We start from the raw sequence: 56,945 nt of genomic DNA, 5'->3' as shown, positions 1-56,945 counted from the left end.
GCTCGTACCGTATCGGCGTCCTCAACGAGCCCGCGTCACGCGGCGGTTCACGCCATGTGCACACAGCGCTCCGCCCCGGCCAGCAGGTCACGGTCTCCGAGCCGCGCAACCACTTCACCCTGGAGGACGCCGACGGCTATGTGTTCGTGGCCGGCGGCATCGGCATCACCCCCCTCCTCGCCATGGCCCGCGAGGCGGCCCGCCGCGGCGCACGGTGGCGCCTGGTGTACGGCGGCCGGAACCGCGACTCGATGGCGTTCACCGGGGAACTCGCCGCGCTGGACGGGGACATCACCCTCGTTCCGCAGGACGAACGCGGCCACATCGACCTGGATGCCCCGCTCGCCGAGCTGTCCGAGGCCACGCTGGTCTACGCCTGCGGCCCCGAACCGCTGCTCGCCGCCGTCGCGGAACGCTGCCCCGAGGACCGGCTGCGCCTGGAGCGGTTCGCCGCACCGGTCGTGGAACGCGCAGGTGACGACGGGGCGTTCGAGGTCGAGTGCCGCTCCTCCGGGGTGACCCTGACCGTCGGCGCGGACACCACGATCCTCGACGCCGTGGAGAGCGCGGGGCTGAGCGCGCCGAGCTCGTGCCGGGACGGGATCTGCGGCTCCTGCGAGACCCGTGTGCTCGACGGCACCCCCGACCACCGCGACTTCCTCCTCAGCGAGACGGAGCGGGCCGCCAACGCCTCGATGATGATCTGCGTCTCGCGGTGCGCCTCCGGCCGGCTCGTCCTCGACCTCTGACCCCATCCCTCTCCTCCCCCCCGCAAGCTGCCTGGAGACACCATGACCGACACCTGGCCCTACCTGGAGATCCACCAGAGCCGGACGAGCGAGCCGAGCCCGTACGCGTACCAGCTCGCCGCCACCCTCGAAGCGGTCTTCGCCCACGAGGGCCACCAACTGGCGGACGTCGTACGCGGGTTGAACGCCCGCAAGGTCCACGCCCCCGACGGGCAGCCGTGGACCGAGCAGTCCTTCCGCGCCGAGATCCACCGACTGGGAGCCTGACCATGACGCTGTCGACGACCGCGACCGCGGACCACATCCTCGCCCACGGCCTGCGCAACCAGTGGCACGCCGTCGTCCCCTCGCACTTCGTCGCCCCCGGCGCGATGCGCAAGGTCACCGCCCTCGGCGAGCAGTGGCTCCTCTTCCGCCGCTCCGACGGCACCCTCGCCATGCTCGCGGACCGCTGCCCGCACCGTGGCGCGCCGCTCTCGCTCGGCAAGCACCTGGGTGACCGGGTCGCCTGCTGGTACCACGGCGTCGAGGTGGAGACGGACGGCACGGTGTCGTCCGTGCCGGGGCTGCCGGGGTGCGGCCTGGAGGGCAAGCGGCTGGTCACGTCGCTACCGGTGCGGGAGGTGGCGGGCGCGGTGCTCGCGTACTTCGGCGACGAGGAGCACCCCGAGCCGGTGGAGCTGGCCCTCCCCGAACCGCTCGTCGACCCGGGGACGGACGCCTTCCTCTGCTACGCCGAGTGGAACGTGCCCTGGCGGTACGCGGTGGAGAACCTGCTCGACCCGATGCACGGCGCGTTCCTGCACCACGAGTCGCACACGATGTTCGACGGCGACACCACGGCCAAGTTCCGCATCCGCGAGACCGACCGGGGCTGGTTCTTCGAGAAGACGGACCAGCGCGGCGTCAACTTCGACTGGGTGGAGCTGTGCCGTACCGGTGTGGACTGGGTCGACCTGTCCATCCCTTACCCGCCCTCGGCCGGACCCGGCGGGCCGTTCGGCATCGTCGGGATGGTCTGCCCGGTGGACGCCGAGCGCACCGGAGTCTTCTTCTGGCGCTATCGCGCGGTCGAGGGCTGGCAGCGCGACTCCTGGCGGTTCCTCTACCGCACCCTGATCGAGAAGCGGCACTGGGAGGTCCTCGAACAGGACCGGGTGATGCTGGAGGCCATGCCGGCGGACGCCGACCAGCGGGAGAACCTCTACCAGCACGACCTGGGTGTGGTGCGGCTGCGCCGGCTGTACCGTGCCGAGGCCGAGTCCCAGTCCGGGATCTCGTAGCCGCCGTCACCGCTCGTGCGTCACGGGTGGCACGCGTGGCACGCGATCCGCCGGCGTGGAGGCGAAGAGGTTGAGGCCGAGCGTGCGGGACAGGTGGCGCGCCGCGCGCTGCCCGCGCACGCTGTTGCCCGCCGTGTCGAGCGGAGGGGAGAAGGAGGCCAGGGCGCCCTTCCCCGGCGCCACCGCGACGATCCCGCCGGACACACCGCTCTTGCCGGGCAGCCCGATGTCGTACAGCCAGTCGCCCGACCGCTCGTACAGCCCGGAGGCCGCCATCGCGGCCAGCACCCGGCGGCAGGTGCCGGGCGCCACGACCTGGACGCCGGTGAGCGGGTTCATCCCGCCGTCGGCCAGGGTGGCGCCCATGACCGCGAGATCCCGGGTGGACACCGTCAGGGAGCACTGCCTGGTGTAGACGTCCGTGGTCTCCAGCGGATCGAAGGCCATCCGACCGTAGCTCTCCAGGAGACGGGCGATCCCGCGGTTGCGCTGGTTGGTGGCGGCCTCGGACTCGTAGACCGTGATGTCGAGTTCGAGACACCGTCCGGCGAACGCCGACAGACCGTCCTGGACGAACGTCCACTTGGCCGCCGCGCTGTCCCCGGGGACCAGCCCGGTGGTCACCAGCGCCCCCGCGTTGACCATCGGGTTCATCGGGGCGCCGCCGTTGAGCTCCATCGCCATGACCGAGTCGAACGGCAGCCCCGTGTTGTTCACGCCGACGGCCTTCCAGGCCCCGAGATGGCCGAGGTGCTCGCAGACCAGGGCGAAGACGAAGGCCTTGGAGATCGACTGGATGGAGAAGGACCGGTCCGCGCAGCCGACCGAGTGCACCCGCCCGCCGGCGACGGCCACGCTCAGCGCGAACCAGCCGGGATCCGCCGCCGCGAGCGCCGGAATGTAGTCGGCCACCTGTCCCTCGTCCGAGGGCAGGTAGCGGTCGTACGTCTCGCGCAGCAGCGTGTCCACCGCGTCGGGCTCGGGCAGGAAGCCGGTCGAGATCGCCCCCCGCCCCAGATCGTCGCCGAACTCGGTGTCGCCCCGCTCCAACTCGGGCGGCACGACCTGTCCACTGGGCATGGACGCCACTCTCCCCGTGCGCCCCGCCACCCGCATGCGCGGGCGGACCAAGCAGGTGAAGCGGGGGCGGGAGCGCTCCGTGCCGACGGCGCACCTGATGCCGCGTGGCCGGTGGCGAGCATAGGGTGCGAAGCGACTGGTTTGATGGCAAAGGAGACAAAACATGTCTGAGCTCATCGTGATCGGCTACGACGAGGCGTCCGAGGCGAAGAAGGCCTTCAAGGCGGTGCAGGAGCTCCAGAACAGCCATGTCGTCGAGCTCAGCGGGCTCGCCGTCGTCTCGGTCGACGAGGACGGCGAAACCCACGTCGACACACCCGCCAAGAGCGAGAAGGTGGCCGTCTCGGCCACCGCCGGGGCCCTGTGGGGCATGGTCTTCGGGATGCTCATCCTCACCCCGGCCATGGGTGTCGTGGGCGCGGCGGTGGGAGGCCTGATCGGCAGACTGAGCCAGATGGGCATCGACAAGGACTTCCGGAGCAAGGTCCAGTCCCTCCTCAAGCCCGGCTCCGCGGCCGTGGTGATCATGGCCTCGAAGATCACCGAGGACAAGTTCGCCGCCGCCATGCAGCCCTTCGGCGGCACCCTGCTGAAGACGTCGCTCGCGGAGCAGGACGAGAAGGCGCTGGCGGAGCAGCTCGCCGGAGCGGCGGAGTAGCGCCGCCCGCCGACCTGCGCGTCAATACCGCTGCGCCTTGACCAGCTTCGGCGTCAGTGCGGGTTCGGCGGGCTCGCGGCTGGTCACGACCGGCTGGGCACGCTCACCGGGGGCGAGGTCCTCGGCTCCGACGAACTGGGTCTCCACGACCTTGCCCGAGGAGTCGAGGAAGTCGACCTGGGCGGCGTACGAAGCCGTGGCGTCCGTCCTGTTGGTGATGCTGACGAGGACGGCGAGCCGGCCCTTCGTCTCGGCGCGCGGCAGGCCGGTCATCGTGACCTCGCCGAGGGCGTTCCCCCGGCCCTGGACGTTCTTCAGGGCGTCCTCCGCGGCCTGTCGCGACCGTTCGACCTCCGCGCCGATCGACGCCTTGCGGGACGCCTCGCGGGCGGACGCCGAGGCCGCCGCCGAGGACGCGGAGGCCCGTGCGGACTCGACGGCCGCCGAGGCCGACGAGGCGAGCGCCGAGGGCGGGGAGCCGGTGAAGGAGGCGGTGTCCGGCGGGGACGGGCGCTCGGAGAAGGACGGGGCGCTGCCCGCGTCGTCGCCGTCCGTGCCGCAGGACACGAGCAGCGCGGCACCGGTCGTCGCCACGACGAGCGTCGCGACGGCGTGGGCGGCCCGCCTGCCGACGCGGCTCGTGCTGCCGGTCGCGGGGGTGGGGTGGTTCATGGGCGTTGCCTCTTCCCGGTGCGGGCTTCGGTACGGCTTCGGTACGGCTTCGTTACGGGTTTCGGTACGCGCCTGGGCACGGGCGCCGGGCTCAGTGCTCAGGGCTCGGTGCTCAGTAACGGAGGACGGCCGAGATACGCCCCGTCCCCGCCAGCGTGTCGTCGGGGACGAAGCGCACGTCCGCCCCCGTGCCCAGGGCCTGTTCGACGACCTCGTCCACGATGTCGTCCCGCGCGTCGAGGTCGCCCGGCTCGGCGGGTTCGAGGTGGTCCCCGTAGTCGCGTACGACCGTCTGGTAGTTCTCCTCCACGGCCAGCAGGCGGACCCGGCCCTCCTTCGCGGCCACCCAGACCTCGTCGAGGCCACCCGCGAACTCGCGGCGGCCCTGCGCCGCGTCCAGCTCGGCGGAGACGGTCGCCGTGTCGGCCGCCGTCCGTGCCGTACGCAGGGGCTGGACCGTCCGCCAGACCTCCGCCGCCGGTCCGTCGGCCAGGCCGCCGCTCGTGACGTTCGTGACGTCCTTGCCCAGGGCGCCCTGGTCCGCCAGGAGGGAGAGCGCGGGCGCGTCGCCGATCAGGTACAGCGGCCTGGGGGAGGAGCTGAGCACGATGCGCATCGCCTCGTGTGCGTCCCGCAGGAAATGCCGGGTGTCCTCGTCCTGGAAGGTGCTCGGCACCTCGCCGACGCGCTCCTCGCGCTCGACGTCAGGCTTCTCCAGGCTCCGCGTCAGCGGAAAGCCCTGCTCGGTGCTCTCGGTGACGCGCTCGGACTCGCCGTCCCAGAGGGAGACCCGGTCGGCCGCCACGGCCAGCGCCCAGAAGGGCTGCTCGGCGGCCTGCGCGGCGACGAGATTGCGGGTGAGGAAGGTGTCGGCGATGACGACCCGCTCGGGCACCGTCCGGGCCACCGACCAGACGTGGTGCTCCCCGGGCGCGGCGTAGATCACGAGGCCGTCCTCGGCGTGGACGAGGTCGACCTCGGCGAGGGCCTGCTCCAGCTGGCTCAGCACGTCGAGCCGCCGCTCACGGGTCACCGCCGGATCGTTCTCCAGCGCCTGCCCTGCCTCGGCCACCAGATTGCGGAGCCGGACGGGGTCCTGGGCGTTGTCCGGCTCCCGGCGGTGCGTGGGCATGAGCAGGGAGACGGCCGGATACGGGCGGGGCTGACGCAGTTTCGCGAGCAGTTCGGTGCTGAGCGCAGGATGCATGAGAGCCGACCTTTCTCGGGCGATCGCAGAGGGCACGCGTGGGGGAGCGACCGGTCATTAGGCACGATATGTCTCCCTTTGTGGGTCGGCGCGCCGCGCGGCCGCCGCCAGCCGTTCGGCCCAGCCGGACTGCGGGGCCGTGCGCGCGGCACGAAGCTGGGTCTCGAACCCCCGAAGGAGCGTGATCGGCGTGGCCCGGAACCGCCGTCTGATCCTGAGCTCGCCGTCCGAGGTCTGGGGCCTGCTGTCCGAGGGCCACCGCTACGGGGAGTGGGTGACGGGCACGCAGGAGGTCCTCTCTGCCGACCCGCACTGGCCGGCCGTGGGCGCCCGCCTGAAGGTCCGCGTCGGCGCCGGCTCCCTGACCCTCGACGACACCGTCGTCGTCCGCATCTGCGAACCCGAACGCCGCCTGGAACTGGAGGCGAAGGCCGACCCCTTCGGCGCGGCCCGTATCGCCATGAACCTGACCCCCTGGGGTGAGAACACCCTCCTCACCCTCGACTGGCACCCCCTCCGAGGCCCCGGCACCCGGATGCACGGACTCCCCGTGGACTACGTCATGGCCGTCCGCAACGGCATGATGCTGACGAAGCTGGCCCGGATCGCGGTGCGCGAACACGCCGACGCCGGCCCGCTCGGCGAAAGGGCGGAAGCATGAGCGCCACCCCCGAAGAGCAGGAACAGGTGCAGGCGCGGGTGGGCCCCGAGCCCACCGGTGAGCCGGAGTTCCGGCCCTATCACCACCCGGCCGCCGGATGGGGCGCCGCCAACAGCGTGACCCGGTTCATGGCCCGCGAGGGCGCGCTCGTGGACGGGCCACGGGCGATCATGAAGATGAACCACGAGAACACCGGCTTCGACTGCCCCGGCTGCGCCTGGCCCGACGACACCAAGGGCCTGCATCTGGACATCTGCGAGAACGGCATCAAGCACGTCACCTGGGAGATGACCCGCAAGCGGGTCGACCGCGCGTTCTTCGCCGCCCACTCGGTGACCGAGCTGTCCGGGTGGAGCGACTACGACCTGGAGAACCAGGGGCGGCTGACCGAACCGATGGTCTACGACCCCGACACCGACCTCTACACCCCGATCAGCTGGAAGGACGCGTTCGAGCTCGTCGGACGCACCCTGCGCGAGCTGGACTCCCCGCACCAGGCCGCGTACTACACCTCCGGCCGGCTCGGCAACGAGGCCACGTTCCTCTACCAGCTCATGGCCCGGGAACTGGGCACGAACAACCTGCCCGACTGCTCCAACATGTGCCACGAGGCCAGCGGCCGGGCCCTCCAGGCGTCCCTCGGCACCGGAAAGGGGACCGTCGACCTCAAGGACTGGGAGACCACCGACGCCCTCTTCATCCTCGGCGTCAACGCGGCCTCCAACGCGCCCCGGATGCTGACCGCCCTCGCGGAGGCGTACCACCGGGGCGCCCAGGTCGTGCACATCAACCCGCTCGTCGAGGCGGCCGCCACCCGCACGATCATCCCGCACGACTTCAAGGACATGGCGACCTTCCACGCCACCCGGACGAGCACCCTGAACCTCCAGCCGCGCATCGGCGGCGACATGGCGCTCGTACGGGGCATGGCCAAGGCGATCCTGGAGCAGTCGAACGCCGACCCCAAGGCGCTGGACCGGGAGTTCATCGACCGTCACACCGCCGGCTTCGAGGAGTACCGCGCCCTCTGCGAGGCCACGCCCTGGGACGAGATCGAGCGCCAGTCCGGCATCGGCCGCGCCGACATCCTCAAGGCTGCCCGGGTCTACCGCGAGGCGGACCGCTCCATCGTCAGCTGGTGCCTCGGCGTCACCCAGCACGAGCACGGCGTCGACACCGTACGGGAGATCGTCAACCTCCTGCTGCTGCGCGGCAATCTGGGCCGGGAGGGCGCCGGACCCTCCCCGGTGCGCGGCCACAGCAACGTCCAGGGCAACCGCACCTGCGGCATCGAGCACCGCCCGACCACGGAGTTCCTGGACCGGCTCGCGGAGGCCTGCAAGATCGACCCGCCGCGCGAGCACGGCCTGGACACCGTACGGACCATCGAGGCGATGCGGCGCGGCGAGGTGAAGGTCTTCATCGGCATGGGCGGCAACTTCGCCCTGGCGGCGCCCGACACCCCCGTCACGTACGGGGCGCTGCGCAACTGCGAACTCACCGTCCACGTGAGCACCAAGCTCAACCGCAGCCACATCGTCCACGGCAGGCAGGCGCTGATCCTGCCCTGCCTCGGCCGCACCGAGAAGGACCAGCAGCGCAAAGGCCTGCAGAGCACCTCCGTCGAGGACTCGATGAGCATGGTGCACCTCTCCGTCGGCATGAAGCGCCCGGCCTCGCCGCACCTGCTCGCCGAGCCCGCGATCGTCGCCGGCATGGCCCGCGCGGCCCTCCCCGACAGCGAGACGCCGTGGGAGTGGTACGTCGAGGACTACGACCGCATCCGCGACACGATGGCCCAGGCCCTCGACGGCTTCGAGGACTTCAACCGCCGGGTACGGCTGCCGCTGGGTTTCCGTATCAAGCAGCCCGCGCGGGAGCTCGTCTTCCTCACCCCCTCCGGTCGAGCCGAGTTCTCCACCGCCGAACTGCCCGACGTCGTCCCGGCCCCCGGCACGCTCGCGCTGGGCACGATGCGCTCGCACGACCAGTGGAACACCACCATCTACTCCGCCGACGACCGCTATCGCGGCGTCAAGAACCTGCGCACGCTCGTCTTCATGAACGAGGACGACATGCGCGAGCGCGGGATCGCGCAGTTCGACCCCGTCGACATCACCAGCACCGCCAGGGACGGCAGTCAACGCCACCTGCACGGCTTTCTGGCGATCCCGTACGACATCCCGCGCGGCTGCGCGGCCGGGTACATGCCCGAGATGAACGTCCTGTGCGCGCTCGGCGACTACAGCACCCAGAGCGACCAGCCGATCATGAAGCACGTCCGGGTCACCATCGAAGCCGCCGCCGCCCGCACGCCCTGACCGCGTCCACCACGTCCACTGGAGCCACATGGTCACCACGCAGCCCGTCGTCGTACCGCCGTCGAAGGCCGCCGTGTTCCTGGTGGCCACCGTGAACCCCGGCGGGGAGGCCGCCGTACGGGACGCGCTGGCCGAGCTGGCCGGACTGACGCGGTCCGTGGCGTTCCGGGCGCCCGACGACCGTCTGACCTGTGTCGCGGGCATCGGCTCCGCGGCGTGGGACCGGCTCGTCGGCGGGCCGCGCCCGCGCGAACTCCATCCCTTGCCACCGCTGACGGGCCCCAGGCACCGGGCGCCGGCCACTCCGGGCGATCTCCTCTTCCATCTGCGCGCCCGGCGCACGGACCTCTGCTTCGAACTCGCCCGGCTCCTCCTGGAGGCCCTGGGCCAGGCCGTCACGGTCGTCGACGAGGTGCACGGCTTCGCGTACTTCGACGAACGCGACCTCCTCGGCTTCGTCGACGGCAGCGAGAACCCCGAGGGCGGCGCGGCCACCGACGCCGTCTACGTCACCGAGGCCGACGACGAACCGCCGTTCCACGGCGGCAGCTACGTCATCGTGCAGAAGTACGTCCATGACATGACGGCCTGGCAGTCGCTCACCGTCGAGGAACAGGAGCACGTCATCGGCCGTACGAAGGCCGCCAACGTCGAACTGCCCGACGACATCAAGCCGCCCGACTCGCACGTCGCGCTCAACACGATCGTCGACGAGGACGGCACCGAGCGGCAGATCCTCCGCGAGAACATGCCGTTCGGGCAGGTCGGCCGAGGCGAGTTCGGCACGTACTTCATCGGCTACGCGCGGACCCCGGAGGTGACCGAGCGAATGCTCCGCAACATGTTCCTCGGCGACCCGCCCGGCCGTACCGACCGCATCCTGGACTTCTCCACGGCCGTCACCGGCGGCCTCTTCTTCGTTCCCAGCGCCGACCTCCTCGGCGACCTTCCCGCCCCGCCCCCGCCCGCCGCTGCCGCCCTGCGCGGCGACTCCGTGCGCGGCGACACCCTGCGCGGCGACACCCTGCGCATCGGCAGCCTCAAAGGAGCCTGAGCGTCATGACCAACCCCGCCGCCACCGACAACCTGCACCGCGAACTCGCCCCCATCACCCCCGCCGCCTGGGCCGAGATCGAGGAGGAGGCCGTCCGCACCTTCCGGCGGCACGTCGCCGGACGCCGTGTCGTGGACGTCCCCGACCCGGGCGGCCCGGCGCTCGCCGCCACCGGCACCGGGCACCTCTCCGCCATCGATCCGCCCGCCCCCGGTGTCGCCGCGCACCTGCGCGAGGCCCGACCGCTGGTCGAACTCCGGGTCCCGTTCACCGTGAGCCGGGCCGCCGTGGACGACGTCGAGCGCGGCTCGCACGACTCCGACTGGCAGCCGGTGAAGGACGCGGCGCGCGCCATGGCGTTCGCCGAGGACCGGGCCGTCTTCGACGGTTACGCGGCGGCCGGCATCGAGGGGCTGCGGGCCCGCTCCACCAACCCGGAGCTGAGCCTGCCGGCCGAGCCGCGCGACTACCCCGACGCGATCAGCCGCGCCCTGACCTCGCTGCGCCTGGCCGGTGTCGACGGCCCGTACGCGCTGCTGCTCGGCGCCGACGCCTACACGGCGGTCAGCGAGACCTCCGACCACGGCTACCCGATCGCGGCCCACCTCGGCCGGATCCTCGGCGGCGACCCGATCTGGGCCCCGGCGCTCACCGGCGCGTTCGTCCTGTCCACCCGCGGCGGCGACTTCGAGCTCCTCCTCGGCCAGGACCTGGCGATCGGCTACACCGCGCACGACGCCAAGGGCATCGAGCTGTACTTCCAGGAGACGCTGACCTTCCTGACGTACACGGACGAGGCGGTCGTCGTCCTCAGGAAATGAACGCCCCGGTCACCCAGTGAGGGTCACGAACCATGACACAGCGGTTGCCCCAGTCCGCCGTCGCCCGGCTCGGCTGTGCCGTCGTCGTCGGCGCGGCCGTCGCGGTGCTCGTCGCCGCGCTCACCGACGTACCGCTGGGCATCCTCGCCGGTATCGCCGCGGCCGAGACGCTGTTCGTCGTGGCGGGCTGGCTCGTGCTCTATCCGATGGACGCGGCCACCACACGGCGCGACGCCCGCCGCGAGGACTTCCGGCCCGCCGTCGACGAGATCGTCATCGTCGCCGTGGCCCTGTGCGGACTGGCCAGCATCGTCGTCCTCCTGCTGCGCGGCGGAGACGACACCGGCCACGCGGCCGCCGCGACCGCGCTCAGCGGGGTCTTCATGGCCTGGGCGGCACTCCACCTCATGTACGCGACGCGCTACGCGTACCTCTACTGCGGGACGTCCCCCGGAGGGATCGACTTCAACTCCGACGAGCCGCCCGCGTACCGGGACTTCCTCTACTTCAGCTACAACCTCGGGATGACCTACCAGGTCTCCGACACCGACGTCTCCAGCCGCCGGATCCGCGCGGTGGTGCTGCGGCACTCCTTGCTGTCGTACGTCTTCGGCACCAGCATCCTGGCCACCGCCATCAACCTCGTCGTCGGCCTCGTCACCGGCTGACCGCGCCTCCGGGGCCGCTCCCCGACACCTGCCGGCCCGAGCCAGGTGCCGGGGGAGGGCGGTCAGTCGGTGCGGGGCGTGCCGAACTCCTCGATCAGCACGGGATACTGCTCCCCGCCGTGCCCGGCGGCGATCGCCCGGTCGGCCATCGACCTGATCAGCCTGGGGAGTTCGGCGTTGACACCCAGTGCCTCGCTCTCCTCGATCAGGTGCGCCATCGCCCGCGCGTCGGTCTCCAGGGCCGAGACCTCGGCCGGGAAGGAGCCCTTGTCGATCTGCTCGGCGTACCCCGGCAGCCAGGTGGCCACCTCGGCGGCGATCATCTGGGCGAACGGCGCGTACGTCGCGGCGTCCACACCGGCCGCCCTGAGCATCGCGGTGCCCTGGAGCCAGGCGTTCAGGACGCTCCACATCATGGCGAGCCCGGCGACGTCGTACAGGGACGCGAGGCCGTGGTCCGCACCGAGGTACGTGGCGGTGCCGAGCGCGTCGAGCGTCGGCCTGTGCGCCTCGAACTCCGCCTCCGGACCGCTGTGCAGGATCACCGCCCCCGCGGTCCCGATCGACGACGGGATGGCCATGATGGCGCCGTCCAGGTAGCGGGCGCCTCGCTCCTCGGCCCAGCGGGCGGTTTCCCGGGCCTGGGTCGAGTCGCCCGAGGTCAGGTTGATCAACGTCGTGCCGGCCAGGTCGGCCTCGCTCGCGCCGAGCAGCTCGCGCACGGCCCGGTAGTCGGTGAGGCAGACGATCGTCAGGGAACCCGCCCGGAGCGCGTCGCCGATCGTCGGCGCGAGCCGCGCGCCCTCGGCCACCAGCGCGTCGGCCTTGGCGGCCGTGCGGTTCCAGACGGTGGTCGGATGCCCGGCCTTCAGGAAGGCGCCGGCGAGCGCCTGGCCCATCAGCCCGAGTCCGACGACGGTCACGGATGAAACGGCGGTATCGGTGTGGTTGCTCATGACAGCATCGTGAACGTTGACACCGGTATGAAGGTCAAGTGAGGCATCATGCGCATCGGGGAACTGAGCCGTCGGACGGGCGTCCACGCCCATCAGTTGCGCTACTACGAGTCCCAGGGCCTGCTGGAGGCGGACCGCGCCGGCAACGGGTACCGCGAGTACGACGAGAGCGCCGTGCTCCGCGTCAAACAGATCCGGCACCTGCTCGGAGCCGGCCTGAACTCCGAGGACATCGCCTACGTGCTGCCCTGCGCCGTCGGTGAGGCCCCCGAGCTGCCCGGCTGTGCCGAGCTGCTGACCGCGATGCGGTCACGGCTGCGCCGCCTCGACGACCAGATGGAGCAGCTCGCCCGCTCCCGCGACGCGCTCTCCGACTACATCGACGCCGCCGAGCGGACCGGTCCGAGCTACCCGCCCTTCGACGGCGCCGGCCGGGAGCAGCCCGTGTCCGCCTGACCCTGAGCGGGCGGTGCGTGGCCAACCGCCCGCGACACGGGCATGGGGACCGCACCTTTCCGACAGGAGGGTTTCGAAATGCTGAACGCGCCGCGAAATCGGCGTCCGGTAATTCTCGGACGAGAGTCAAAGAGGGCATTTCGATGACCTGATAGGCGCGGTCTGTCACGCCGCCGCGGGGGCCCGGGCGTGGCGTCCGCCGGCGGGTGCGCGCACCCGGTCCACCCGCTGGTCGGCCCGCTGCCGCCCCGACAGGCCCTCATCGGCAGGTTTCCGTGCGCAGCCGACCACGCCGTGCTACAGTCGACTCAGTTGCAGTTGTGGTTCCCATAAGACTTCAAGTGCCTTTCGCGAATTTATTTCGCCGGGCACTTTTTGTATTTTCGGTGCTGTTTCCGGACGGGGCAATCATGCGGCGACGCCGGATTCGCACAGTGCGGACTCCGGGTAGTGCCTCGAAGGAGATTTGACATGGCTACTGGCACCGTGAAGTGGTTCAACTCGGAAAAGGGCTTCGGCTTCATCGAGCAGGAGGGTGGCGGCCCGGACGTGTTCGCCCACTACTCCAACATCGCGACCTCCGGCTTCCGTGAGCTGCAGGAGGGCCAGAAGGTGACCTTCGACGTCACCCAGGGTCAGAAGGGCCCGCAGGCGGAGAACATCGTCCCCGCCTGATCGCCGAGCCTTCCGCGACGCAGCTGGGGTCCTCGCCCGTGTGGCGAGGGCCCCGGCTCGTCGCATTTTCGGACGAGGTCTGACTCATGAACGAATTCGCATCGCCGGTCACCCACACCCCCGCGCTTCCCGCGGTCGCCTCCTTCGCCGAGCTGGAGCTGCCCACCGCGGTACGGGAGCTGCTCACCGAACTCGGTGTCGACACGCCCTTCCCCATCCAGGCCGCGACCCTGCCGAACGCCCTCGCGGGGCGTGACGTCCTCGGGCGCGGGCGCACCGGATCGGGCAAGACCCTCGCGTTCGGCCTGCCGCTGCTCGTGCGCACCGCCGGCCGGCGAGCCGAGCCGCGCAAGCCCCGGGCCCTGATCCTCGTCCCCACCCGCGAGCTGGCCCAGCAGGTCACCGACGCGCTCACGCCGTACGCCCGCGTCCTCAAGCTCCGTCTCGCCACGGTCGTCGGCGGTCTGTCGATCGGCCGCCAGGCCACCGTGCTCCGCGAAGGCGCCGAGGTCGTCATCGCGACCCCCGGCCGCCTCAACGACCTCGTCGCGCGCAAGGACATCCGCCTGGAGCGGGTGGACATCACCGTCCTGGACGAGGCCGACCAGATGGCCGACATGGGCTTCCTGGACCAGGTCACCGAGGTGCTCGACCTCGTCCACCCCGACGGCCAGCGGATGCTGTTCTCCGCCACCCTCGACCGGAACGTCGACCAGCTGGTCGAGCGCTACCTCCACGACCCCGTCGTGCACTCGGTCGACCCCTCGGCCGCCACCGTCACCACCATGGAGCACCACGTCCTCCAGGTGCACGGCCCCGACAAGTACGCCACCGCCACGGAGATCGCCGCCCGCGACGGGCGGGTGATCATGTTCCTGGACACCAAGGCCTCCGTCGACCGCTTCACCGCCCACCTGCGCGGCAGCGGCGTCCGCGCCGAGGCGCTGCACGGCGGCAAGTCGCAGCCGCTGCGCAACCGCACCCTGGATCGGTTCAGGAGCGGCGACATCACCGTCCTCGTGGCCACCAACGTGGCCGCCCGCGGCATCCACGTCGACCAGGTGGACCTCGTCGTCAACGTCGACCCGCCCGCCGACCACAAGGACTACCTGCACCGGGGCGGCCGGACCGCCCGCGCCGGCGAGTCCGGCAGCGTCGTGACGCTGGTCGTGCCGGACCAGCGCAAGGAGGTCGTCCGGCTGATGGGCGAGGCGGGGATCCGCGCCCGGGTGACCCAGGTCCGTTCCGGCGAGGCCGAGCTGAGCCGTATCACCGGCGCGAAGACCCCGTCGGGCGTGCCCGTCGCGGGCAGCGCGCCGAGCACCGAAGGCCCCAAGCGGGGCGGCGCGCCCTTCCGCGGCATCGGTACGGTCCCGGGCAAGCCCGGCCGCGCCAAGAACGAGTCCCGCCGCTCCGCCGAGGCCCGTAAAACGGCGGAGGCCCGCCAGGCCGCCCGCGTCCGCCGGGGCCGCTAGGGCCTGTCCGGCGGACGGGCGCGAGCTCTCAGCGGCGTCCGGACGTGTTGAGTCGTGCGGCCTGGCGGGTCAGGTGGTCGCGTTCGGCGAGGTTGGGGGCCTGTCGGGCGGCCTCCGCGTAGAGGCGGGCCGCCGTGTTCAGGTCGCCGGCGCGTTCATGGAGGTAGGCCGCCACCGCGGTGTGGCGGGGCAGGGTGTCGTCCAGCTCCGCGAGCGCCGCCAGACCCCCGCGCGGGCCGTCCGCCTCGCCGACGGCCACCGCGCGGTTGAGCCGGACGACCGGGCTGTCGGTCAGCCGCGCGAGCTCGTCGTACCACTCGACGATCTGCACCCAGTCGGTCTCCTCGGCCGTGCGCGCGTCGGCGTGCAGGGCCGCGACGGCCGCCTGGGCCTGGAACTCGCCCAGCCGGTCGCGGGCGAGGGCCGCCTGCAGGATCTCCACGCCCTCGGCGATCGCCCCGGTGTCCCACCGGCCACGGTCCTGCTCTGCGAGCGGCACCAGGCTGCCGTCCGGCGCGGTCCGTGCCGCGCGCCGGGCGTGGTGCAGCAGCATGAGCGCCAGCAGCCCCGAGACCTCGGGGTGGTCGGTCGCCGCCGCGAGCTGCCGGGTGAGCCGGATGGCCTCGGCGGCGAGGTCGACGTCGCCGGAGTAGCCCTCGTTGAAGACCAGGTACAGCACGCGCAGGACGGTGGCCACATCGCCCGGCCGGTCGAACCGGACTCCCGAGACCGTGCGCTTGGCCCGGCTGATCCGCTGCGCCATCGTCGCTTCGGGCACGAGGTAGGCCCGGGCGATCTGCCGGGTGGTCAGCCCGCCCACCGCGCGCAGCGTGAGCGCGACCGCCGACGACGGCGTCAGCGACGGGTGGGCGCAGAGGAAGTACAGCTGGAGCGTGTCGTCCGCCGAGGGCGTGGGGCCCGGCGCCGGTTCCTCGTCCACGCGGTCCTCCCGCCGACGGCGCGCGGCGTCCGCCCGGGTCGTGTCGAGGAACTTGCGCCAGGCCACCGTGACCAGCCAGCCCTTGGGATCGCGCGGCTCGTCGGCGGGCCACAACCGGACCGCCTCGACCAGCGCTTCCTGTACGGCGTCCTCGGCCGCCGCGAAGTCGGCTCCGCGGCGGACGAGGATCCCGAGCACGCCCGGCGTGAGGCTCCGGAGCAGTGCCTCGTCCATCGGCAGAGTCACTCCGTGATGGTGGGCGGCGCGGCCAGGAAGGGGCGCAGCTCCAGCCACTCGTGGATCGGCTTCCCGCCCGCACCGGGCGCCGCCGACAGCTCACCGGCCAGCTCGACGGCGCGGTCGTAGCTGTCGACGTCGATCACCAGCCAGCCGGCGATGAGGTCCTTGGTCTCGGCGAACGGCCCGTCGGTGACCGGCGGGCGCCCCTCACCGTCGTACCGGACCCACGCGCCCTCGGGGGCGAGCGCCTGACCGTCGACGAACTCGCCGGTCTTCTCGAGCCGGCCCGCGAAGTCGTGCATGTACTGCATGTGCGCCGAGATCTCATCCGGCGTCCACTTGTCCATCGGCACGTCGTTGGCCGAAGCCGGGGCGCCGCGGTAGTGCTTGAGCAGAAGGTACTTGGCCATGATGTCTCTCCTCGGTGCCGGGTGACCCATTCTGGTCGCCTTCACAGCGGGGACGGAGCCCGCCACGGGTTCTCGACATCGTCGGCCGAGATTTTTTCGCCCGGTTTCCGAGACCCCCTCCGCATGGACTTCTCGTACCGGCTCATGGACTCTTCGACGTCGGCCCCCGCCCGGGAGTGGCCGACGCCTACCTTGTTCCGCGTTCATGTGTTCCGCGTTCATGTCATGTACCGCGCTGCCACGCGTCGACGACACGTGGGCGACCTCTCGTCCACTGATCTTTGGGCTCGCTCGGACCGCCGCCCCACCGGAATCCACCAGAGGTGCTCAGACCATGACCGATCTCGACCGGCGCCGCTTTCTCCAGATAGCGGGCGCCACCGCGGGAACCGCCGCGCTCAGCAGCAGCATCGCGCGCGCCGCCGCCATCCCCGCCGCCCGTGCCTCCGGCACGATCTCCGACGTCGAGCACATCGTCGTGCTGATGCAGGAGAACCGCTCCTTCGACCACTACTTCGGCGCCCTCAACGGCGTCCGGGGCTTCGGCGACCCCCGCCCCGTCACCCTGCCCAGCGGCAAGTCCGTCTGGCACCAGCAGGGCAGCGGCAAGACCGTGCTGCCCTACCATCCGACGGCCGACGACCTCGGCATGCAGTTCATCGCCGGGCTCAACCACGACTGGGCCGGCGGCCACCAGGCCTTCAACAACGGCAAGTACGACCAGTGGATCCCGGCCAAGTCGGCCGGCACCATGGCGTATCTGAACCGGAACGACATTCCGTTCCACTACGCCCTCGCCGACGCGTTCACCGTCTGCGACGCCTACCACTGCTCCTTCATCGGCGCCACGGACCCCAACCGCTACTACACGTGGACCGGCCACACCGGCAACGACCGCACCGGCGGCGGCCCCGTCCTCGGCAACGAGGAGGCCGGATACAGCTGGACGACGTATCCCGAGCGGCTCGAGCAGGCCGGGGTCTCCTGGAAGATCTACCAGGACATCGGCGACGGCCTGAACGCCGCCGGCAAGTGGGGCTGGATCGACGACGCCTACCGCGGCAACTACGGCGACAACTCCCTGCTGTACTTCAACCAGTACCGCAGCGCCCAGCCGGGCAACCCGCTCTACGACAAGGCCCGCACCGGCACCGACGCGTCCAAGGGCGACGGCTTCTTCGACATCCTCCGCGCCGACGTCGCAGCGAACCGGCTGCCGAAGATCTCCTGGATCGCCGCGCCCGAGGCCTTCACCGAGCACCCCAACTTCCCCGCGAACTACGGCGCCTGGTACATCTCGCAGGTCCTGGACGCGCTGACCTCCAACCCGGAGGTGTGGAGCAAGACCGCGCTGTTCATCACGTACGACGAGAACGACGGCTACTTCGACCACGTCGTCCCGCCGTACCCGCCGGCCTCCGCCTCCCAGGGGCTCTCCACCGTCGACACCTCCCTGGACCACTTCGCCGGCAACGCGAGCTACGCCGCCGGGGTCTACGGCCTCGGCCAGCGCGTCCCCATGCTGGTCGTCTCGCCCTGGAGCAAGGGCGGTTACGTCTGTTCCGAGGTCTTCGACCACACCTCGATCATCCGGTTCATGGAGCGTCGGTTCGGGGTGCAGGAGCCCCAGATCTCGCCCTGGCGGCGAGCCATCTGCGGCGATCTGAGCTCGGCCTTCGACTTCGGCCTGGAGGACGCCACCCGCCCGGCGCTGCCCGACACCTCGTCCTACAAGCCGCTGGACAACGACCGGCACCCCAGCTACGTGCCGAAGCCGCCCGCCCAGCCGGCCCTGCCGGTCCAGGAGAGCGGAGCGCGCCCGACCAGGCCGCTGCCGTACGAGCTGTACGTGGACGGCACGGCGACGCCCTCCACCGGCCGCTTCACCCTCACCTTCGGCGCGGGCGCCAAGGCCGGTGCCTTCTTCCACATCACCGCGCCGAACCGCACCGACGGCCCGTGGACGTACACGGCGTCGGCCGGCAGGACCATCGCCGACACCTGGAACACCACGTACTCCTCGGGGGTCTACGACCTCACCGTCACCGGCCCCAACGGCTTCCTGCGCACCCTCCGGGGACCGGGCAAGACGGCGGGACCCGAGGTGACGGCCCGTCATGACGCCGTGGCCGGCAGTCTCGTGCTGACGATGACGAACACCGGCACGGCCGCGGTCACGCTCACGGTCACCAGCGCCGCGGCCTACGGCGGCCAGTCGCAGCGCGTCGCCGTGGCCAAGGGCGCGACCGTGACGCACACCGTGGATCTGCGGGGCAGCAAGCGCTGGTACGACCTCTCGGTCGTGTCCAGCGGCAACAGCACCTTCCTGCGCCGCTTCGCGGGCCATGTCGAGAACGGCACGGCGGGCGTCAGCGACCCGGGGATCATCACCGGCTGACACAGCCCGTGCGGTGGTGCGGCGGGCTCAGACGGTGACGACCTCCACGTCGGCGTCGGCGAGCCGCCGCACCACCTCCGCCGGAACGGCCGCGTCGGTGACCAGTACGTCGACGCGGTCGAGCCCGCAGATCCGGGCGAAGGCGCGCCGCCCCATCTTGGAGGAGTCGGTGACCACGACGACCCGGCTCGCGCGCTCGGCGAAGAGGCGGCTGATCCCGGCCTCGTCCTCGTGGTGCGCCATGATCCCGAGGTCGGGGTCGAGGCCGTCGACCCCGAGGACGACGACGTCGAGCACGACCTCGTTCAGGACGCCGGCCGCCAGTGGGCCGACCAGTTCGTACGTCTGCGGCCGGGCCACCCCGCCCGACACGACGATCTTGATCTGGGGGCGCACGGCGAGCTCGCCCGCGATGTTCAGGGCGTTGGTCACCACCGTCAGCGCGGGAGCGGGCGGGGTGCCGGGTGCGTCGGGTGGGGCGCCGCCGAAGCGCAGGGCGAGCGCGCGGGCCACCTCGGTCGTGGTCGTCCCGCCGTTGAGGCCGACCACCTCGCCCTCGTGGACGAGCCCGGCCACGGCGGCGGCGATCCGCTGCTTCTCCGAGGCGTGCCGGGAGGACTTGTAGCGCAGGGGCAGCTCGTACGAGACGCCGTGCGGGACGGCCCCGCCGCGGGTGCGGACGAGGAGGCGCTGCTCGGCCAGCTCGTCGAGGTCCCGGCGGATCGTGGCGGGAGAGACGTCGAGCGTGGCGGCGGCCTCCTCGACCTCCAGCCGGCCGGTGGCGGTGAGCAGTTCGAGGAGCGTGTTCCACCGCTCGTGCTTCGACATGATCGCGATTTTAGCGCCGCCCGGAGGCCGTGGAGCCTGGACCGGACGCCCTGGCTGGGGGATACTGCCCACCGTAGCCTCTGCTCGAAGATGCTCGAAAAGAATATGTTACGAGCAAGACTGAGCATCCTGTGTCTGTGAAGGAGTCGTACGTGCCCACCTCGGGACCCTCCCGCACCGCCGCCGAAATCGCGTCCCAACCCGCCTCCTGGCGCAAGGCCGCCGAGACCCTGCCCCAGCACCGTGCGGCGCTCCCGGTGCGCGGCGAGCGCGTCGCCGTCGTCGGCTGCGGCACCTCCTGGTTCATCGCCCAGGCCTACGCCCGGCTCCGGGAGGACGGCGGCCACGGCGAGACCGACGCCTTCGCCGCCTCCGAGTTCCCCTTCGGCCGCCGCTACGACCGGGTCCTCGCGATCACCCGCTCCGGCACCACGACCGAGGTCCTCGACCTGCTCCGCCGGGTCCAGGGGGCCGTCGCCACCGGCGCCCTCACCGCCGACCCCACGACCCCCGTCATGACGGCCGCCGACGCCGTCGCCGTCCTCGACTTCGCCGACGAGGAGTCGGTCGTCCAGACCCGCTTCGCCACCACCGCCCTCGCCCTGCTCCGCGCCCACCTGGAGGACGAGGACGCCCTCCCGGCCGGGGTACGGACCGTCGAGCGCGCCGCCGAGGACGCCGAACGCGCCGTCGCCGAACCGCTGGCCACCGAGATCACCGAGGCCGAGCAGTACACCTTCCTCGGCACCGGCTGGACCTACGGTCTCGCCCTCGAAGCCGGCCTGAAGATGCGCGAGGCGGCGGGCGCCTGGACCGAGGGCTACCCGGCCATGGAGTACCGGCACGGCCCCATCAGCATCACCGCGCCCGGCCGGGTCGCCTGGTCCTTCGGCCCGGTGCCCACCGGCCTCGCCGACGACGTCGCCCGCGTCGGCGGCACCCTCGTCGCCGAGTCCGGCGACACCGAGGCGGAGCTCGACCCGATGGCCGACCTCATCCGCGTCCAGCGGCTCGCCGTCCTGCTCGCCGAGGCCCAGGGCCAGGACCCGGACCGGCCGCGCAACCTCAGCAGGTCCGTCGTCCTCACCGCCGGCGGGCCCGACGCGGAGGAGAGCTGATGCCGCTCAGCCCGACCGGCGAGATCGTCCTCGACGCCCGCGAACGCAAGGTGGGCGCGGGGGCGTTCAACGTCATCCAGATCGAGCACGCGCAGGCCATCGTCGCGGGCGCCGAGGCGGCGGGCCGGCCCGTCATCCTGCAGATCAGCGAGAACACCGTCCGCTACCACGGCTCCCTGGAACCCATCGGACTCGCGACCCTCGCCGTCGCCCGCCGCGCCGCCGTCCCGGTCGCCGTCCACCTCGACCACGCCGAGACGCCCGAACTCGTCCACGAGGCCGTCGAGTTGGGCTTCCGCTCGGTCATGTTCGACGCGTCGACCCTCCCGTACGAGGAGAACGTCGCCGCCACCCGTGCGATGACGGACCGCTGCCACCGCCACGACGTCTGGGTGGAGGCCGAACTCGGCGAGGTGGGCGGCAAGGACGGCGCCCACGCGCCCGGGGTCCGCACCGACCCCGACGAGGCACGCGCGTTCGTCGCCGCGACCGGCGTGGACGCGCTCGCCGTCGCCGTCGGCAGCTCGCACGCGATGCTCACCCGGGACGCGGTCCTCGACCTCGACCTCATCGCCCGGCTCCGCGAGGCCGTGGACGTCCCCCTCGTCCTGCACGGCTCCTCGGGCGTCCCCGACGCCGACCTCGGCCGGGCCGTGAGCGCGGGAATGACGAAGGTGAACGTCGCCACCCACCTCAACAAGGCGTTCACCGGCGCCGTCCGGACCCACCTGGGGGAGAACGCCACGACCGTCGACCCGCGCCGCTACCTCGGCCCGGCCCGCACGGCCGTCGCGGAGGCGGTCACCCACCTGCTTCAGGTGCTGGGGGCGGAGGCTCCTCTGATTCGCACGTGACGCGGTCGCGCGGGGTGTAGTGCGTACGGAAGGTCTCCCGGCCGACCTCCGCCCCGCCGTCGCGGAACACCCGGTCCACGGTGATGTCGAAGCCCTCCAGCGGCGGCTGCGGCTCGCACTTCGGGCCGGTGCCGGTCCGCTCGGCGGGCTCCGTGAGGTTGGTGCGGGGCCCTTCCACGGCCTCCACCTCGTCGTACTTCTTGGTGCCGAGGAAGCTGATCGTCACCGAGGAGTCGGTGGCGCTCGCCTTGATGTAGATCGAGGCGTCCGAGTTGTTGCGGAACTTCAGGTCGAGCGTGCCCCAGGCCACCGTCGCCTCCCGGCCCGGCGGGTACCGCTCGATGTAGAAGGAGTGCGCGCCGTACTCGACCGGCTTCACCCCGGCGAAGAAGATGGCGTTGAAGACCGTGGTCGCGACGGCGGACACCCCGCCGCCCGGCGCCGAGTGGTACTGGCCGTCCAGGATCATCGTGCCGTCGACGAAACCGTTGGCCTTGGTGCGCTCCCCGACGGTCTTGTTGAAGCTCCAGACCTCGCCGGGCCTCACCAGCGAGCCGTTGATCAGCTCGACCGCCCGGCCGATGTTGATCGTCCGGTAGGGCGCGGTCGGGAAGTTGACCGTGAACGTCGACATCTGCTCCTTGATGCCCATCTCCGCCACGGACTTCCGGGTCAGCACCGGCTGGATCAACTCGGTGGCCACAGGCCCGGTCCGCGCCGCCTCGCCCCGCTTCGGCAGCAGCGGCATGACCGCGTCGCCGAGGGCCTTCGCGGTCACCTCATGGCCCGGCCTTCCGTCCGCGAGGACCACCACCTGGCCGTTCTCCACGCCCAGCCGTGCCTCGACGGGACCGGTCGCGATCGCGTCGAGCGGGCGGGCCACCGCCGGGTCCCGGATCAGGGCCTTCGAGTCGAGCGTGGGGACCAGCCGGCCCTGGTCGTCCGCCTTCACCGTCAGATGGGCGCCGAGCGTGGTCGGGGTGATCCGCAGGCGCTCGCCGTCGACGGTGAGGGTGACCGGCCCCGACATCGCGGGCGTACCGAAGGTGTTGAGGAAGCGCGCCGTCTCGGCCTCGCTCACCTCGGGCCGGGAGACGGCGGTCGGCAGCGTCACCTGGTTCTCGCCCTCGGGTTCTGGATAGTTGGCGCGCAGGGTGTCCACGGAGCCGTCGACGTCGAGCTTCTGACCGTCGCGGGCCTGGACGGTCACCGCCTGGCCGTTCTTGAAGGCGACCTCGCCCTCCACCCTCGCACGGTCGTGCGTGCGGGCGGTCTCGGCCATCGCCGCGCGGGCCTTGGTCTCGTCGAAGGCGACGACCGGTTCGACGGTCCGCTCGTCGGAGGAGAACAGCCGGCCGATCACCGTCACCGGATCGCGCCCCGGGTCGGCCGCCTTGTCGACGGTCTTCTCCACGTCGACGCTCAGTCCGGCCGTGGCGGGATCGACGGTGCCGGTGCTCTCGCCGATCCGCACCGGTATCGGCGCGGTCCAGGACGGCGGCGCCGACGACTGCAGCGTGGCGCGGGCCTCCTCGCGACTCATGCCGCCGATGTCCACGCCGTCCACCCGGGTGCCGTCGGATATGTCGTCACCGGTGGAGACGAGACCCGCCGCGTACAGTCCGCCGGCGGCCAACAGCGCCACTCCGGCCGCCGTCACCGCGAGTCGTACCCGCCGGCCGCGAGAGGACGACGGCGTCGCGTCGTCCTCGTTCCTGGAGTCGCTCCTGGAGCCGCGCACACAACCTCCCGGTGCGGTCGGGGTACCCGAGATCCTTCCGCGACGTTACGCCGAGCGGGTACCCCGCGCATGTCGGAGGGCTCTGACCTGCGTCGACGTGGCGAGGGCCGCGCCCGGTCCGCAGTGGGGCCCTTCGAGATGCACCAGCCGTGCGATGCCCGGAGAATGGGGGACACAGGGTCCGTTCCGCCACCGGACGCCGACCTGGCAAGGGGGCGGTCGAGGATGCCGCTGCGACAGCAGAACCGGGTGCCTTTCCGGCCCGGGACGCTGAAGAGCTGGACCCTGGTCTACGTGGCGGTCGTGTCGGGGCTGACGGCCGCCTATCTCACGATCCCCTCCAGGAACACCGTCTTCTGGGCGCTGATCGGCCTCAGCGGAGTCGCCGCGATCCTCACCGGAGTCCACCTCCACCGACCCGCCAGACGCTGGCCCTGGCTCGTGCTCGCGGGCGCCAACTTCACCTTCGTCTCCGGGGACACCGCGTACAACCTCCTGGAGAACCTGTTCGGGCAGACCAACCCCTTCCCCTCGGTCGCGGACGCCTTCTATCTGGCCACGTATCCGCTGTTCGCCATCGGGCTCTTCGGGTTCATCCGCTACCGCGCCGCCGGGCGCGACCTCGCCGTGGCGCTCGACGCCCTCATCCTCACCTCCGGGCTCGCCCTGCTCTCCTGGGTGAACCTGATCACCCCGCTCTCCAAGTCGCCCGACATGACGTGGATCGAGAAGGCGATCTCGATCGCCTATCCGCTCGGCGACGTCCTGATGCTCGCCATGCTCGCCCGCCTCCTGGTCCCCGGCGGGCTGAAGTCCCGTAGCGTCCAACTGCTCACCGTCGGCACCTGCGGCATCCTCGCCTCCGACGTCATCTACGGAACGCTCCAGCTGCAGGGCACCTGGCAGGTCGGCACCGGCTGGGACATCGGCTGGGTCCTCTTCTTCACCGCCTGGGGCCTCGCGGCCCTGCACCCCTCCATGACCGGCCTGACCGAGCGCGCCGCCCAGCCCCCGGCCGTCATCGCCGAACGGCGCCTCGCGATGCTCGCCGCCGCCTCGCTCATCGCGCCCGTCCTGCTGCTCTACCAGTCCCTGCGTAACGACCGCGAGCAGGACATCGCCGTCATCGCGGTCTTCTCCGCGATCATGTTCCTGCTGGTGCTCACCCGGCTCTGGGGCATGATGGCCGAACACCGCAACGCCGAGGCCCGTGAGCGCAGTCTGCGCGTGGCCGCCGCCTCGCTGGTGGCCTCTCTGAGCCCGCGCGAGGTCGCCAGCGCCGTCGAGGTGGCCGCCGCGACCCTCGTCGGACCGGGCACCCCGCACAAGACGATGCTCCTCGCCCGCGACCGCCGACGGCTCCTGTACGCCGTCCCGACCGGGCACCTGCCCTGGAACTTCCGGGGCACCGAACTCACCGGCCCCCACGGCGCCCCCTGGCCCGAACTCCTCGCCCAGGGCGGCCGGATCGTCGCCACCGACGAGCTCGACCCCACCGTCACGCACGCCCTCGGCCCGCTCTCGCACGCCCTCATGTGCCCGGTCGCCCTCCAGGCGCCCGCCGCCGGGGAATCCCTGCTCGGCGTCCTGTTGCTCGCCGCGCCCGAGAAGAAGCTCCACGCGATCTCCGGACCCGCGCAGTCCCTGGCCTCCCAGGCCGCCCTGGCCCTGGAGCGGTTCGGGCTCAGCGAGGAGGTCAACCGCCGTACCAGCGAGGCGTACTTCCGCACCCTCGTCCACAACACCTCCGACGTCATCCTGATCGTCGACGACGACGACTCCGTGCGGTACGCCAGCCCTTCGGCCGAGTCCATGTTCGGCCACTCGCTGCTGCCCGGCACGCCGCTGACCGACCTCCTCGCGCCCGGCGACGCCGCCGGCGCGCTGCGGATCCTGGGGGACGTCCGCTCCCGCGACGACGTGGACGCGCGCGACGACTGGAAGCTGCGCCGGGGCGAGGCCACCGACCTGCACGTCGAGGTGCGGTGCAGCAACCTCCGTAACGAACAGACCGTCCACGGCCTGGTGCTCACCCTGCGCGACGTGACGGAGCAGCGGAAACTGGAGCGCGAGCTCACTCACCGGGCCTTCCACGACTCCCTCACCGGGCTGCCCAACCGCGTCCTGCTCCTCGAACGGATCGAGCGGGCCCTGCTCCGCGGCCGCCGCGAGTCCACCCTGACCTGCATGCTCTTCGTCGACCTGGACGACTTCAAGGTCGTCAACGACACCATGGGGCACTCGGTCGGCGACGAACTCCTGGTCGCCGTCGCCCGCCGGCTGACCTCCGTCCTGCGGCTCAGCGACACGGCGGCCCGGCTCGGCGGGGACGAGTTCGCCGTGCTGATCGAGGGGGCCAAGGAGCCCGGGGACGCCGAGGCGCTCGCGGCGCAGATCGTGCACACCCTGAGCCAGCCCTTCCACCTCACCGACGGCGCCGTCTCCGTCTCGACCAGCGTCGGGGTCGCCACCGTCCTGGACAGCGCCCACGCCGAGGAACTCCTCGGCCACGCCGACCTCGCGCTCTACGCCGCCAAGGCCGCGGGCAAGAAGCGCTGGCGGCGGTTCCGGCCCGAGCTGCACTCCCGGCTCGTCGCCCGCCACGAACTCCAGGAGGGCATGGACACGGCCATCGCCGACCACGCCTTCGCCCTGCGCTACCAGCCGATCATGGAGGTCGTGGGCGGCGCCGTCGCCGGCTTCGAGGCGCTGATCCGCTGGCCGCACGCCCGCCGGGGCATGGTCCCGCCCGACCACTTCATCACCCTCGCGGAGGAGAGCGGCCACATCATGCCGCTCGGCGCCTGGGTCCTGGAACACGCGGCGCTCGACGTCGCCCGCTGGCAGCGCTCCCGGCCCGGGCGGCAGCCGCCGCTGCGCGCCAACGTCAACGTCTCGGCCCGTCAGTTCCGCGACCCGGGCCTCCTCGACGACGTCCGCCGCACCCTGAGCTCCTCCGGGCTCGCGCCGGGCTCCCTGGTCCTCGAACTCACCGAGACCGTCCTGATGCGCAAGGACGAGCAGATCCGCACGACCATGGGGGCGCTGCGCGACCTGGGCGTCTCCCTCGCGATCGACGACTTCGGCACCGGGTTCTCCTCGCTCAGCTACCTGCGGGACTTCCCCATCGACGTGCTCAAGGTCGACAAGTCGTTCATCGACGACATCACCACCGACCCGCAGCAGATGGCGCTCGTCGAGGGCATCGTCCGCATCGCCGACGTCCTCGGACTCAAGGTCGTCGCGGAGGGCATCGAGCACGAGGGGCAGCGCGCGCTCCTCGCCGACATGGGCTGCGAGTACGGGCAGGGCTTCCTGTTCGCCAGGCCCATGACCGCCCATCAGGCCGAGTCCTTCCTGCGCCGCGCCTCGGCGGGCAACGGGTCCACATCGGCCGTGACCGCACCTGCCGCGACCGCCCCCACGGCGCGGCCGGCGGAGCGGACCCCGGCAAGGACCACGCCAGGGAAGCCGACGAGGTCCCCGGCGGTCGCCGGACGCCCGGGGCCGGGCCCGGGGCAGCGCGACCCCCGGTTGCGCGACCTGGAACGCCTGAAGCGGACCAGCCAGATGTGCGACGCCGTCATCGACGAGATCGACGGCCGCAAGCTGCGCGTCGAGAACGAGTGGCTCGTCGACTTCGCCTCCTGCAACTACCTGGGCTTCGACCTCGACCCGGAGATCATGGCGGCGATCGAGCCGCAGGTCAGCAGCTGGGGCACGCACCCCAGCTGGTCCCGCCTGATCGGCAGCCCCCGGCTGTACCCCCAGATCGAGGAGCGGCTGACCGAACTGCTCGGCGCGCCGGACACCCTGCTGCTGCCGACGATCACCCTCATCCACCAGTCGGTGATCCCCCTGCTCGCCGGCGACGGACGGGTCTTCGTCGAGGCGCAGGCCCACCGCACGGTGTACGACGGGTGTGTGGTGGCCCGCGGTCAGGGCGCGACCGTGCAGCGCTTCCACGCCGACAGCCCGTGGGAGCTGGAGATGCAACTGCGCTCCATCCCCGGCGACGTCAGCCGCCTGGTCTGCATGGACGGCGTCAACAGCATGACCGGCAACTTCCCGGACCTCGGGGCGATCGCCCGGATCTGCCGCGAGAACGGCGCGCTGCTGTACGTGGACGACGCGCACGGCTTTGGAGTGATCGGCGAACGGATCCGTGGCGAGTCCTCGCCCTGGGGCTCCCGGGGGAACTGCATCATCCGCCATCTCGGCGAGTCCTACGACGGTGTCGTCCTGGTCGGCGGCTTCTCCAAGGCGTACTCCTCGCTGCTCGCCTTCCTCGCCGTACCGACGTGGCTGAAGGACCACCTCAAGGTCGCGGCGGCGCCCTACCTCTACTCCGGGCCCTCCCCGACGGCCTCGCTCGCCACCGCCCTCGCCGGGCTCGACGTCAACGCCGAGCGCGGGGACGCGATCCGGGCCGATCTCCACCGCAAGACCACGCGGATCCTCGACCACGTACGGGCCCTGGACATCGCCACCCCCAACACCGACGGACTGCCCATCATCGAGATCCCGCTCGCCGACGCGGACGACCTCGAAGCCGTGGCCACGTTCCTGTGGGGGCGGGGCATCTACGTCACGCTGGCCAGCTATCCGCTCGTCCCGCGCGACCGCGTGGGCTTCCGCATCCAGGTCACGGCCCCCAACACCGACGAGGAGATCGACCAGCTCAACGCGGCCCTTACCGACCTCTCGCGGCGTTTCGCCCTCCAGCGGGTGCCCGGAAGCCCGCACTCCGGCGTCCCCGCCGGCCGGCCCGCGGACTCGCGATGAACTCGTCGGCGCGAGCGCGGGCGCTCCGGCACAACCGCGACGCGGACTGGGACTCGTGGCCGGTCGTCGACTACCTGGCGGAGAACTACCGGCAGCTGCACCCGTGCGACATCGGCGTCATCCACCACCACTCGGCCTTCTACCGGCAGTTCGCGCCCGGCAGCATCGCGCGCTCCCTGGAGTTCGGCGCCGGGCCCAATCTGTATCCCCTGATGCTGGCAGCCGCGGCGAGCCGGCGCATCGACGCCCTCGAACCCAGCACGGCCAACGTCGGCTATCTCCGCGAGCAGCTGGCCCGGGGACCCGACGCCAGCTGGGAGGCCTTCTACACCCTCTGCCGTGAACTCGACCCGGGCCTCCCCGAGACGCCCGCCGAGGCCCTGGCCCGGGTACGGATCGTTCCCGGCGGCGCCGACGACATCCCCGTGGAGAGGTACGACCTGGCCTCGATGAACTTCGTCGCCGAGAGCGTCACCGAGGACTTCGCCGAGGTCGCCGCCCTGTGCGCCGACTTCGTCCGCTCGGTGCGGCCGGGCGGGCACCTCGTGGCCGCCTTCATGGAACGCATGCCCAGCTACCGCATCGGCGACGGGCCGGACTGGCCGGCCTGCCCGGTGGACGCGGGCGCGGTCCGCTCCGTCTTCGCGCCGCTGACCGAGGAGCTGCGCATCAGCCGACTGGCGAAGGACCGCACCCTGCCCGAGTACGGCGACACGGGCGTGCTCCTCCTGACGGCCCGGCGAACGGCGACGCCACCGCGCCCGTGACCTCAGCGTTTCGACCCTGCCATGGCGGAGGCGTCACGTTAGGATGATCAAATGGGAGGAAATCGCCGAGGTCGTCGGTCGGTCACCATGGGGGTGATCGCGTGCACGGTCGTGGCGCTCCTGACCATGGGATGCGCGCCTGGGTCTCCGAACAACCTGCGTGTGGGGATCTCCTACGGCGATCGTCTGGTCTGGATGTCCGACCGGGATCTCGGCGCCGCCCTCGATGACGCCGTCGAGGTGGGTGCGCGATGGGTGAGGGCGGATCTGCTCTGGACGAATGTGCAACCGGACGGGCCGGACACGTACCGGTGGGAGGGATTCGACCGAGTCGTCACCGCGGTTGCGGAACGAGGCCTGACCCTCCTGCCGGTTCTCGGGTTCACGCCGGCGTGGGCGCGCCCGGCCGACTGCACCAGCAAGCACTGCCGGCCTGCCGACCCGGTGGATTTCGCTGCTTTCGCCGGCGCTGCCGCGACGCGCTACGCACCGCGCGGGGTGCACACCTGGGAAGTCTGGAACGAGCCGAATCTCACCCGTTCGTGGGCGCCCGCGCCTGATGTAGGCGCCTATACGGAGCTGCTGAAGGAGACAAGCCAGGCGTTGTGGCTCAGTGACCCGGCGTCGTACGTCATTCTGGGCGGGCTTGCGGCGACAAGCACGAAGGACGGGGACATCTCCCAGACCGCATTCCTGCAGGGTGTGTCGGCGCGCGGCGGAAACCGCGTGGTGGACGCCGTCGGCTACCACCCGTACACGTACCCGTTCCTGGCGAGTTCGGTGACCCAGTGGCGTACCCCGTGGGAGCGGATCGAAGGCACGCGGGACAGCCTGAGGAGCGTGCTCGTCGCGAACGGCACACCGGACATGCCTGTGTGGATCACCGAGTTCGGCGCGCCGACGAATGGTCCCGGCACCTCGTCGGACGGCCGGCCGGGCACCGTCGGGGAGGAGACCACGCACGTGCCTGAGGAACGTCAGGCACAGATCGCCGCGGATGTCGTGCGCACAGCGGCCGCAACCCCGCATGTTGCCGCCCTGATCTGGTACACCGACCGCGATCTCGGCACGGACACGGGGGACAGCGAGAACTTCTTCGGTCTGCGGCGGGCCGACGGAAGCGCGAAACCCGCCCTCGGCGCCCTGCGCGACGCGGTTGCCGACCTCAGCCGCCGGTCGGTGTGGGGTGCAGTGACCGGAAGAGGTCCAGGTAGCGGTCGGTGAGGGCGGGCCAGGCGTAGCGTTGTACGGCGCGTTGTCTGCCGGCTGCGCCGAGGCGGTCGGCGAGGTCGCCGTCGCGCAGTACGCGTGTGCAGGCGGCTGCCAGTGCGTGTGGGTCGCTGCGCGGCACGATGAGGCCGGTGACATGGTCGGTGATGACGTAGGGGATGCCGCCGGCGTCTGATCCGACCACGGGGGTGGCGCAGGCCATCGCCTCGACGAGCACCATGCCGAAGGACTCGGCCGCGGTGAGGGACGGGAGCACGAGCACAGCGGCGTTACGCATTTCCGCGATGAGCGGGGACCCGGTGAGCGGTCCGGTGAACTCCACGCGGTCGGTGATGCCCAGGTGCTCGGCGAGTGCCGCGTGGTCGGCTGCGGCGTCCCCGCCGCCCACCAGGCGGAGCCTGGCTTCGGGGAGTTCGGGCGCGAGTACCGCGAACGCGCGCAGTAGTACGTCGACGCCCTTCCAGGGTGAGGCCCGGTCGAGCCTCCCCACGAACAGGATCGTGCGCGGCCGGGTGGATGCCTTCGGCCCCGGGGTGAACCGCTCCACGTCAACCCCCGGCGTGATCTCCAAAGCCCCGGGACGGCCGGAAGCGAGTGAGGCGGGTGACACCGCGACCAGTGCGCGGGTGCGGGCGAACACCCGGGGCAGGGCGTTCCGTTCGTAACAGCCCAGGAGCCGGTCGCGGAATCTGTCGCCCTTGACCATGGTTCCGGCGTGGTAGGTCATGACGGCCGGCCTCTTTCCGGACACCGCGACCGCGAGTTCGCCGAGGCCGGGGACCGGTGCATGGGCGTGGACGACGTCGACGTGGAGCCGGCGCAGCCAGCGGCGCAGCTGGAACGGCCACAACGGGCTGACCGGTGTGTTGACGTACCGGCTTGTCCATGTGCCCAGACGAACGACCGGCACACCGTCCTCGACACCCACCGAGGTGCGCCATCCGGTCGTGCTCGCGGTGATGACCGCGGCGCGCATCCCCGGATCCGCGGCGACCGCCTGCGCGACGCGGTGCGCGTAGTGCTCGACACCGCCGATGTGCGGCGCGTAATAGGGCGCGATGATGGCGACGGTGCGCGCCCGGCGGCCGGGGTCGGCGGCGCGGTCGAAGACCTCGACGGTACGGTCACACAGGTCCTCCCAGGATGGTTCACCCAGCGCGTCCTCGAAGGTCCGGTGGCCGATCGCGGTGGCCCGGGCCGCGAGGACCCCGGGCAGGTGGGCGGTGGCGTCCGACACGCACACGATCTCGCGGGCCTGCGAGGCGGCCGGGGCCAAGATCGTCTGCCAGGCCGGTATCCGTGGGCCTCGCGGGGGCCGGCTGTCATGGCAGGTCAGCACGAGTGGCAGGTCACGGCAGGCGCGCGCCGCGGCGGCGGCGAGCAGGGGTGCGGAGGCGTGGGCGTCGACGAGGTCCACCTGCTCCGTCTCGATGATGCGGCGCAGGTCGTGGCCCCAGCGCAGAGCCGGCGGGGTGCCGGGCGCGGCCAGCCGGTACACCGGCATGCCGTCGTGACGTTCGTGGCGCCGCGGCTTCGTCCCCCGTTGCGAGGCTGCCGCGACCACCACCCGGTAGTCGTGCCGGGAGTTCAGGAGGCGTGCGAGATGCCACACGTGCCGCGTCGCCGGACCGTTGTCGTCGGGCGGGAAACGTGGCGCCACGATCAGAACGGAACGCGGGTTCATGAGAAGGCTCCTGATGACGCGTCGGCCAACGATCGCTGTCGGAGGCCGCGGCCGGTCGGTGTGGGGTGCAGTGACCGGAAGAGGTCCAGGTAGCGGTCGGTGAGGGCGGGCCAGGCGTAGCGTTGTACGGCGCGTTGTCTGCCGGCTGCGCCGAGGCGGTCGGCGAGGTCGCCGTCGCGCAGTACGCGTGTGCAGGCGGCTGCCAGTGCGTGTGGGTCGCTGCGCGGCACGATGAGGCCGGTGACGTGGTCGGTGATGACGTACGGGATGCCGCCGGCGTCTGATCCGACCACGGGGGTGGCGCAGGCCATGGCCTCGACCAGCACCATGCCGAAGGACTCGGCCGCGGTGAGGGACGGGAGCACGAGCACAGCGGCGTTGCGCATCGCGTCGAGCAGGACCTCTCCGGGAACGGATCCGGTGAACTCCACGCGGTCGGTGATGCCCAGGTGCTCGGCGAGTGCCGCGTGGTCGGCTGCGGCGTCCCCGCCGCCCACCAGGCGGAGCCTGGCTTCGGGGAGTTCGGGCGCGAGTACCGCGAACGCGCGCAGTAGTACGTCGACGCCCTTCCAGGGTGAGGCCCGGTCGAGCCTCCCCACGAACAGGATCGTGCGCGGCCGGGTGGATGCCTTCGGCCCCGGGGTGAACCGCTCCACGTCAACCCCCGGCGTGATCTCCAAGGCCCCGGGTCGGTCGAAGGCCAGCGAGACCGGGGAACTGGCGACGAGAGCGTCGGCGCGGGCGAACACCCGGGGCAGGGCATACCGTTCGTAGGCGCGGACCAGCAGATCGACGTCCTTGTGCCCTTGGAGCATCGACCCGGCGTGGTAGGTCATGACCGCCGGCCTGCGCCCGGAGCAGGCGACCGCCAGATCGCCGAGGCCGGGAGCGGGTGCATGGGCGTGGACGACGTCGACGCGGAGCCGGCGCAGCCAGCGGCGCAGCTGCAACGGCCACAACGGGCTGACCGGTGTGTTGAGATGGCGCACCCATGTGCCCAGCCGGACGACCGGCACGCCGTCCTCGACGCCCACCGAGGTGCGCCATCCGGTCGTGCTCGCGGTGATGACCGCGGCGCGCATCCCCGGATCCGCGGCGACCGCCTGCGCGACGCGGTGCGCGTAGTGCTCGACACCGCCGCGCCGCGGGGGGAAGTTGGGCGCGATGATGGCGACGGTGCGCGCCCGGCGGCCGGGGTCGGCGGCGCGGTCGAAGACCTCGACGGTACGGTCGCTCTGCCGGTCCCAGGTCAGCTCGCGGGCCACGTACTCCCGGCCGGCGCTGCCGAGGCGCTGCGCCATGGCGTGATCGCCGAGCACCGATCCCAGCGCCTCGGCGAGGCGCTCCCCGTCCCCGGGCGGCACGAGGAGTCCGTTGCCCCCGTCCTTGACCAGCCAGGGGATGCCGCCCACACGGGTCGTCACCACCGGGCGCCCGCAGGCCATCGCCTCGACGAGCACACAGGGGAAGCTGTCGAAGTGCGTCGGCAGCGCCAGGACGCGGGCGTCGCGGTAGGCCGATGCCAGGTCCGCGCCTTCGACCCGTCCCCGGAACGTCACGTGCCGGGAAATGCCCAGCTGGTCTGCGAGCGCCGCGTGGCCGGCGGCCCCCGAGCCGTCTCCGACCACGTCGAGGTGCACATCGGGGAACTCGCCGGCCAGCTGCCTGATCGCCCGCAGCAGGTCGGGAAGCCCCTTGTAGGCGGCGGACCGCTCCAGCGAACCGACGAACACGATGCGCGGCGCGTCCGGCACCGGGCTCGTCGGGAAGCTCTCCAGTTCCACCCCCGGTGAGATGGTCGTGTACCGGCCCGCGAAGAGTTCGGGCAGGTCACCTGGGATGTAGTCGGAGGAGCACACGATCTCCTGGGCACGCCCGGCCGTCCGGGCCAGCATCGTCCGCTCGTAGGCCGCGCAGACCAGGTCGGGCAGGAAGCGGCCCTTGCGCATCCGGCCCGTGTGGTAGGTCAGCACGAACGGCAGATCGCCGCAGGCCTGCGCGGCGGCGTCGGCGAACAGGGGCACCGGCGCGTGCGCGTTGACGAGTTCGACTCCCTCCCGCTCGATCACGTCGTGCAGCCGGCTTCTCCAGTGCAGGCCCAGCGGTGTGTGGGAGACCCGCAGCGGAGCCGGCAGGCGGTATACGGGAAAGCCTTCGGGGTGGTCGTACCGTCCGCCGCGCGTTCCGCGGGGCGCGGTCGTGGCGACGACGACCCGCAGGCCGTGCCGGGATCTCAGCGAGCGCGCGAGATTCCAGACGTACTGCTCCAGTCCTCCGAGGGCGGGGGGGAAGTAGGGGGCGGCGAGCAGGACGGCGCGCGGTGTCATGACGGTTCCTCCTTCGGTGCGTGTCACCCGGCGCCGTGCGGGAACGCCCGGGGTGGATGCGCGAGGTGCGGGTTGGTCGCGATGACGGTCATCAGCGGTCTCCCTTGCTCCGAGAGGGCCCCGGCGTGGACGCCTGGCGGTGGGCGCTTCGTCGGCCGGCGAACAGTGCCAGGCAGGCGTAGACGCCGGAAGCGAGGTTGCCCGCCAGCCATGCCCAGCCGATCCACAGCAGGCCCCGCGGTGCCCACGCGACGGCGAGGCCGACGGACACCGCGGTGAGGATGACGCCACTCACGACGAGGTGCCTGAGGCTGCCGGCCAGCTTGAGCCCGAAGCTGGCCCACGTCCGCAGGGCGACGGCGAGGGCGCCGAGGGTCAGAACGATCAGCGGGCCCTGGGCGTGGTCCACGTAGGCACCGCCGAACAACCGCAGGACCAGGCCGGCGGCGGCGACGAGGACGACCGAAGCGGGGATCTGCACCGCGGCGAGGATGACGGCCGAGCGCCTGAGCATCTCCGCGAACCGCGTCTCGTCGTAGGAGACCTCGGCCAGCATGGCCTCTCCCACGTTGTCGGACAGGGTGTTCAGCAGGTTCGCGATCTGGAAGGCGACGAAGTAGTAGGCCGCGGCCGCGGGGCCGAGCCAGTGCAGCGCGATCAGCGGCGTCACCAGGATCGGCACCAGCGTCAGCGCGCTGAACGCATAGCTCGCGGCCGAGAAGCCGGCCTGGGCGAGCAAGGGGGCGCGGCGTAGCCGGAGGTCGAAGCGGAAGCCGGTTCTGCGCCACAGGAAGAAGAAGGAGGCGAGCACCGCCGCGGCGGTGGCGCCACCGGACGCGGTGACGATTCCGTACGATCCGGCGCCCACCAGGAACAGCGGCAGAATGATCTTCGTCAGTCCCTGGACACCTCCGTCGACCAGCAGGTTGTACTGCGGTTTCCGGGCACCGATGAAGACGGCGTCGGTGAGTTGGTTGAGGGCGGCGACGACGCAGAACGCCACGAAGGCGGCCGCGAGCAACAGGTCGGCTCGCACGAACAGCAGGTCGCGGCCGTACCAGCGCAGACCGAAGAGGTAGGCCGACGCCAGGATGCATGCGGCGCCGCCCACGAGGAGTACCGACTTGGTGATCTGCGCGTTTCGGGTGCCCGGCGGGGCGAGGAAGCGGATGAGCGTGCTGTTGAGCCCGAAGAGGCTGAAGAAGGCGATCAGTTCGGTCGCCGAGATCAGGGTGGTGGCGAGACCCACCTGTTCGGGGGAGTAGAGGCGCGCGACGATGATCCAGAAGACGAAGCCGAGCACCGCCATCGCCAGCGACGAGCCCATGAGGAAGAAGGAACTGCGGGTCAGCTGGTCATGACGTCGTGCCCTCTTGCCGCCGGCGGGGCGGGCCGGGGGGCCCGAGTACGGCTGGGCCGGCGCCTTCATCGGTAGATCTCCGCGCCGTCGCTGCTGTAGATCTTGTTCTTCGTCTCCTCCAAGAGGGCGGTGGGGTACTTGTAGGTCACCAGGTCACCGCCGTAGAAGATGGTCGCTTCGTCGTTGCGGGTCGTCGTCGTGCCCAGGAGCACGGTGGCGTCCTCGCGGATGAGCAGGGGGTGTATGTCGTTCCTCGCCGTGGTGGGGACGACCGTCCCCGCCTTGCTCAGGTTGAAGCGGTCGCTCAGGTTCTCCGACTGGACGTCCCCGAGTTCTTCGGGCGGAGTACGGGCGGTCAGCCAGGCCAGTGCCGCGCGCTCCTCGGCGTGGGAGTAGTAGATGTCGTAGTACCTGCCCGCGTTGTCGAGGTGCAGCTGCGGCGGATTCCCGCCGAAGAGCTTGGGCAGCAGGCCGGTCAGGTCGAAGAAGAGCAACAGGACCACGGAGCAGGCGAGCGTTTCGGTCCACCGCCGTCCCACCCATCTGCACACCCACACCAGGCCTGCCGCGATGAAGGGCGCGAAGACGAAGAGGCCCTGCTGGAAGGCGCGCAGTAGGCCGTACTCGACAGAGAGCTGCGGCAGAACGGTGAGCATCCCGATGACCGCGATCATGCCGACGGTCAGTGTCACCTGGTCACGGGTCGGGCGGAATTCCCTGCGCCGCGCCCAGAATGAGGTGACGATGCCGAGCAGCAGGAACACCTGCCACAGCCGTGCGGCCGCCTGTCGCAGGAAGTCGCCGACCGCCGCCACGCCGACCCCGCGGTCCTCCGCCGTCTGCCCGAGCGAGGTGAGGGGGAGGCGGGGCTCCGGTGCGGGCTCGACCGCTCCGGGCGAGGCCACCGACCACGGCACGTACACCCCGGCCGCCCGCTCGACGGCCGTGTCGCGCACGGTGACGGTCTGGAAGTCGCGCAGCCGCTCTTCGGGGCTGCTCCGCGACCCGCCGAACAGGCTGTACGACACATCGGACGACCAGGCCGTCGACTGCCTGCCGCTCGTCACCTCTTGTACGGAGGTGACGAGGGTGGACCTGAGTTGGCCGGCCGTGTTGGTCAGCGGGCCGGTCCACACGAGCGCCGCGCCCACGGCGGCGACGACGATCCACCAGGTCACGAAGGCCGGCTCCCCGCCGGCCACCGGCCGCGCACGCCGGGTGCGTGCGAGCACCCGCCAGCAGAGGTCCGCGACGAGTGCCAGCGCGAGGGCCGCGAGGAAGACGTAAGCCGTGGAGTAGTGCGCCAGGACGACGCCGACGGCCATCAGCACGAAAGTGATCCGACGCCTCAGCAGAGCCCGGCCCTTGTCGGTCAGCACGACCATCGCGCATCCGAGGAAGACGAACGCGACCTCCTGACGGGCCAGGAACATCATGTCCGTGAAGAACGTCGGAAACACCATGAACAGGACGGCCGACAGCACAGCCACGAACGGGGGAGCCACGTTGCGCACGGAGCGGTGGACGAGTACGGGTGCGAGTGCGAAGAGAAGCGGCAGAACGACTTTGAAGATGTACGGGCCGGGGATGTCGGTCAGCCGGACCCAGGACGTCGGCAGCAGGGTGATGCTCAGGCAGGCGTTGTAGGGGTCGGCGAACGTGGCCATGTCCCAGCGGCTCTGGTCCGACGTCAGCCCGAACACCTCGTACTCGCGCTGGATGTCGTGGCCGGTGATGTGCCAGCCTCGCAGCGAGCTGAGGAGCAGCAGTCCGGCGGCGGCGAAGAACAGACCGACTCCCACGACGGACGAGGAGTAGCGCCGGTACCTGATCATCAGGAGCGCCAGGAGAGCCGCGATGGTCACCAACGCGGCGATGCTGACTCCCGAGCCCAGCTGGTTGTTGAGCCGTATCGGCCCCGCGACGGACAGCGCGAGCGCGAGCGTGCCAAGGACCGTCACGGCGACAAGACCGGCCGGCAGGCCCCGGGTGCGGATCCGCAGCCACCATGCGGGAGCGTCCGGGTCCTTGGCCGCCGGGTCCACCGTGACGGCGGCGGCCGTGACCGCCAGGGCCGAGCCGATGGCGAGCGCCGTGCGCGTGAGGGGCCCTTCCACTCCGACGAGCGGAAGTACCGAGTTGACCGTCAGGGCCACGACGAGGGAAGAAAGGACGCTCAGTCCGGCGGCCAGCAGCACGCGCCCGTCCCGCGTCGACACGATGCGGGAGGCGGGCCCGTACCACACCGCGATCGGCGCGCCGAGGAGGAGCCACACGCCGGCCAGGGTCGGCAAGGGGGTGATGGCACCGGGAAGGAGTTCGATGAGAACGGCCAGAGCGGTTGCCGCGAGGACACCCCGGCGGGCGGCGACGCGTCGTCCGACGCGGCCCGCCGCACGCTCCACCGGAGCGACAGCTGTCGTGGGGCCTCCTCGGGTCGGGTTCGTGGTCATGGCTGCGCCAACTCGGGGAGGTTGCGGTTGGAGAGGTAGCTGACCCCCGGACGTCCGGAGATGTGAGTGAGCACCCGCTCCAGTCGGTGCCAGTCGCGGTGCGCGTCGAGCTCCCAGCTGTGGCCCCAGAGGTGGAACACGCCACCTCGCTCGAGGCAGAGGTCGAACCACCTGAGGGCAAGCTCGTCCCACTGGAGGAACAGCTTGGCGGCTGTCCGCGGCCGCAGCCGTGCCAGGCGGAGGGCGACCGGCCCGTCGACGCGGTGGGCGCAGGCGTGGACGGTGGTGGGCAGTTCCAGGGGCGGACCGGCGGCGAGCGAGTTGCGTCGCACGGTGCGCGCGCGCCTGAAGCCCGCGGCGCGGGCGGAATCGATGTGGGCCGCGGTGTACTCGCCGCGCGGATAGCAGAAGCTCGTGACCGCTGTGCCGACCGTTCCCTCGAGTTCCTCTTTGCCGGCGCGTATCTCGTCGGCGGCCGCGCTGTCCGTCAGTCGCGGAAGCCGCTGGTGCGTGAGGGTGTGGCCGCCGATCTCGAACCGCTCGGCCAGCTCGCGGACTCCCGCCGGGGACAGCCGGTCGCGGGCGGCGATCTCGACGTTGTGCGGCGCGATGTAGAACGTGCCGGCGATGCCGTACCGGTCGAGCAGCCTGGCGAGGCGGTCATCGAGCCGGTGCCCGTCGTCCCAACTCGTCGTCACCACGACGCGGGAGTGCACTACTGCCCCTTCGGTCATGGGGTACCCCCCGGGGCCGGAGCGCCTTGGGCGGGCAGCCGGAAGTGCAGACTCTGGCTGCTGTCAAGCAGCGCGACCCGGACGATGACGGACCCCGTCGGCAGCGGCAGTTGGGAAACGGCCGACGCGGGAGCGTCGGAGCGCGGTGTGAGGGCTGTGGTGGTCGATGCCGTGGTGCGGCCGTCGGCCGCTTCGACCGAGACCCGCAGCCGGTGCGTTCGATCGCCGGGCCCGCGGTCGTCCACCGAGACCGGGACGAGTACCGAGCCCCCCGCGACGACCGGGGCGCGGGTGAAGTACAGCTCGGTGTACTGGGCCGGCACCGGTGAGAAGGACTGCTTCAGTTCCTTGCGGACCGCGGGCGTGGACACGGCGACCACCACGGCCACCACGACCGCCAGGAGGAGCAGGAAGACCTTGTTCGATGCGAGCTTGGCAACCGACGGACTGCTCATCGCAGTTCACTCCGTGGGAACACCCGTGAACGGGCTCTGGGACGCTTTCAGCGCACACGCGCGAATTGACACTGCCCCGAGCACGCAAGGCGCACATGACCTCCCGAGGGGGCGATGCCCCGCAGCGGAAGATATCCATCATAAGATGACTTCGTCTATTTACGCCGTATACGTCCATACTGTGCCCTCTCTCGGTCGGAGTCAAGACGCCGAGTGCAGGTCTCCCGCGCGGCCCCGCCCCTTTTCGGCCGTGCACCATAGAGTCGGGTGGTGAGGAGGAACGCTCATGGCACAGGACTCGGAAGCCCGCCCTGCCCGTCGGGCGGGCGACCACGGGCACCGCGGCAGGCTCAGCCGGGAGGTCGTGCTGGCAGCGGCCCTGGAACTCGTCGACCGAGAGGGCCTGTCCGCACTGAGCATGCGCCGCCTCGGCGCCGAACTCGGCGTGGAAGCCATGGCCCTGTACCGCTACGCCAACGGCAAGGACGCCCTTCTCGACGGGCTGGTCGAGGCCCTCTACCTGCAGTTGGAACAGAATCTCGACCGCACGCAGGCCGCCCCGGACGCCGACTGGAGGGCCGGACTGCACCGGATGGCGCGGCACACGTACCAGGCATGCCTCGGGCACCCCCATGTGGTGCCCCTGCTCGCCACCCGCATGCTGGCGGTTCCCCTGGCGCAACGGCCGATCGCGGTCCTCAGGAGTCACGAGCGCATGCTCGCCCTGCTCAGGACAGCGGGGCTCGGGCCGGTCCAGACCGCAGCCGCCTTCCGTGCTGTCACGGCCTGGATCCTCGGATACGTGTCAGTAGAGCTGGGGGCGATGGTGGACAACCCCGCGGAAACCGATCCCTCGTTCCGGCTCGGGCTGCACCGCATGCCGGCGCAGGAACTGCCCACCCTGCGCGAGATCACCCCCGCACTCGCCGAGCGGGGCGGCTACGCGGGCCTCAGCGCCGGCTTGGACGCGCTGCTCGACCGGTTCACGAGCGAGGAGGCGTAGAGGAGGCGTGGAGGAGGCGTGGAGGAGACGTAGGGGAGGACCGTTCAGGGGGACGGCCGGAGCGGGGTCCGGCGCCGGCTGCCGACGCGACCGGCGAGCCGGGTGATCTCCGTGCAGACGCGGTCCACGGAAGTCTCCGGAAGCGTCGGGTACATGGGCAAGGACAGCACCTGCCGGGAAACGGAGTCGGCCCCTGGCAGGCCGTCAGGCGGAGGCTGTACGGTCTGCCGGAAGCGCGCCATGTGGTGCAGCGGTGTGAAGTGGACGGCGGTCCCGATGCCGCGCTCGGCCAGAAGGGCGACCATGTCGTCCCTCTCCGTCCCGAACTCCTCCAGGACGCGCAGTACGTAGAGGTGCCAGGCGTGGCAGCCGTTCCGGGGAGGCGCCGGACACTCCAGCCCGCGCAGCCGGTGCAGGGCCGCCGTGTAGCGGGCCGCGATCACCTCGCGCCGCCGCTGCCGGGCACGCAGATGCGGCAGCTGTGCGCGTCCGACCGCCGCCTGGGCATCGGTCATGCAGGCGCTGTGAGCGGCTTCCTCCGCGCGGCGCGCTCCGCCGTGCCCCGGCAGCCGCCGGGACGCGGCGTGCGATCTGTAGGGCCGTGCGTGGCGGATCCACTCGGCGAGCCGCTCGTCCCCCGTCGTCACCATGCCGCCTTGTCCCACCGGCAGGTTCATGGTGGCGTGGAAGCTGAAGCAGGCGGCTTGTGAACCCGCTCCGACAGGGCGGCCGTCCGCATACGCGCCCAGCGCGTGCGCGGCGTCCTCGACCACGCGGTGCAGCGGCAGACCGGCCGCCTCGGCCAGCTCGGCCACCGGCGCGATGGTCCCCGCGTAGTGCAGGGCGACCATCGCGGCCGGCCGCCCGTAACCGCGGACCGCGCGGCCGACGGTTGCGGGTGACGGCATTGCCGTCGCCGGGTCGACGTCGGCGAGTGTCGGACTCAGTCCGGCGCGCAGGACTGCCCACGCCACATCGCACGGCGCCATGGCCGGCAGCAGGACCCGGCTCCGCGGCGGCAGCCGCAGGGCACGCAGCGACCATTCGATCGCGTCGATGCCGTGGCCCATAGCCACGGCATGGGGAGCTTGCACGTACGCGGCGAACTCGCGCTCGAACTCCACGACCCCCGTGCCGTCGTCCGGCCATCCCGCCGCCGGAATGCGACGGACCGCCTGCCCGGCCTCCAGGCTGAATCCAGGGGCCGCGAACGGCACCGGCTCGCCGGTGACCCGCTCGGACGCGATCGGCGCGGCGCCACGCCGGGTGTCAGGTCCCCGGCCGGGCTGACGGCGGAGCGGTTGAGTGATCATGCGAACCTCACAGGGCGGCCGTACCGCGGCCGGTGAGGGCCTCGGAGGCTTGGGCCGGGTCTCCCGCGGGGAGAGCGGCGGACATGCTCCTGCGGCGGAAACGGTGCACGAAGAGCTGGCAGAGGTTCGCCGTGCCGTCGTGGAGGGCGTGCAGCTTCACTTCACCCCCGCGTACGCGGTACGCGATCGGGACTTCCAGGCAACGGCACCCCGCGACCGTCGCCGCGTTCTTGATCTCCTGAGAGAACGCCATACCCGTCGACCGGACGTCCAGGCTCTGCCAGACGTAGCGGCGGAAAACCCACATGCCCGACTGTGAGTCGTGCAGTCCGTTGCGGAACAGCATGCGGCTCACCAGGCTCAGCGCATGATTGCCCATGGAGTGCGTCGACTGCATCGCATCGCGGTTGCCGGGGCCGAGCCGATCCGTCGTCAAGAACTCCACGTCCAAGGCCTCCAGGACCTTGAGCAGCCCTGGCAGTGCGTCGAACGGGTACGTGCGGTCGGCATCACCGGTGGCGATCACGTCCCCCCGCGCCGCCGCGAACCCCGCGTGGTAGGCGTTGCCGTAACCCCGCTCCGGCTGGGAGACCACACGCGCCCCCAGTGAACGGGCAACGTCCCCCGTTCCGTCGGTGGACGCGTTGTCCACGACAACCACTTCCGTCTCCCAACCCGCTTCCGCCAGCTCCGACAGGGGAACAGCGGCGATCACCGAGGGCAGATTGGGCGCCTCGTTGTAGGCGGGCATGACAACCGACAGACTGCTCATCGCAGGTCACTCCGTGTGGAACACCCTTACGGGTTCTGAGGATTTCAGAGCACGCGCGTCCCCGAGCCTGCACGGCACCCTGCGGACTCCGGCCTCGCGAAGTACAGCCGGAAATATCCGCTGTAGACCAACATCGCCCATTTACGACGTATACGTACACTTTGCGCTGTCTGGTGCCCGGCGTCAAGTGACGGGGAAGGCTCGCCGGCCAGGTGCTTGTCGATCACGAGCCCCCTCAGGTCAGCAACTCCCGGTACAGAGCGCCGTACTGGGCCGCGAACCGCTCGGGTCCGAAGGATTCCTCGACGGTCGCCCGGCCGCGTTCCGCGAGCATGTCCCAGACCCGCGGCTGTTCGAGCAGCCAGGCCAGTTGCTGCCCGGTCCTGCGGGCGTCACCGGCGGGAGCACGCAGAACCGCGTCCCCGAAGTCGGCGAACTGCGGTAGGTCGCTGAGGATGGCCGGCCGCCCGGTGGCCAGCGCCCGCAGGACCATGAGGGGGATGTCCGCCGTGCCGCCGACCACCGGCGGCGGGAAGAGCAGGACGTGCACCGAGGCCAGCAGGGCACGCAGGTCGTCGACGTAGCCCCGCACCTCCACGTCGGTCAGGCCCCCGGCCCCGGCCAGCTCCCTCAGCTCCTCCCGCAGCGCGGTCGTGTTCTGCCCCGGCCGCCCGCGCAGGGCCAGGACCAGCCGGAACAGCGCCCCCGACCGCGCCGCCTCCGCCGCCGCCTCGACGGCGATCGCGGCGCCGCCCTGCGGATCGAGACGGCCGGCGAAGAGGACGGTCGGCACACCCCCGGGGGGCGGCAGGAAGGGCCACTCGCTCAGCCGGATCATGGGCGGGATCACCCGGACGTCGCCGAAGTTCGCGGCGCGCAGCCGCCGGGCCATCGACTCCGACAGCGCGACCGTCGTCCCCAGCGGCCGGGTCCTCGCGAGCAGCCGCGCATCCGTCACACCCGGCACGGTGTGGACGACCGGTCGCGCCCCCAGCATCAGGGGGCGCAGCCAGGAGAAGGCCGGGAAGGCGCGTCCGATCGTCACGAACGCGTGGACCAGATCGGCGCGGCGTGCCGCGACGGCCCCGGCGAGCGCGGCCTGCAGGCGGACCTGAGCGTGCGGCGAGCCGTCCGGGGACCAGAGGCGGATCGCCCGGCCGACGGGCGGCGGCGGCGGGCCGCGCCGCGCCGGCCACTGGCAGAACCAGAGGAAGTCCATGTCGGGCAGGGCTCCGAGTACGTCCCTGGCCAGCGCCACGTCCGAGCCGTCCGCGCCGTCCAGCGGGCTGCTGGTCAGGAGCAGGACACGCGGCGGCCGCGGGCTGACGGTCATGATCCACGTCCGGGGTCGGCCGCCGGCCTTCGTGCCCACGGGCGGTCGCGGCCCTGTTCGGGCCGGCCGAGAACGGGATCCGGGAACGGGACAGGGGGCGCGAGCGTGCGGGGTGAGCCCACGGACCGCCTCCCGCAGGCGGCGGCGCCGCGGCTGGAACGCCTCGGTGCATCAGGAAGACCTCGGGCGCGAGCCGGATGGTCCCGCGCCGGAAGCACGTCCGCCTGGCACGACGCGATCGCGGCGGTCAGGGGGCCGTCGGCCATGGCTCACCCCTCCTGTCCTTCCTCGGCCGTCGCCCGCGGACGGAACCGTCCACCAGACGGCGCGTCAGGGCGAGGTACCGGCCCGTCATCTCGTCCCACGTGTAGTGCTGCGCCGCCTGCCCGGCCTGCCGCCCGAGGGCGCGCCGCGCCGGCTCGTCGGAGGCCAGCATCCGCATCCGGTCGCCCAGCGCGGCGACGTCGAACGGCGGCACGGCGACATCGCCTCCGTCGCGCATCCACCGCAGCGCCGGCAGATCGAAGTGGAGGATCGGCTTCCCGTACGACATGGCTTCGAGCGCCACCAGGCCGAAGGTCTCGTGGCGCGACGGCATGACCAGGAAGGCGCTGTGCCGCAGGAGGTCCCGCTTGAGTCCCTCCCCGGCGAACCCCACCCAGCGGACGCTGCCCGGGTGCGCGGCGAGCAGCGCCGCCAGCTTGCGTTCCTCCGCCTGCGTACCGCTGCCGGCCAGCAGCAGGGGGAGCGGAGGACGGCTCCGCCGGTACGCCTCCAGGAGCAGGTCGAGCCCGTTGACCCAGATGTCGATCCGCCCCAGGAAGAGGATGTAGTCGCCCGCGTCGATCCGGGCATCGTCGATCTGCCGCTGCTCGATGCCGTTGGCGATGACCTGGACGTCCACCCGGGAGCTGAGCCGCCGGACCGCGGAGGCGTCGGCCTCGTTCATCACCACGATGTGCCGGTAGCAGCGCAGCCCGAGCCGCTCGACCAGGAAGAACGGGATGTGGTAGCGGCGCCACAGTGCCTCGGCGCTGTGGCCCGGGTCGATCCCGACGACCGGTGCGCGGGAGAACAGCGGCAGGAAGCTCGTGGAGAACGGTGGGGTGAAGTTCTCCAGCCACGCGTCGTGGGGAAGCCTGCGGGCCAGGAAGGGGAGCAGCGTCAGGAAGAGCAGCTGCCCGGCGCGCGGACCGGCCCAGCGGACCGGGAGATAGACGTAACGGATGCCGTCACGGCGGAGAGAAGCACCGCGTCTGCCGTCCGTCACCACCGTCACGTCGAAGTCGTCCGACAGCCGCCGGGCGACCTTCTCGGCTACCAGGGCGCCACCGCCCCGGTAGCCGGCGTTGCCCGCGCCGTCGTAGATCGAGACGACGATCCGCATCCGCCGCGCCGGGCGCGCGCCCTCCCCGCCGTCCGGGAAACGCCGCGTCCGTACGGTGTCGAGCACCTGCTCCAGCGCCTCGGCCGCGACCCGCGACGGGGCACGCTCGCCGTCGAGCCGTACAACCCGGGGCAGGCTCGAGGCCCAGGCGCGGTAGCGCGCGGCCGGCGATCCGGCCGCCCGCTCCCCGCCGCGCCCCCGCGCTGTGGCGGGAGCGGTCTGCACGAGCAGCGTCAGGTCGTAGCGGCGGACGAGCCGGGCGAGGCGGTCGGAGACCCGATGCCCGGGCGGAAAGCCGAAGGCGACCAGCCCGTCCAGCGGCCCGCCGTCCGTCAGGACGACAGCCGGACGGCCTCGGGTGCGTGCCGACAGCGCGCGCCGCGTGGCACGCGTCCGCACGGCCATGTCACCGGCGTCGAGCAGGGCGTGGGCACGGCGCGCCCACGATCCCCGGCGCGTGGGATCGTCAGGGCGCCGTACCGTCTCCTCCTCATCCCTCACCCGTGGAGGAGAGCCGAACCCACGGCACAGGAAGCAGCCGTGGCAGTGGAGTGTGGTCACCGCGAAGCCGCGCTGCCGCAGCAGCCCGGCCATGCGCCGGACCAGCGAGGACCTGCCCGCGCCGTCGGGGCCGGACACCGCGATCAGGAGAGGCCGCGCCGCGTTCATGAGGTGCGCCTCCGCAGGTGCTCGGTGACGACGAGCGGCACCCGCAGAGCGACCTCGCGGGCCGCCGTGGAGGCCCGCCCGTGGGTCAGCAGGTGCCCGGCGTGCTCCACGCCGGTGCGCAGCGACGTCGTGACGGGCAGCGGTAGGGGGAGCCGTACGTACTCGCCCCGGTCGAGCGCGGCCATCGCCTCGGTCGCGAGGTCCAGGACCCGGTCTCCACCGGCGGACCAGCCCTCCCGGGCGGTCTGGGTGCGCGCCTCGGCCACGACCTCGGGCGCCAGCAGATCGCGCAGCGCGAGGAGTTCGGACAGGTCGAGCGACTGGTTCCGGAACAGTCCGTGGGCCAGCCAGATTCTCAGCCGGTCGGCGGGGCAGGGGACGAGCCAGGCGCGGCCGTCGTGGTCGGGGACGGCGTGGGCGAAGAGGCGGGCCGTCGCCATGACCGGAACGCCGCACCGGGCCACCGAGGTGTGCAGCTGGGCCGGGGGGCCGTCGGGCGGCTCCAGGAGCACCGAGGTGGACCGCTCCAGCCAGTGCGTCGACCGCTTCACGTACCAGCCATGGAGCGCCTCCTGGGCGGCCTTCCAGCGGTCCGTGGGGACGACCAGGTCGAAGTTTCTGTGTACGAGGTCCCCGGACAGGTCGGCCTTGATGAGCACCGTGGGGATGTCCGCCGCGCCCAGTCGGTCCGTCGACTCGACGAGGTTGCGCCGGAAGAGGCGGGTGGCGTCGCTCACCGCGTCGAGCGTCGTGGCCAGTTGGCGGGAGTAGGCCCGCGCGAGTCGGCCCTCGACCTGGTTGCCGCGGGCGACGTCCAGCGCGGCCGCCAGGTCCTCGTCCGACGCGGGCGGCGGGTCGCCCCGCCAGACGGCGTCGACGAGCAGGCGGAGGGCCCGTTCGGGGTCCTGGTCGGTGTCGTACGGCTCCGTGCCGTGCGGCCCGGCCCCGTGCGGGACGACATTCTCCGGGCCGGTCCCGTCCCGCCCGTTCTCGTCGGGGTCGGGGGCGCCCCGGCGGGGGAAGAACCGCCACAGCGCCGCGGTGGCGATCCAGCGCGCCCCGTGCACCGGCCTGACCTCGTCGTGGAGGACGGGCGCGCGCATGGCGACGGGGCCGGCGGTCGTCATGGCCGCATCCCCTGCGGAGAGTCGTGGTCGGCTGCCGCGCTCACCGGCGGAGGGCCCGTGGGACAGGGATGTCCTGCGGGTTCGACAGGTCCCGTGCGTTCGGGGTGTCCGGCGGGTTCCGAGGGGGAGCCGTGTGAGCCGCTGCCGCGTCGGTTGTGCGCGGCGCGGGCGCGGACGGTACGGGAACGCCGGCGCCGGGCGGTCGCCCGCGGGCGGCGTACGGCGGAACGGCAGGTGCGGGCCGTGGGCAGGAGCCGGTCGGTCGCCCGCCGTCCGGGATGGGACGTGGGGCGGTGGGCCGGGACGCTCGGGCTACGGCGCCGGGACTCGGCGGAGGGCCAGTCGGTCACCCGTCTCAGCGGATGCGGAGCGGGTGCCGCCGGTGTCCTGCCGATCGGATGTGACCTCACGGGGAGCTTCTTCCGGCAACCGACCCTGCCAAGGGTCTGTCATGCGTGAAAAATGCCTGACTTCAACCGTTAGCATCGTATATCTGATCCGTCAAGCGTGGTCGACCCGTTCCGCTCGACCCGCGAGACGCGGCGACGGCGCCAAGCGGTGCAGCGCGTTGTGCGGGCGCTCGTCGAGCAGCCCGCCCAGGATGCGCGCACCGTCACGGACCGTGCGGGCGTGCGACAGGCCGTGGCGTCGCGGCAGTTCGAGACTCGGCACCTCGGCGATGCGCAGCCCGTAGTGCAGGGCGTGGGTGACCAGCTCGGCGCCCAGCTCCACCCCGTCCTCCCGCAGGTCGAGGAGGTCGACGAAGCCGCGGCGGAAGGCGCAGAAGCCGTACCAGAGGTCGGTCAGATGCTGACCGTAGAGCTGCCGCGCGATCCGCAGCAGCGCGTTGTGGCCGAGCCTCCGCAGGAGCGGGTAGTCGGCGAAGTCGCCGCCGGCGATGAAGCGCGAGCCCTTGACGAAGTCGTACCCGCTGTCCAGATAGTGCAGGTAGTGCGGGATCTCCTTCGGCGACATGCTGCCGTCGGCCCCCATCAGCACGATGTGCTCGCCGGTGGCGGCGAGCAGCCCCGCGTGCGGGATGTCGCCCGCCGCGCAGTTCCACGGCCCGAGCCTGCGCACGGTCACGGAGGCGAGGGCACCGCTCGTGTCGGTGACCGGGTCGCTGCCGGCGTCCGGCGCCGATGCGCCGCCCGCGTGCCCGACCAGGACCACCTCACGAACGTCGGCCGGTACCTGTTCGAGCAGCCGGCCGGTGTCGCGGTCTCCGGGACGCACCGGAATCACCAGACTCACCGTGCGGGTGTCCGCGTCGGGTGAACGGTCGGTCGACCGGCGCATCGGATGTGGCCCGTTACCCATTGGTACGGCTTTCTCCAGAATCGCGGGAGCGACTCTCAGCATCCTGCGCGGAATGCCGCGACGTCAAGGGCCTCACCGTTCCGTCCGTGCACCAAATTCCTCAGAGGAATACAATCCGTTCATGGCAGGGCGAATTGAGGACTACGCCCTCATCGGTGATCTGGAGACGGCTGCACTCATCGGGACGGATGGTGCTGTCGACTGGTGGTGCGCACCCCGATTCGACTCGCCCGCCTGTTTCGCGGCCATCCTCGGGGACGAGTCCCACGGAAAATGGAGTCTCGCGCCGGTCGGAAATCGCCCGTGCAATCGCCGGAGTTACCGAGGTGATTCGCTCGTCCTGGAGTCGGTCTGGGAATCCGTCTCCGGCGCCGTGCGCATCATCGACTTCATGCCCCCGCGCGAACGGGCGCCGCAGATCATCCGGTTGGTCGAGGGCGTCTCCGGACGCGTCGACCTGCACGGCGAGTTGCGGATGCGTTTCAACAACGGCAGCGTGGTTCCCTGGTCGCGATCGCTCGACCGGCGTACGGTCGCGACCGTGGCCGGTCCGGACGCCGCCTATCTGCGGTGCGGACCGGGCACCGAGATCAGCGTCACCGACGAATGCACCTCGCTCGACGTGTCGGTGACGGCCGGTCAGCGTGTCTCCTTCGTCCTCGGCTGGAGCCCTTCCCATTCCGCGCCGCCTCCGGCGCCCGACGTGGCAGGGGAATTGGCCCGCACGCTCGCCTTCTGGGATGAATGGACCTCACAATTCCAGTACGAAGGCCCCTTTCGCGAGGCCGTGATCCGATCGCTCGTCACCCTCAAAGCACTCACCTACGAACCGACCGGCGGCGTCATCGCCGCGGCCACCGCCTCGCTCCCCGAACGCATCGGGGGAGAGCGGAATTGGGACTATCGATTCTGCTGGCTGCGCGACTCCACCTTCACCCTGTCCTGCCTCCTGCGCAGCGGATACCGACGCGAGGCGCTCGCCTGGAAGGACTGGCTCGTCCGCGCCGTCGCGGGCGACCCCGCCGACCTCCAGCCGCTCTACGGCGTGGCCGGTCAGCGCAACCTCCCCGAGGTACGCGCCGACTGGCTGCCCGGCTACGAGGGTTCCAGGCCGGTCCGGTTCGGCAACGCGGCCGTCGACCAGTTCCAACTGGACATCTACGGCGAGGTGTTGAACACCATCTACTCGGCCGTCCGAGCCGGAGTCGCCATCGACCCGCACCTCTGGAGCCTGATGGCCTCACTCCTGGAGTACGTGGAGAAGCGCCGGAAGGAGCCGGACGAGGGTATCTGGGAAGTGCGCGGCCCGCGCCGCCACTTCGTCCACTCCAAGATCATGGCGTGGGTCGCCGCCGACCGCGCCGTGCGCCTGGCCCGCGTCGCCGGCCTGCGTACCTCCGTCCAGCGCTGGCAGGCCATGCGTCGCGAACTGCGCGACGAGGTGTGCGCGCGGGGCTGGAGCGACGAACAGCAGTCGTTCGTGCAGTACTACGGAGCCCGGCGCATCGACGCGACGGCGCTGCTGATCCCCCGGCTCGGCTTCCTCCCCCCGTCCGACCCGCGTGTCCTGAGCACGGTCGAGGCGATGGGCCGGCTCGACGACCGCGGATTCCTACGCCGGTACGCGGACGTCGGAAACGGCGAGGTGCACGAGGTGGACGGCCTGGACGGCGCCGAAGGGGCCTTCCTGGCCTGTACGTTCTGGTATGCGGACGCCCTGGCGATGACGGGGCGTCCGACCGACGCCCGTACCGCCTTCGAGCGGGTCCTCGACGTCCGCAACGACGTCGGACTGCTCGCCGAGGAGTGGGACCCGCACGCGGGCCGTCAGCTGGGCAACACGCCCCAGGCGCTCAGCCACGTCGCCCTGGTGAACACCGCCTTCACCCTCTTCGGCACCCGCCGCCACGCCCGCTCACCCGCCGGCCGCGCGGCCGCGCACCCCTGACCTTCACAGGTCGCCGGTTGATCACCGGCGCCGCCCGCCCCGGAACGACCGCTCGGCGATTCGTTCGGGTGCGTCCAGCGGGCGCAACGGACCGCGCCGGGTTCGAATCGGAGCATGGCTCCCTACGACAGGCTCCGCACCGACGGTCGCGCGCAGCCGCTGGAGACCGGCACCTGGTGGTACGCCGCCGTCGCCGGGGAAGCGGCCGACTCCTTCAGCGCCCGCGTCCGCAAACGGACCCGGCGCGCCTGCCTCGGCTCGGTCCTGCTCATGGCGGTCGTCTACGCCGGGCTCGTCCTGACCGCGACCGGGCAGCGCTGGGAGAACGCCGTCCTCACCGGCAGGCTGACCGACGAGACGCTGGCCGCCGCCCACGAGGCGAACCGGACCCTCCAGCACATCACCGTCTACTCCCTCGCCGTCGCCCTGCTCGTCCTGACCGCCATCGGGATGATCCGCCGCCGGTACGCGCTCACGGTGGCCGCGCTCGGCACCGTCGCCGTCTCGCTGTTCCTGGCCGAGGTGCTCAAGCGCTACCTCCTGGTCCGCCCCGACCTGGTCGAGGCGCCCCCGCACCTGACGCAGAACAGCTTCCCGAGCGGACACACCACGATCGCGATGAGCGTGATGTTCGGGCTCGTGCTCGTCGTCCCGTACCGGGCCCGCGGCCTCGCCGTCGGCCTCTGCGCCCTGTGGGCCACGGCCGTGGGCGCCTACACCGTCGCCGCCGGCTGGCACCGGCCCAGCGACGCGATCGGCGCCGACCTCCTCGTCCTCGCCGTGGCGTGCGGATTCCTCGCACTGCTCGCCCGCCGGGGCAAGGTCGCCCCCGCCCGCCCGCGCCGCTTCCCGCTGCGCACCCTCTTCGTCCTGGTGCCCCTGTCGCTCGTCGCCCTCGGCGGCCTCGGCCTGGGGAGCCTCCTCCTGGTCGACTCGATGTTCGTCCTCGACCCCACCGACCCGTCCGCCCCACGCGTCGCCTACCAGGCAGGACACGCCCTCGCCGCCGGGGCGGGCGCGGCCGCCGCGCTCCTGCTGCTCGCCCTGCTCCGCCGCGTCGACCTGGGCGCCTGCCCCACCCCGTACCGGCTCACCGGCACCCTCGTCACCGAGCAGGCAGGGCCCTTTCCCACCGAGGGCGATCACGAGATATCTTGATGTCGAGCAATCTCGCAGACGCAGACGTGGAGCGGAGCACACCCGGTGACTGACTCGACCATCATCTACACCCACACTGACGAGGCGCCCGCCCTGGCGACGTACTCGTTCCTGCCCGTGATCCAGGCCTACGCCTCGACGGCCGGGGTCAATGTCGAGACCCGTGACATCTCCCTGGCGGGCCGCATCATCGCCGGCTTCCCCGAGCGTCTCGAAGAGGGCCAGCGCATCGAGGACGCCCTCGCCGAGCTCGGCGCGCTCGCCAAGACGCCCGAGGCCAACATCATCAAGCTGCCGAACATCTCGGCGTCCATCCCGCAGCTGAAGGCCGCGATCGCCGAGCTCCAGGCGCAGGGCTACGCCCTCCCGGACTACCCGGACGACCCGCAGACCGACGAGGACAAGGACGTCCGCGCCCGTTACGACAAGGTCAAGGGCAGCGCCGTCAACCCGGTCCTGCGCGAGGGCAACTCCGACCGTCGCGCCCCCGCCTCGGTCAAGAACTACGCCAAGACGCACCCGCACCGCATGGGCGCCTGGTCGGCCGACTCCAAGACCAACGTCGCCACCATGGGCGAGAACGACTTCCGCTCCACCGAGAAGTCCACGGTCGTCGCCGAGGACGGCACGCTCCGCATCGAGCACGTCGCCGCCGACGGCACCACCACCGTGCTGCGCGAGTCCGTCCCCGTCCTCGCCGGCGAGGTCGTCGACGCCTCGGTCATGCACGTCGCCGCCCTGCGTACCTTCCTCGGCGAGCAGATCGCGCGCGCCAAGGCCGAGAACGTGCTCTTCTCCGTGCACCTCAAGGCCACGATGATGAAGGTCTCCGACCCGATCATCTTCGGCCACGTGGTGCGCGCCTTCTTCCCGGCCACCTTCGCGAAGTACGGCGAGGTCCTGGTCGCCGCCGGTCTGTCCCCCAACGACGGCCTCGGCACCATCCTCAAGGGCCTGGAGAAGGTCCCCCACCTCGGCGAGGAGATCATCGCCTCCTTCCAGGCCGAGATCGCCGAGGGCCCGGCCCTCGCCATGGTCGACTCCGACAAGGGCATCACCAACCTGCACGTGCCGTCCGACGTCATCGTCGACGCCTCGATGCCGGCCATGATCCGCACCTCCGGCCACATGTGGGGCCCGGACGGCCAGGAAGCCGACACCCTCGCCGTCCTCCCGGACAGCAGCTACTCCGGTGTCTACCAGGCCGTCCTCGACGACTGCCGCGCGAACGGCGCCTTCGACCCGTCGACCATGGGCTCCGTCCCGAACGTCGGCCTCATGGCGCAGAAGGCCGAGGAGTACGGCTCCCACGACAAGACCTTCGAGATCGCCACGGCCGGCACCGTCCGCCTCGTGGACACCGCGGGCAACGTGGTCCTGGAGCAGGAGGTCGCCGAGGGCGACATCTTCCGCGCCTGCCAGACCAAGGACCTGCCGATCCAGGACTGGGTCAAGCTCGCCGTCACCCGCGCCCGCGCCACCGGCTCCCCGGCCGTCTTCTGGCTGGACGAGACCCGCGCCCACGACGCCCAGCTCATCGCCAAGGTCAACGCGTACCTGGCCGAGCACGACACCGAGGGCCTGGACATCAAGATCCTCGCTCCGGTCGAGGCGACGACGTTCTCCCTGGAGCGCATCCGCCGCGGCGAGGACACCATCTCCGTCACCGGCAACGTCCTGCGTGACTACCTGACCGACCTCTTCCCGATCCTGGAGCTGGGCACCAGCGCCAAGATGCTGTCGGTCGTCCCGCTGATGGCGGGCGGCGGCCTCTTCGAGACCGGCGCCGGCGGCTCCGCCCCGAAGCACGTCCAGCAGCTCGTCAAGGAGAACTACCTCCGCTGGGACTCCCTCGGCGAGTTCTTCGCCCTGGCCGCCAGCTTCGAGCACCTGGCCACCACCACGGGCAACGCCCGCGCCCAGGTCCTGGCCGACACCCTCGACCGCGCCACCGGCACCTTCCTCAACGAGGACAAGTCGCCGACCCGTCGCGTCGGTGGTATCGACAACCGCGGCAGCCACTTCTACCTGGCCCTGTACTGGGCCCAGGAGCTGGCCAAGCAGACCGACGACGCGCAGCTCGCGGAGGCCTTCGCCGGCCTCGCCAAGACCCTGACCGAGCGCGAGGAGACCATCGTCTCCGAGCTCAACGCGGTCCAGGGCTCCCCGGTCGACATCGGCGGCTACTACCAGCCCGACCCGGCCAAGGCCGCGGCCGTGATGCGCCCGTCCGCCACCTTCAACGAGGCCATCGCGTCCCTCGCCTGACACCGGCGCGACAGCTGTTCCGCCCCGGCCGGAATTCCTCCGGCCGGGGCGGTCCCGTCGGTGGCGGATGTGGCATCCGGGTGTGAACCTGGATGGATGAGCTGGGCATCATGGACGACCCCCGGCGTCTACACCGGGCGAGGTGGGGTACTCACCGACGAGGTCGGTACGGTCACGGGCGACATGACCGTTCACACCACCTGGGCAGATGGCGAAGCACGCGTAGCCGTGCAGTACACCGGCGCATCCGACTGGTTCACCATGGCGGGCAGTCCGGTCCCGTGCTCCTCCGAGGCGGAGAGCCGCGAACTCCACGAGGCCGCGGTCGAAGCGGTACGGGCAGGGCAGGCGGCGACCGTGCCGTACCTGCCCCACCCACCCGCCTAGAAGCGTCGGCGCAGAAGTGCCGGCCGCAAAGTGTTATCCCGCCCGCTCCCACGGGTCTCCTCAAGGCGGGGACGGTCAGAGGCCAGGACGAGGGAGCAAGGCACATGCACAGCGACGAGCGCGGCACGGCCGCACTGGTGGCCGCGGCCGCGGCGGGAGACACGCACGCCGGTGAGCGGCTCGTCCGCGCGTACCTTCCGCTGGTCTACAACATCGTCGGCCGCGCGCTCGACGGGCACGCGGACGTGGACGACGTCGTCCAGGAGACGATGGTCCGCGCCCTCGACGGCCTGCCCGGACTGCGCGACCCCGCCCGCTTCCGGTCCTGGCTCGTGGCCATCGCGATGAACCAGATCCGACGCCGCTGGCACGAACGGCAGCACGGCCCCGTCCCCGGCCTCGACCGGGCGACCGAGCTGGCCGACCCCAACGGTGACTTCGTCGACCTGACCATCCTCCGGCTCGGCCTCTCCGGTCAGCGGCGCGAGGTCGCCGAGGCCACCCGCTGGCTCGACGACGGCGACCGCGACGTGCTCGCCCTGTGGTGGCTGGAGACCGGCGGCGAACTCGGCCGCGCCGAGCTGGCGGAAGCCCTGGAGATCACCCCGGCCCACGCCGCCGTCCGCGTCCAGCGGATGAAGGAGCGCCTGGAGACGGGCCGGACGGTCGTACGAGCGCTGGCCACGCGGCCGCTCTGTGCGGAGCTGGCCGGGCTGACCGCCGACTGGGACGGCCGCCCCTCCCCGCTCTGGCGCAAGCGCCTCGCCCGCCACACGGCGCACTGCGCCCGCTGCGTCCCCGCCCGCGCCGACCACGCCCCGGCCGAAGCCCTCCTGGTGGGCCTCGGCCTCGTGCCCCCGCTGCTGCTCCGGGCCGCGGCGAGCCCGGAGAGCCAGACGGCGGCCTGGGCGGCGGACACCGTCGCGGCCGACGGGAGCCCCGGCAGCCTGGGGACCCAGTCAGCCGATGTGGGCGGGCTCGGGACGGGTGGTGCTGGGGCCTCGCTGCGGCGGGCCTGGGCAGCGGGGGCGGTGGCCGTCGGCGTACTCGGCGCGGTCATCCTCCTCGTACCGTCCGAGCCGGAGGCGCGCGAGCCCGCGCCCGCCGCGCCCGTGGCGGCGCCCCCGGCGCCGACGACCGCACCCCGGCCCAGCCGTACCACCCCGACCCCCACCCCCACGCCCACCCCCACGCCCACCGCCACTCCGACCCCGACGCCCACGCCGGCGCGTACGGCCGCCGTCTCCGCTGAGGAGCGGCTGACCCGGCTGGTCAACCAGCGGCGGGCGGAGGCGGGTTGCCCGCCCCTGCGGACCGACCCCCGGCTCGCCGGGGCGGCCCGCGCCTACGCCCGGGACATGGTGCGGCGCGGCTACTACGCGCACAGCAGTCCCGAGGGCCGGTTCGCCGACAAGCGGATCTCGGCGGCCGGATACGCCTGGTCCGCTTGGGCCGAGAACCTCGCGCGCGGCAGCGCCGACCCGGCCGCGACCTTCGACGGCTGGATGGACGGCGCGATGCACGAGCGGAACATGCTGGACTGCGGATACCGCGACACCGGCGTCGCCGCCGTGCCCGGGCCCGACGGCACGGTCTGGGTGCAGAAGCTGGCGGCCCCCGCGTCCTGAACTCGCACCGGCGGCCGGGCGGGCCGGATCAGCGCCGGGTGCCGAAGTTCTGCACCCACCACGGTCCGTTGGCCGTCAACGTCACCCCGACGCCGATGTCCTTGAACGAACAGTTGAGGATGTTGCGCCGGTGGCCGCCGCTGTCCATCCAGTCCTCCATCGCCCGCGCGGGGGTCTTCGGGCCGCGGTGGATGTTCTCCGCCCAGCTCGACCACGGGTAGCCGGCCGCCGTGATCCGGTCGCCCGCGTCCTTGCCCTCAGGCGTGTTGTGGTCGTAGTAGTCGCGGTCCGCCATGTCGTCCGCGTGCGCCTGCGCCGACTCGCCCAGTCGGCCCTCGGCGCGCAGCGGCGCACAACCGGCCTTCTCCCGCTCGGTGTTGGCGAGAGCGACGACCTGGTCGATGTACCGCCCGACCTTCCCGCCGCCGGACGACTTGGGCGCCAGGGCGGCGGGCTTCTCCGGGGCGGGCGCCTGCGCGGGTGAGGCGGCCTTCGTCGGGGGTGCGGCGGGCGGCGGCACGGACCTCTCGACGAGGGGCGCCACGTTCGTCAGGCTGGCCGCGTCCGAACGGGTGCCCGCCCCGGACGGGCTCCCCGGCGCCAGGGACGCCACGTACGCCCCGGTGGCCACCGTGAGGACGACCGTCACCGTACCCGCGAGGGTGACCGCGGTACGGAAGGACAGCGCCCGGCGGGCAGGACGGCCCGCACCCCCGCCTCTGCGGTGGCGCCCACCGCCGGTGGTCCGCTGTTCGTCGGGCTGGGGCGCGTCATGGTGCTGCATGGGCTCCGCTCTCTTCTCCGGGGTCGCCGGACGGTCCGGCGCGGGGGAGAGCCGCCGGGGCGGCGGTCATAACACTTTCCGGCCCCGATCCCGCCGACACACCTCGTCAACGCGGTCCGTCAACACGCCGCGCCGCTGGGGTCACCACATCACCCGTGCGGCACGACCGCCACCGGGCACGGCGCCAGATGGAGGGCGGCGTGCGCCACGCGTGTGCGGGCGCTACCGGCCCGGCCGGTAGCGCCCGCGTGTGAGCACCCGATGGCGGCGACGCCTCAGTGGGGAGGCGCGGCTTTCGCCGCGCGCTCCCGATTCCGCGCCGGCACGTCTAGAAGCAACGCCGTTCAGTTAAGGGCGGGGCCGGGGCGTCAAGGGCTGCTCGTGAGCATGGTGATGTTGATGGTGGCTTTGTAGGTGGTCCGGTCGATGGCGGGTCCGCGTGCGTTGTATTTGGAGATCGCTCGTTTGACGATGCGGTCTTTGGTGCGGATCCGCCGGGCGGGCAGGAGGTGGGCCAGCACGTTGCGGCCGATGGCTCCGACGAGGTCGGTCACGCTATCGGCGGTGATACCGGCGGCCAGGACCAGCTGGTCGCGTGCGGCGGCGAGGGCGGTGGTGAATCCGGCCCGGTCCGGGTCGGTGCCCGGGACGCTGTCGGTGGCATCCGTCATCGCGGTCCGCAGCGCCTGGTAGGCGGTCAGCAGCTCCGCGTAGGCGGTCTCGATCTCCCAGCGCTCGTGGTAGAGCCGGACGAGTTCACCGGCCGGGTGCGTCGAGGGGTCGGTGAG

The 56,945-nt window shown here is 71.8% G+C and carries 45 protein-coding genes and 1 pseudogene (1 of these 46 running past the window's edge); 24 read left to right on the top strand and 22 right to left on the bottom strand.

Annotated features, from left to right (window positions below; translation table 11 throughout):
• The 3 genes in view from Q5762_RS31910 to Q5762_RS31900 are tightly spaced (at most 42 nt apart) and all read left to right on the top strand, a layout consistent with a single transcriptional unit that may run on beyond the window.
• Positions 1 to 749 carry the 3' portion of a PDR/VanB family oxidoreductase gene (locus tag Q5762_RS31910; RefSeq protein ID WP_315895759.1) on the top strand. The gene continues 187 nt to the left of window position 1, outside the view, so 749 of the gene's 936 nt are visible here — the last part of the coding sequence; its start codon lies beyond the left edge, outside the window; its stop codon occupies positions 747 to 749.
• Between the two features lie 42 nt (positions 750 to 791).
• Positions 792 to 1,016, top strand: a complete 225-nt coding sequence (locus tag Q5762_RS31905) for a recombinase-like helix-turn-helix domain-containing protein (RefSeq protein WP_315895758.1) — start codon at positions 792 to 794, stop codon at positions 1,014 to 1,016.
• 2 nt (positions 1,017 to 1,018) lie between these two features.
• Positions 1,019 to 2,032 (top strand): aromatic ring-hydroxylating dioxygenase subunit alpha, encoded by a 1,014-nt coding sequence (locus tag Q5762_RS31900; RefSeq protein WP_315895757.1) that lies wholly within the window; start codon positions 1,019 to 1,021, stop codon positions 2,030 to 2,032.
• Positions 2,033 to 2,038: 6 nt separating this feature from the next.
• Here the strand turns inward: Q5762_RS31900 and glsA are convergent, their stop codons facing one another.
• Complete coding sequence (gene glsA / locus Q5762_RS31895) at positions 2,039 to 3,112, bottom strand: glutaminase A (RefSeq protein WP_315895756.1); 1,074 nt, start codon at positions 3,110 to 3,112, stop codon at positions 2,039 to 2,041.
• A gap of 163 nt (positions 3,113 to 3,275) precedes the next feature.
• Here glsA and Q5762_RS31890 point away from each other — a divergent pair, with 163 nt between their 5' ends.
• On the top strand, positions 3,276 to 3,770 hold the full coding sequence (locus Q5762_RS31890) for a DUF1269 domain-containing protein (RefSeq protein ID WP_315895755.1): 495 nt from the start codon (positions 3,276 to 3,278) through the stop codon (positions 3,768 to 3,770).
• A gap of 21 nt (positions 3,771 to 3,791) precedes the next feature.
• Here Q5762_RS31890 and Q5762_RS31885 read toward each other — a convergent pair whose 3' ends face one another.
• Positions 3,792 to 4,442, bottom strand: coding sequence for a hypothetical protein (locus Q5762_RS31885; RefSeq protein WP_315895754.1), 651 nt, complete (start codon positions 4,440 to 4,442; stop codon positions 3,792 to 3,794).
• 112 nt (positions 4,443 to 4,554) lie between these two features.
• Complete coding sequence (locus tag Q5762_RS31880) at positions 4,555 to 5,649, bottom strand: chemotaxis protein (protein WP_315895753.1); 1,095 nt, start codon at positions 5,647 to 5,649, stop codon at positions 4,555 to 4,557.
• A 190-nt stretch (positions 5,650 to 5,839) separates the two neighbouring features.
• Between Q5762_RS31880 and Q5762_RS31875 the strand changes: the two genes are divergently transcribed.
• Genes Q5762_RS31875 through Q5762_RS31855 form a run of 5 tightly spaced genes read left to right on the top strand, consistent with a single transcriptional unit; the run spans position 5,840 to position 11,174 of the window.
• Complete coding sequence (locus Q5762_RS31875; protein ID WP_315895752.1) at positions 5,840 to 6,310, top strand: SRPBCC family protein; 471 nt, start codon at positions 5,840 to 5,842, stop codon at positions 6,308 to 6,310.
• Positions 6,307 to 8,631 carry an FdhF/YdeP family oxidoreductase gene (locus Q5762_RS31870; protein WP_315895751.1) on the top strand — a complete coding sequence of 775 codons (2,325 nt, stop codon included), beginning with the start codon at positions 6,307 to 6,309 and terminating at the stop codon, positions 8,629 to 8,631. The genes Q5762_RS31875 and Q5762_RS31870 overlap by 4 nt, the downstream gene beginning before the upstream one ends.
• A gap of 28 nt (positions 8,632 to 8,659) precedes the next feature.
• Positions 8,660 to 9,685: a Dyp-type peroxidase gene (locus tag Q5762_RS31865; protein WP_315895750.1), complete on the top strand. Its 1,026-nt coding sequence runs from the start codon at positions 8,660 to 8,662 to the stop codon at positions 9,683 to 9,685.
• A 5-nt stretch (positions 9,686 to 9,690) separates the two neighbouring features.
• On the top strand, positions 9,691 to 10,506 hold the full coding sequence (locus Q5762_RS31860; RefSeq protein WP_315895749.1) for a family 1 encapsulin nanocompartment shell protein: 816 nt from the start codon (positions 9,691 to 9,693) through the stop codon (positions 10,504 to 10,506).
• 32 nt (positions 10,507 to 10,538) lie between these two features.
• Positions 10,539 to 11,174: a DUF1345 domain-containing protein gene (locus Q5762_RS31855; RefSeq protein ID WP_315895748.1), complete on the top strand. Its 636-nt coding sequence runs from the start codon at positions 10,539 to 10,541 to the stop codon at positions 11,172 to 11,174.
• A gap of 62 nt (positions 11,175 to 11,236) precedes the next feature.
• Here Q5762_RS31855 and Q5762_RS31850 read toward each other — a convergent pair whose 3' ends face one another.
• A complete protein-coding gene (locus Q5762_RS31850; protein WP_315895747.1) occupies positions 11,237 to 12,130 on the bottom strand; it encodes an NAD(P)-binding domain-containing protein in 894 nt (297 codons plus the stop codon).
• Positions 12,131 to 12,178: 48 nt separating this feature from the next.
• Here Q5762_RS31850 and Q5762_RS31845 point away from each other — a divergent pair, with 48 nt between their 5' ends.
• From Q5762_RS31845 to Q5762_RS31835, 3 genes are all read left to right on the top strand, one after another.
• Positions 12,179 to 12,586, top strand: coding sequence for a MerR family transcriptional regulator (locus Q5762_RS31845; RefSeq protein ID WP_315895746.1), 408 nt, complete (start codon positions 12,179 to 12,181; stop codon positions 12,584 to 12,586).
• A 471-nt stretch (positions 12,587 to 13,057) separates the two neighbouring features.
• The gene (locus Q5762_RS31840) at positions 13,058 to 13,261 is read left to right on the top strand and encodes a cold-shock protein (protein WP_003991681.1); all 204 of its coding nucleotides are present in this window, start codon (positions 13,058 to 13,060) and stop codon (positions 13,259 to 13,261) included.
• A gap of 86 nt (positions 13,262 to 13,347) precedes the next feature.
• Entirely contained in the window at positions 13,348 to 14,736 is a 1,389-nt protein-coding gene (locus Q5762_RS31835; protein WP_315895745.1) for a DEAD/DEAH box helicase, read from the top strand.
• Between the two features lie 28 nt (positions 14,737 to 14,764).
• Here Q5762_RS31835 and Q5762_RS31830 read toward each other — a convergent pair whose 3' ends face one another.
• Positions 14,765 to 15,910, bottom strand: a complete 1,146-nt coding sequence (locus Q5762_RS31830) for a DUF6596 domain-containing protein (RefSeq protein ID WP_315895764.1) — start codon at positions 15,908 to 15,910, stop codon at positions 14,765 to 14,767.
• 8 nt (positions 15,911 to 15,918) lie between these two features.
• Entirely contained in the window at positions 15,919 to 16,326 is a 408-nt protein-coding gene (locus tag Q5762_RS31825) for a YciI family protein (RefSeq protein WP_315895744.1), read from the bottom strand.
• A gap of 334 nt (positions 16,327 to 16,660) precedes the next feature.
• On the opposite strand from Q5762_RS31825, the gene Q5762_RS31820 reads away from it, so the two are divergent.
• The gene (locus tag Q5762_RS31820) at positions 16,661 to 18,724 is read left to right on the top strand and encodes a phosphocholine-specific phospholipase C (RefSeq protein WP_315895743.1); all 2,064 of its coding nucleotides are present in this window, start codon (positions 16,661 to 16,663) and stop codon (positions 18,722 to 18,724) included.
• 27 nt (positions 18,725 to 18,751) lie between these two features.
• Here Q5762_RS31820 and Q5762_RS31815 read toward each other — a convergent pair whose 3' ends face one another.
• The gene (locus tag Q5762_RS31815) at positions 18,752 to 19,552 is read right to left on the bottom strand and encodes a DeoR/GlpR family DNA-binding transcription regulator (RefSeq protein WP_315895742.1); all 801 of its coding nucleotides are present in this window, start codon (positions 19,550 to 19,552) and stop codon (positions 18,752 to 18,754) included.
• A gap of 152 nt (positions 19,553 to 19,704) precedes the next feature.
• On the opposite strand from Q5762_RS31815, the gene Q5762_RS31810 reads away from it, so the two are divergent.
• A complete protein-coding gene (locus Q5762_RS31810; protein ID WP_315895741.1) occupies positions 19,705 to 20,670 on the top strand; it encodes a sugar isomerase in 966 nt (321 codons plus the stop codon).
• Entirely contained in the window at positions 20,670 to 21,524 is an 855-nt protein-coding gene (locus Q5762_RS31805; RefSeq protein WP_315895740.1) for a class II fructose-bisphosphate aldolase, read from the top strand. The genes Q5762_RS31810 and Q5762_RS31805 overlap by 1 nt, the downstream gene beginning before the upstream one ends.
• Here the strand turns inward: Q5762_RS31805 and Q5762_RS31800 are convergent.
• Complete coding sequence (locus tag Q5762_RS31800) at positions 21,472 to 23,265, bottom strand: VanW family protein (RefSeq protein WP_315895739.1); 1,794 nt, start codon at positions 23,263 to 23,265, stop codon at positions 21,472 to 21,474. The genes Q5762_RS31805 and Q5762_RS31800 overlap by 53 nt on opposite strands.
• Positions 23,266 to 23,490: 225 nt before the next feature.
• Here Q5762_RS31800 and Q5762_RS31795 point away from each other — a divergent pair, with 225 nt between their 5' ends.
• The 3 genes from Q5762_RS31795 to Q5762_RS31785 all read left to right on the top strand — a co-directional run bounded on the left by Q5762_RS31795 (position 23,491) and on the right by Q5762_RS31785 (position 30,041).
• The gene (locus Q5762_RS31795; RefSeq protein WP_315895738.1) at positions 23,491 to 28,050 is read left to right on the top strand and encodes an aminotransferase class I/II-fold pyridoxal phosphate-dependent enzyme; all 4,560 of its coding nucleotides are present in this window, start codon (positions 23,491 to 23,493) and stop codon (positions 28,048 to 28,050) included.
• Positions 28,047 to 28,817 (top strand): class I SAM-dependent methyltransferase, encoded by a 771-nt coding sequence (locus Q5762_RS31790; protein ID WP_315895737.1) that lies wholly within the window; start codon positions 28,047 to 28,049, stop codon positions 28,815 to 28,817. Before Q5762_RS31795 ends, Q5762_RS31790 begins: the two co-directional genes overlap by 4 nt.
• A gap of 162 nt (positions 28,818 to 28,979) precedes the next feature.
• Entirely contained in the window at positions 28,980 to 30,041 is a 1,062-nt protein-coding gene (locus Q5762_RS31785) for a cellulase family glycosylhydrolase (RefSeq protein WP_315895736.1), read from the top strand.
• Here Q5762_RS31785 and Q5762_RS31780 read toward each other — a convergent pair.
• From Q5762_RS31780 to Q5762_RS31755, 6 genes are all read right to left on the bottom strand, one after another.
• Entirely contained in the window at positions 29,983 to 31,731 is a 1,749-nt protein-coding gene (locus tag Q5762_RS31780; protein WP_315895735.1) for a glycosyltransferase, read from the bottom strand. The genes Q5762_RS31785 and Q5762_RS31780 overlap by 59 nt on opposite strands.
• Positions 31,728 to 34,058 (bottom strand): glycosyltransferase family 4 protein, encoded by a 2,331-nt coding sequence (locus Q5762_RS31775; protein WP_315895734.1) that lies wholly within the window; start codon positions 34,056 to 34,058, stop codon positions 31,728 to 31,730. The genes Q5762_RS31780 and Q5762_RS31775 overlap by 4 nt, the downstream gene beginning before the upstream one ends.
• 91 nt (positions 34,059 to 34,149) lie before the next feature.
• Entirely contained in the window at positions 34,150 to 35,487 is a 1,338-nt protein-coding gene (locus tag Q5762_RS31770) for a lipopolysaccharide biosynthesis protein (RefSeq protein ID WP_315895733.1), read from the bottom strand.
• Positions 35,484 to 37,871, bottom strand: coding sequence for a DUF2206 domain-containing protein (locus tag Q5762_RS31765; protein ID WP_315895732.1), 2,388 nt, complete (start codon positions 37,869 to 37,871; stop codon positions 35,484 to 35,486). The genes Q5762_RS31770 and Q5762_RS31765 overlap by 4 nt, the downstream gene beginning before the upstream one ends.
• A complete protein-coding gene (locus Q5762_RS31760) occupies positions 37,868 to 38,605 on the bottom strand; it encodes a polysaccharide deacetylase family protein (protein ID WP_315895731.1) in 738 nt (245 codons plus the stop codon). The genes Q5762_RS31765 and Q5762_RS31760 overlap by 4 nt, the downstream gene beginning before the upstream one ends.
• On the bottom strand, positions 38,602 to 39,060 hold the full coding sequence (locus Q5762_RS31755; protein WP_315895730.1) for a hypothetical protein: 459 nt from the start codon (positions 39,058 to 39,060) through the stop codon (positions 38,602 to 38,604). Before Q5762_RS31755 ends, Q5762_RS31760 begins: the two co-directional genes overlap by 4 nt.
• Positions 39,061 to 39,346: 286 nt before the next feature.
• Here Q5762_RS31755 and Q5762_RS31750 point away from each other — a divergent pair, with 286 nt between their 5' ends.
• Positions 39,347 to 40,063: a TetR family transcriptional regulator gene (locus Q5762_RS31750; protein WP_315895729.1), complete on the top strand. Its 717-nt coding sequence runs from the start codon at positions 39,347 to 39,349 to the stop codon at positions 40,061 to 40,063.
• 44 nt (positions 40,064 to 40,107) lie between these two features.
• On the opposite strand, the gene Q5762_RS31745 is transcribed toward Q5762_RS31750, so the two are convergent.
• The 6 genes from Q5762_RS31745 to Q5762_RS31720 all read right to left on the bottom strand — a co-directional run bounded on the left by Q5762_RS31745 (position 40,108) and on the right by Q5762_RS31720 (position 47,909).
• Positions 40,108 to 41,376 (bottom strand): DegT/DnrJ/EryC1/StrS family aminotransferase, encoded by a 1,269-nt coding sequence (locus tag Q5762_RS31745; RefSeq protein WP_315895728.1) that lies wholly within the window; start codon positions 41,374 to 41,376, stop codon positions 40,108 to 40,110.
• 7 nt (positions 41,377 to 41,383) lie between these two features.
• The gene (locus tag Q5762_RS31740; protein WP_315895727.1) at positions 41,384 to 42,148 is read right to left on the bottom strand and encodes a glycosyltransferase family 2 protein; all 765 of its coding nucleotides are present in this window, start codon (positions 42,146 to 42,148) and stop codon (positions 41,384 to 41,386) included.
• Positions 42,149 to 42,383: 235 nt separating this feature from the next.
• Entirely contained in the window at positions 42,384 to 43,481 is a 1,098-nt protein-coding gene (locus tag Q5762_RS31735) for a glycosyltransferase family 4 protein (RefSeq protein ID WP_315895726.1), read from the bottom strand.
• A gap of 247 nt (positions 43,482 to 43,728) precedes the next feature.
• Positions 43,729 to 45,537, bottom strand: coding sequence for a glycosyltransferase (locus tag Q5762_RS31730; RefSeq protein WP_315895725.1), 1,809 nt, complete (start codon positions 45,535 to 45,537; stop codon positions 43,729 to 43,731).
• Positions 45,534 to 46,664, bottom strand: coding sequence for a hypothetical protein (locus tag Q5762_RS31725; protein WP_315895724.1), 1,131 nt, complete (start codon positions 46,662 to 46,664; stop codon positions 45,534 to 45,536). Before Q5762_RS31725 ends, Q5762_RS31730 begins: the two co-directional genes overlap by 4 nt.
• Positions 46,665 to 47,165: 501 nt before the next feature.
• Positions 47,166 to 47,909 (bottom strand): glycosyltransferase family 2 protein, encoded by a 744-nt coding sequence (locus Q5762_RS31720; RefSeq protein WP_315895723.1) that lies wholly within the window; start codon positions 47,907 to 47,909, stop codon positions 47,166 to 47,168.
• Between the two features lie 196 nt (positions 47,910 to 48,105).
• Here Q5762_RS31720 and Q5762_RS31715 point away from each other — a divergent pair, with 196 nt between their 5' ends.
• The 5 genes from Q5762_RS31715 (at position 48,106) to Q5762_RS31695 (ending at position 55,373) form a co-directional block, all read left to right on the top strand.
• Complete coding sequence (locus Q5762_RS31715) at positions 48,106 to 49,932, top strand: glycoside hydrolase family 15 protein (protein WP_315895722.1); 1,827 nt, start codon at positions 48,106 to 48,108, stop codon at positions 49,930 to 49,932.
• A gap of 114 nt (positions 49,933 to 50,046) precedes the next feature.
• Positions 50,047 to 51,090 carry a phosphatase PAP2 family protein gene (locus Q5762_RS31710; protein ID WP_315895721.1) on the top strand — a complete coding sequence of 348 codons (1,044 nt, stop codon included), beginning with the start codon at positions 50,047 to 50,049 and terminating at the stop codon, positions 51,088 to 51,090.
• A 45-nt stretch (positions 51,091 to 51,135) separates the two neighbouring features.
• Positions 51,136 to 53,358 carry an NADP-dependent isocitrate dehydrogenase gene (locus Q5762_RS31705; protein WP_315895720.1) on the top strand — a complete coding sequence of 741 codons (2,223 nt, stop codon included), beginning with the start codon at positions 51,136 to 51,138 and terminating at the stop codon, positions 53,356 to 53,358.
• Positions 53,359 to 53,454: 96 nt separating this feature from the next.
• Positions 53,455 to 53,745: a hypothetical protein gene (locus Q5762_RS31700; RefSeq protein WP_315895719.1), complete on the top strand. Its 291-nt coding sequence runs from the start codon at positions 53,455 to 53,457 to the stop codon at positions 53,743 to 53,745.
• A gap of 104 nt (positions 53,746 to 53,849) precedes the next feature.
• Positions 53,850 to 55,373 carry a sigma-70 family RNA polymerase sigma factor gene (locus tag Q5762_RS31695; RefSeq protein ID WP_315895718.1) on the top strand — a complete coding sequence of 508 codons (1,524 nt, stop codon included), beginning with the start codon at positions 53,850 to 53,852 and terminating at the stop codon, positions 55,371 to 55,373.
• Between the two features lie 28 nt (positions 55,374 to 55,401).
• On the opposite strand, the gene Q5762_RS31690 is transcribed toward Q5762_RS31695, so the two are convergent.
• Together Q5762_RS31690 and Q5762_RS31685 are read right to left on the bottom strand one after the other, a co-directional pair.
• Positions 55,402 to 56,157 carry a CAP domain-containing protein gene (locus tag Q5762_RS31690; RefSeq protein ID WP_315895717.1) on the bottom strand — a complete coding sequence of 252 codons (756 nt, stop codon included), beginning with the start codon at positions 56,155 to 56,157 and terminating at the stop codon, positions 55,402 to 55,404.
• A gap of 368 nt (positions 56,158 to 56,525) precedes the next feature.
• A pseudogene (locus tag Q5762_RS31685) lies at positions 56,526 to 56,945 on the bottom strand (transposase); the annotation flags it as partial.

Source organism: Streptomyces sp. P9(2023) (assembly GCF_032436795.1).
In the GTDB taxonomy this organism is placed as follows: domain Bacteria; phylum Actinomycetota; class Actinomycetes; order Streptomycetales; family Streptomycetaceae; genus Streptomyces.
Note: the sequence above shows the minus strand (reverse complement) of the source record. Positions and strands in the feature narration are given on the sequence as shown.

What these genes read in the sequence shown, in the direction of transcription:
- Q5762_RS31750 (WP_315895729.1), top strand. Translation starts at nt 39,347, where the DNA reads ATGGCACAGGACTCGGAAGCCCGCCCTGCCCGTCGGGCGGGCGACCAC.
- Q5762_RS31760 (WP_315895731.1), bottom strand. Translation starts at nt 38,605, where the DNA reads ATGACCGAAGGGGCAGTAGTGCACTCCCGCGTCGTGGTGACGACGAGT.
- Q5762_RS31740 (WP_315895727.1), bottom strand. Translation starts at nt 42,148, where the DNA reads ATGAGCAGTCTGTCGGTTGTCATGCCCGCCTACAACGAGGCGCCCAAT.
- Q5762_RS31825 (WP_315895744.1), bottom strand. Translation starts at nt 16,326, where the DNA reads ATGGCCAAGTACCTTCTGCTCAAGCACTACCGCGGCGCCCCGGCTTCG.
- Q5762_RS31715 (WP_315895722.1), top strand. Translation starts at nt 48,106, where the DNA reads ATGGCAGGGCGAATTGAGGACTACGCCCTCATCGGTGATCTGGAGACG.
- Q5762_RS31770 (WP_315895733.1), bottom strand. Translation starts at nt 35,487, where the DNA reads ATGAAGGCGCCGGCCCAGCCGTACTCGGGCCCCCCGGCCCGCCCCGCC.
- Q5762_RS31885 (WP_315895754.1), bottom strand. Translation starts at nt 4,442, where the DNA reads ATGAACCACCCCACCCCCGCGACCGGCAGCACGAGCCGCGTCGGCAGG.
- Q5762_RS31870 (WP_315895751.1), top strand. Translation starts at nt 6,307, where the DNA reads ATGAGCGCCACCCCCGAAGAGCAGGAACAGGTGCAGGCGCGGGTGGGC.
- Q5762_RS31775 (WP_315895734.1), bottom strand. Translation starts at nt 34,058, where the DNA reads ATGACACCGCGCGCCGTCCTGCTCGCCGCCCCCTACTTCCCCCCCGCC.
- Q5762_RS31860 (WP_315895749.1), top strand. Translation starts at nt 9,691, where the DNA reads ATGACCAACCCCGCCGCCACCGACAACCTGCACCGCGAACTCGCCCCC.
- Q5762_RS31745 (WP_315895728.1), bottom strand. Translation starts at nt 41,376, where the DNA reads ATGATCACTCAACCGCTCCGCCGTCAGCCCGGCCGGGGACCTGACACC.
- Q5762_RS31795 (WP_315895738.1), top strand. Translation starts at nt 23,491, where the DNA reads ATGCCGCTGCGACAGCAGAACCGGGTGCCTTTCCGGCCCGGGACGCTG.
- Q5762_RS31765 (WP_315895732.1), bottom strand. Translation starts at nt 37,871, where the DNA reads ATGACCACGAACCCGACCCGAGGAGGCCCCACGACAGCTGTCGCTCCG.
- Q5762_RS31905 (WP_315895758.1), top strand. Translation starts at nt 792, where the DNA reads ATGACCGACACCTGGCCCTACCTGGAGATCCACCAGAGCCGGACGAGC.
- Q5762_RS31855 (WP_315895748.1), top strand. Translation starts at nt 10,539, where the DNA reads ATGACACAGCGGTTGCCCCAGTCCGCCGTCGCCCGGCTCGGCTGTGCC.
- Q5762_RS31690 (WP_315895717.1), bottom strand. Translation starts at nt 56,157, where the DNA reads ATGCAGCACCATGACGCGCCCCAGCCCGACGAACAGCGGACCACCGGC.
- Q5762_RS31695 (WP_315895718.1), top strand. Translation starts at nt 53,850, where the DNA reads ATGCACAGCGACGAGCGCGGCACGGCCGCACTGGTGGCCGCGGCCGCG.
- Q5762_RS31890 (WP_315895755.1), top strand. Translation starts at nt 3,276, where the DNA reads ATGTCTGAGCTCATCGTGATCGGCTACGACGAGGCGTCCGAGGCGAAG.
- Q5762_RS31735 (WP_315895726.1), bottom strand. Translation starts at nt 43,481, where the DNA reads ATGACCGTCAGCCCGCGGCCGCCGCGTGTCCTGCTCCTGACCAGCAGC.
- Q5762_RS31840 (WP_003991681.1), top strand. Translation starts at nt 13,058, where the DNA reads ATGGCTACTGGCACCGTGAAGTGGTTCAACTCGGAAAAGGGCTTCGGC.
- Q5762_RS31805 (WP_315895740.1), top strand. Translation starts at nt 20,670, where the DNA reads ATGCCGCTCAGCCCGACCGGCGAGATCGTCCTCGACGCCCGCGAACGC.
- Q5762_RS31835 (WP_315895745.1), top strand. Translation starts at nt 13,348, where the DNA reads ATGAACGAATTCGCATCGCCGGTCACCCACACCCCCGCGCTTCCCGCG.
- Q5762_RS31845 (WP_315895746.1), top strand. Translation starts at nt 12,179, where the DNA reads ATGCGCATCGGGGAACTGAGCCGTCGGACGGGCGTCCACGCCCATCAG.
- Q5762_RS31700 (WP_315895719.1), top strand. Translation starts at nt 53,455, where the DNA reads ATGAGCTGGGCATCATGGACGACCCCCGGCGTCTACACCGGGCGAGGT.
- Q5762_RS31880 (WP_315895753.1), bottom strand. Translation starts at nt 5,649, where the DNA reads ATGCATCCTGCGCTCAGCACCGAACTGCTCGCGAAACTGCGTCAGCCC.
- glsA (WP_315895756.1), bottom strand. Translation starts at nt 3,112, where the DNA reads ATGCCCAGTGGACAGGTCGTGCCGCCCGAGTTGGAGCGGGGCGACACC.
- Q5762_RS31830 (WP_315895764.1), bottom strand. Translation starts at nt 15,910, where the DNA reads ATGGACGAGGCACTGCTCCGGAGCCTCACGCCGGGCGTGCTCGGGATC.
- Q5762_RS31725 (WP_315895724.1), bottom strand. Translation starts at nt 46,664, where the DNA reads ATGACGACCGCCGGCCCCGTCGCCATGCGCGCGCCCGTCCTCCACGAC.
- Q5762_RS31790 (WP_315895737.1), top strand. Translation starts at nt 28,047, where the DNA reads ATGAACTCGTCGGCGCGAGCGCGGGCGCTCCGGCACAACCGCGACGCG.
- Q5762_RS31730 (WP_315895725.1), bottom strand. Translation starts at nt 45,537, where the DNA reads ATGAACGCGGCGCGGCCTCTCCTGATCGCGGTGTCCGGCCCCGACGGC.
- Q5762_RS31850 (WP_315895747.1), bottom strand. Translation starts at nt 12,130, where the DNA reads ATGAGCAACCACACCGATACCGCCGTTTCATCCGTGACCGTCGTCGGA.
- Q5762_RS31780 (WP_315895735.1), bottom strand. Translation starts at nt 31,731, where the DNA reads ATGAACCCGCGTTCCGTTCTGATCGTGGCGCCACGTTTCCCGCCCGAC.
- Q5762_RS31815 (WP_315895742.1), bottom strand. Translation starts at nt 19,552, where the DNA reads ATGTCGAAGCACGAGCGGTGGAACACGCTCCTCGAACTGCTCACCGCC.
- Q5762_RS31710 (WP_315895721.1), top strand. Translation starts at nt 50,047, where the DNA reads ATGGCTCCCTACGACAGGCTCCGCACCGACGGTCGCGCGCAGCCGCTG.
- Q5762_RS31900 (WP_315895757.1), top strand. Translation starts at nt 1,019, where the DNA reads ATGACGCTGTCGACGACCGCGACCGCGGACCACATCCTCGCCCACGGC.
- Q5762_RS31865 (WP_315895750.1), top strand. Translation starts at nt 8,660, where the DNA reads ATGGTCACCACGCAGCCCGTCGTCGTACCGCCGTCGAAGGCCGCCGTG.
- Q5762_RS31755 (WP_315895730.1), bottom strand. Translation starts at nt 39,060, where the DNA reads ATGAGCAGTCCGTCGGTTGCCAAGCTCGCATCGAACAAGGTCTTCCTG.
- Q5762_RS31820 (WP_315895743.1), top strand. Translation starts at nt 16,661, where the DNA reads ATGACCGATCTCGACCGGCGCCGCTTTCTCCAGATAGCGGGCGCCACC.